Origin of the sequence: Amycolatopsis bullii (assembly GCF_014654205.1) — a bacterium.
GTDB lineage: Bacteria > Actinomycetota > Actinomycetes > Mycobacteriales > Pseudonocardiaceae > Amycolatopsis > Amycolatopsis plumensis.
The window spans coordinates 1-41544 of record NZ_BNAW01000070.1 but is presented as its reverse complement, the minus strand read 5'-3'; the positions used below and the strand labels follow the sequence as shown (position 1 = coordinate 41544).

Annotated in this window: 29 protein-coding genes and 1 tRNA gene; 14 read left to right on the top strand and 16 right to left on the bottom strand. The window is 71.4% G+C overall.

Features of this window, described 5'->3' with window-relative positions; genetic code table 11:
- Both IE317_RS41425 and IE317_RS41420 read left to right on the top strand, forming a co-directional pair.
- Positions 1 to 6507: type I polyketide synthase (locus IE317_RS41425; RefSeq protein WP_191316824.1), on the top strand; the 6507-nt coding region annotated here is incomplete at its 5' end.
- On the top strand, positions 6504 to 7730 hold the full coding sequence (locus IE317_RS41420) for a macrolide family glycosyltransferase (protein WP_191316823.1): 1227 nt from the start codon (positions 6504 to 6506) through the stop codon (positions 7728 to 7730). The genes IE317_RS41425 and IE317_RS41420, both read left to right, overlap by 4 nt.
- 79 nt (positions 7731 to 7809) lie before the next feature.
- Here the strand turns inward: IE317_RS41420 and IE317_RS41415 are convergent, their stop codons facing one another.
- From IE317_RS41415 to IE317_RS41390, 6 genes are all read right to left on the bottom strand, one after another.
- Complete coding sequence (locus tag IE317_RS41415) at positions 7810 to 9228, bottom strand: ArnT family glycosyltransferase (RefSeq protein WP_229903194.1); 1419 nt, start codon at positions 9226 to 9228, stop codon at positions 7810 to 7812.
- 565 nt (positions 9229 to 9793) lie between these two features.
- A complete protein-coding gene (locus IE317_RS41410; RefSeq protein WP_191316821.1) occupies positions 9794 to 10456 on the bottom strand; it encodes a helix-turn-helix transcriptional regulator in 663 nt (220 codons plus the stop codon).
- Positions 10457 to 10781: 325 nt separating this feature from the next.
- Positions 10782 to 14048, bottom strand: a complete 3267-nt coding sequence (locus IE317_RS41405; RefSeq protein ID WP_229903193.1) for a glycoside hydrolase family 172 protein — start codon at positions 14046 to 14048, stop codon at positions 10782 to 10784.
- A gap of 234 nt (positions 14049 to 14282) precedes the next feature.
- Positions 14283 to 15257: a dTDP-glucose 4,6-dehydratase gene (rfbB, locus tag IE317_RS41400; protein WP_191316819.1), complete on the bottom strand. Its 975-nt coding sequence runs from the start codon at positions 15255 to 15257 to the stop codon at positions 14283 to 14285.
- A 5-nt stretch (positions 15258 to 15262) separates the two neighbouring features.
- Complete coding sequence (rfbA, locus tag IE317_RS41395) at positions 15263 to 16147, bottom strand: glucose-1-phosphate thymidylyltransferase RfbA (RefSeq protein ID WP_191316818.1); 885 nt, start codon at positions 16145 to 16147, stop codon at positions 15263 to 15265.
- Positions 16148 to 16221: 74 nt separating this feature from the next.
- Entirely contained in the window at positions 16222 to 17490 is a 1269-nt protein-coding gene (locus IE317_RS41390; protein WP_191316817.1) for a macrolide family glycosyltransferase, read from the bottom strand.
- A gap of 239 nt (positions 17491 to 17729) precedes the next feature.
- On the opposite strand from IE317_RS41390, the gene IE317_RS41385 reads away from it, so the two are divergent.
- Together IE317_RS41385 and IE317_RS41380 are read left to right on the top strand one after the other, a co-directional pair.
- Positions 17730 to 18746 (top strand): Gfo/Idh/MocA family protein, encoded by a 1017-nt coding sequence (locus tag IE317_RS41385; protein WP_191316816.1) that lies wholly within the window; start codon positions 17730 to 17732, stop codon positions 18744 to 18746.
- Positions 18746 to 19531, top strand: coding sequence for an NAD-dependent epimerase/dehydratase family protein (locus IE317_RS41380; RefSeq protein WP_191316815.1), 786 nt, complete (start codon positions 18746 to 18748; stop codon positions 19529 to 19531). Before IE317_RS41385 ends, IE317_RS41380 begins: the two co-directional genes overlap by 1 nt.
- Before the next feature lie 57 nt (positions 19532 to 19588).
- On the opposite strand, the gene IE317_RS41375 is transcribed toward IE317_RS41380, so the two are convergent.
- The 4 genes from IE317_RS41375 to IE317_RS41360 form a co-directional block, all read right to left on the bottom strand.
- Positions 19589 to 20773, bottom strand: a complete 1185-nt coding sequence (locus IE317_RS41375; protein ID WP_191316814.1) for a serine/threonine-protein kinase — start codon at positions 20771 to 20773, stop codon at positions 19589 to 19591.
- A 191-nt stretch (positions 20774 to 20964) separates the two neighbouring features.
- Complete coding sequence (gene ddaH / locus IE317_RS41370) at positions 20965 to 21765, bottom strand: dimethylargininase (protein ID WP_229903192.1); 801 nt, start codon at positions 21763 to 21765, stop codon at positions 20965 to 20967.
- Positions 21762 to 22514: a cyclase family protein gene (locus tag IE317_RS41365; RefSeq protein ID WP_191316826.1), complete on the bottom strand. Its 753-nt coding sequence runs from the start codon at positions 22512 to 22514 to the stop codon at positions 21762 to 21764. The genes ddaH and IE317_RS41365 overlap by 4 nt, the downstream gene beginning before the upstream one ends.
- Before the next feature lie 232 nt (positions 22515 to 22746).
- Positions 22747 to 22819 (bottom strand) — tRNA-Arg (locus IE317_RS41360).
- A gap of 150 nt (positions 22820 to 22969) precedes the next feature.
- Between IE317_RS41360 and IE317_RS41355 the strand changes: the two genes are divergently transcribed.
- The gene (locus tag IE317_RS41355) at positions 22970 to 24070 is read left to right on the top strand and encodes an epoxide hydrolase family protein (protein WP_191316813.1); all 1101 of its coding nucleotides are present in this window, start codon (positions 22970 to 22972) and stop codon (positions 24068 to 24070) included.
- A 172-nt stretch (positions 24071 to 24242) separates the two neighbouring features.
- Positions 24243 to 25163, top strand: a complete 921-nt coding sequence (locus IE317_RS41350; RefSeq protein WP_191316812.1) for a cation diffusion facilitator family transporter — start codon at positions 24243 to 24245, stop codon at positions 25161 to 25163.
- Here IE317_RS41350 and IE317_RS41345 read toward each other — a convergent pair whose 3' ends face one another.
- Entirely contained in the window at positions 25164 to 25874 is a 711-nt protein-coding gene (locus IE317_RS41345) for a DUF305 domain-containing protein (RefSeq protein WP_229903191.1), read from the bottom strand. It abuts the gene before it with no gap.
- Entirely contained in the window at positions 25874 to 26695 is an 822-nt protein-coding gene (locus tag IE317_RS41340) for a DUF3105 domain-containing protein (protein WP_191316810.1), read from the bottom strand. The genes IE317_RS41345 and IE317_RS41340 overlap by 1 nt, the downstream gene beginning before the upstream one ends.
- 196 nt (positions 26696 to 26891) lie before the next feature.
- Between IE317_RS41340 and argS the strand changes: the two genes are divergently transcribed.
- From argS to prfA, 8 genes are all read left to right on the top strand, one after another.
- Positions 26892 to 28553, top strand: coding sequence for an arginine--tRNA ligase (argS, locus tag IE317_RS41335; RefSeq protein ID WP_191316809.1), 1662 nt, complete (start codon positions 26892 to 26894; stop codon positions 28551 to 28553).
- Between the two features lie 3 nt (positions 28554 to 28556).
- Positions 28557 to 29987, top strand: coding sequence for a diaminopimelate decarboxylase (gene lysA / locus IE317_RS41330; protein WP_191316808.1), 1431 nt, complete (start codon positions 28557 to 28559; stop codon positions 29985 to 29987).
- Positions 29988 to 29992: 5 nt separating this feature from the next.
- Entirely contained in the window at positions 29993 to 31306 is a 1314-nt protein-coding gene (locus IE317_RS41325) for a homoserine dehydrogenase (RefSeq protein ID WP_191316807.1), read from the top strand.
- A complete protein-coding gene (thrC, locus tag IE317_RS41320; protein ID WP_191316806.1) occupies positions 31303 to 32364 on the top strand; it encodes a threonine synthase in 1062 nt (353 codons plus the stop codon). Before IE317_RS41325 ends, thrC begins: the two co-directional genes overlap by 4 nt.
- Positions 32361 to 33245 (top strand): homoserine kinase, encoded by an 885-nt coding sequence (thrB, locus tag IE317_RS41315; RefSeq protein ID WP_191316805.1) that lies wholly within the window; start codon positions 32361 to 32363, stop codon positions 33243 to 33245. Before thrC ends, thrB begins: the two co-directional genes overlap by 4 nt.
- A gap of 410 nt (positions 33246 to 33655) precedes the next feature.
- The gene (gene rho / locus IE317_RS41310) at positions 33656 to 35629 is read left to right on the top strand and encodes a transcription termination factor Rho (protein ID WP_191316804.1); all 1974 of its coding nucleotides are present in this window, start codon (positions 33656 to 33658) and stop codon (positions 35627 to 35629) included.
- 183 nt (positions 35630 to 35812) lie between these two features.
- Positions 35813 to 36043, top strand: a complete 231-nt coding sequence (gene rpmE / locus IE317_RS41305) for a 50S ribosomal protein L31 (RefSeq protein ID WP_191316803.1) — start codon at positions 35813 to 35815, stop codon at positions 36041 to 36043.
- A gap of 79 nt (positions 36044 to 36122) precedes the next feature.
- On the top strand, positions 36123 to 37193 hold the full coding sequence (gene prfA / locus IE317_RS41300; RefSeq protein ID WP_191316802.1) for a peptide chain release factor 1: 1071 nt from the start codon (positions 36123 to 36125) through the stop codon (positions 37191 to 37193).
- Between the two features lie 105 nt (positions 37194 to 37298).
- On the opposite strand, the gene IE317_RS41295 is transcribed toward prfA, so the two are convergent.
- Genes IE317_RS41295 through IE317_RS41280 form a run of 4 tightly spaced genes read right to left on the bottom strand, consistent with a single transcriptional unit; the run spans position 37299 to position 41284 of the window.
- A complete protein-coding gene (locus IE317_RS41295) occupies positions 37299 to 38570 on the bottom strand; it encodes a hypothetical protein (RefSeq protein WP_191316801.1) in 1272 nt (423 codons plus the stop codon).
- 23 nt (positions 38571 to 38593) lie between these two features.
- On the bottom strand, positions 38594 to 39859 hold the full coding sequence (locus IE317_RS41290) for a mannosyltransferase family protein (protein ID WP_191316800.1): 1266 nt from the start codon (positions 39857 to 39859) through the stop codon (positions 38594 to 38596).
- On the bottom strand, positions 39852 to 40283 hold the full coding sequence (locus IE317_RS41285; protein ID WP_191316799.1) for a GtrA family protein: 432 nt from the start codon (positions 40281 to 40283) through the stop codon (positions 39852 to 39854). Before IE317_RS41285 ends, IE317_RS41290 begins: the two co-directional genes overlap by 8 nt.
- Entirely contained in the window at positions 40280 to 41284 is a 1005-nt protein-coding gene (locus IE317_RS41280; protein WP_191316798.1) for a glycosyltransferase family 2 protein, read from the bottom strand. Before IE317_RS41280 ends, IE317_RS41285 begins: the two co-directional genes overlap by 4 nt.
- Positions 41285 to 41544: the final 260 nt, after the last annotated feature.

Genomic DNA, 41544 nt, shown 5'->3' with positions numbered 1-41544 from the left:
ACCGCGCTCGGCGAACGGCTCGCCGAGCTGGCCCCGGGCGAGCGGCGGGATGCGGTCGTCGAGCTGGTCCGCGCGCAGGCCGCCGCCGTGCTGGGGCACCCCGACGCGACCGGCGTCGAGCCCGGCCGCGCGTTCCGCGAGCTCGGCTTCGACTCGTTGACGGCGCTCGAACTCCGCAACGGGCTCGCGGCGGCGACCGGGCTGCGCCTGCCCGCCACCCTGATCTTCGACTACCCGAACTCGGTGGTGCTCGCCGACCACCTGCTCGAACGCGTTTTCGGGGAGGCCCCGGCGCGGACGCGCACGCGCACGGCCCGGGCATCCGGCGACGAGCCGATCGCCATCATCGGGATGAGCTGCCGGTACCCCGGCGGCGTGCGCAACCCCGGCGACCTGTGGTCGCTGGTCGAGGCCGGCGGTGACGGGATCTCGCCGATGCCGCTGGACCGGGGGTGGAACCTGGAGGCGCTGTTCGCCGCCGATCCGGACCAGGCCGGCTCCAGCTACGTGCGGGAGGGCGGGTTCCTCCACGACGCCGCGGAGTTCGACGCCGCGTTCTTCGGCATCAGCCCGCGCGAGGCCCTCGCCATGGACCCGCAGCAGCGGCTGCTGCTGGAAGGCTGCTGGGAAGCGATCGAGTCGGCCGGGATCGACCCGACGTCGCTGAAGGGCAGCGAGACCGGCGTCTACACCGGCGTGATGTACCACGACTACGGCGCCCAGCTGTTCCTGCTCCCCGACGGCGCCGAGGGCTACGTCGGCACCGGCACCTCGGGCAGCGTCGCCTCCGGCCGGGTGTCCTACGTGCTCGGCCTGGAAGGGCCCGCCGTCACCATCGACACGGCGTGCTCGTCGTCGCTGGTCACCCTGCACCTCGCCGCGCAGGCACTGCGCCGCGGCGACTGTTCGCTCGCGCTCGCCGGCGGCGTGACGGTCATGTCGACGCCGAGCACCTTCATCGACTACAGCAGGCAGCGCGCGCTCTCGGCCAGCGGCCGGTCGAAGTCGTTCGCGGCCTCGGCCGATGGCACCGGCTGGGGCGAGGGGCTCGGCATGCTCCTCGTCGCGCGGCTCTCGGACGCGCTCGAGGCCGGTTACCCCGTCCTGGCGATCGTGCGTGGCACGGCGGTCAACCAGGACGGCGCGTCGAACGGGCTGACCGCCCCGAACGGGCCGTCCCAGCAGCGGGTCATCCGGCAGGCGCTCGCCGACGCGGACCTCGACGGCGCCGAGGTCGACGTCGTGGAGGCCCACGGGACCGGCACCCGGCTCGGCGACCCGATCGAGGCGCAGGCGCTGCTGGCCACCTACGGGCAGGACCACCCCGAGGACCGGCCCCTCTGGCTCGGCTCGGTCAAGTCCAACCTCGGCCACACCCAGGCGGCGGCGGGCGCGGCGGGCATCATCAAGATGATCCTCGCCATGCGGCACGGCCTGCTGCCGAAGACCATGCACGTCGACGCCCCGACGCCGCAGGTCGACTGGTCCGCCGGCCACGTCCGGCTGCTGACCGAACCGGTGGCCTGGGAACGCCACGGAAGGCCCCGCCGCGCGGCGGTGTCGTCCTTCGGCATCAGCGGCACCAACGCGCACGTGATCCTCGAAGAGCCCGAACCGGGCGAGCCCGCGGCCCGCGCACCGCGCACCCGTGTGGCGCTGCCGTGGGTGCTCTCGGCCAAGACGGCGGACGCGCTGCGCGGGCAAGCCGCCCGGCTGTTGTCTTATGTGGACGGAAACGGGGAGGTCGACCTCGCCGACGTCGGCTACACCCTGGCGACGCGGCGCGCGGTGTTCCAGCACCGCGCCGCGGTGACGGCCGGCGACGCCGCCGGGTTCCGGGCCGGGCTCGCCGCCCTCGCCGACGGGACGGTGGCGAGCAACCTCGTGCGCGCGGAGGCGGGGCCGGGCGGCAAGACCGCCTTCGTGTTCCCGGGCCAAGGCGCGCAGTGGGCCGGGATGGGCGCCGACCTGCTCGACGCCTCGCCCGTCTTCGACGAGCGGATCTCCGAATGCGCGCTCGCCTTCGCCGGCCTCGTCGACTGGTCGCTCGTCGACGTCCTGCGCGGCGAACCGGGCGCGCCCTCGCTCGAGCGGGTCGACGTCGTCCAGCCGGTCTCGTTCGCCGTCATGGTCTCGCTCGCCGCCCTGTGGCGGGCGGCCGGCGTCGAGCCGGACGCCGTCGTCGGGCACTCGCAGGGCGAGATCGCCGCCGCCTGCGTCGCCGGTGCGCTGTCACTGGAGGACGCCGCGACGATCGTCGTGCGCCGCAGCCAGGCCATCGAAGCCGGGCTGTCCGGGCACGGCGGCATGGCGTCGGTCGGCCTGCCGGAGGAGGAGGCCCGGCGCCGCATCGCACCGTGGGAACCGCGGGTCTCCGTCGCGGTGGTCAACGGGCCTTCGGCGGTCGTGGTGGCGGGGGAGCGCGACGCGATCGACGAGCTGGTCGCGGTCCTGGACGCCGATGGGGTGCGCGCCAAGCGAATCGCGGTCGACTACGCCTCCCACTCGGCGCAGGTGGAACGGATCGAAGCCGTGCTCGCCGACGTGCTGGCCTCGGTGCGGCCGCGCGAGAGCGCGATCCCGATGCTCTCGAGCGTCACCGGCGACTGGGTCGGCGGTGCGGAGCTCGACGCCGCGTACTGGTACACGAACCTGCGCGAGCCGGTGCGGTTCGCGACGGCCGTGCGGGCGCTCGCGGACGTGGGCTACACCGCGTTCGTCGAGGTCAGCCCGCACCCGGTGCTGTCGACGGCGATCCAGGAAACGCTGGACGACGCGGGCAGGCGTGGCGCGGTGACCGGCACGCTGCGCCGCGACGACGGCGGGCTCGACCGGTTCCACACCTCGCTGGCCGAGTGGCACACCCGGGGTGGGGCCGTGACCTGGCCGCGCTTCTTCGCCCCGTACGACGCGCGGCCGGTCGAGCTGCCGACCTACGCCTTCCGCCCCGAGCGGTTCTGGCCGAAGGCGCCGGACTTCGGCGGCGGCGACCCGGTCTCGCTCGGGCTGGCGGCCGCGAAGCACCCGCTGCTCGGTGCCGGGGTGTCGCTGGCGGGCTCCGAGGGGTACCTGTTCACCGGACGGCTCTCGGCGAACACCCAGTCCTGGCTCGCCGACCACGTCGTCGCCGGCACGAACCTGGTGCCCGCCACGGTGTTCGTGGAACTGGCGATCCGCGCGGGCGACGAGGCCGGCTGCGACACCGTGGACGAGCTCGTGTTCGAGGCGCCGCTCGTGCTGCCCGTGCGCGGCGGGGTGGCCGTCCAGGTGCGGGTCGAACCGGCCGACGCGTCCGGCCGCCGTCCGGTCACCGTCCATTCGCGACCGGACGGGGCGCCGGAGGAGCAGCACTGGACCCGGCACGTGAGCGGCCTGCTGGCCGCCGGAGCCACCGCCGGGCCGTCCGAGCCGTTCGGCAGTGAGTGGCCCCCGGCGGGCGCCGAGCCGATTCCGCTCGACGGCTTCTACGGCGACGACGCCGCGGGCTTCTACGCCTACGGGCCCGCCTTCCGCGGCCTGCGCGCCGCGTGGCGGCAGGGCGACGTGGTGCTCGCCGAGGTCGCGCTGCCCGACGGCGGCGAGGCCGACCGGTACGGCCTGCACCCCGCGCTGCTCGACGCCGCGCTGCACACGCTCGGCCTCGGCGTGGTGCGGATCGGCGAGGACGGCGCGGCCATGTTCCCGTTCTCGTGGTCGGGGGTGGCCCTGCACGCCGCCGGTGCCTCGGTGCTGCGCGTGCGGCTGGCTTCCGCCGGCGCGGACAGCGTCGCGATCGACGCGGTCGACGAGGCGGGCGCACCGGTGCTGACCGTCGGCTCGCTGGCCTTCCGGCCGATGCCGGCCGACGCGATCGCGGCGGCGAGCGCGGTCCACCACGACTCGCTGTTCCGGCTGGAGTGGTCGCCGTCCGTCGTCGCGGACCCGGCCGACGACGGGATCTGGGTGGTGCTCGGCGACGACGAGCCCGCCCTGCGCGACCGCCTCGACGAGGCCGGGCGGGGCCGGCACACCATCGAGTCCTATCCGGACGTCGCCGCGCTCGGCGAGGTCGTCGAGTCCGGTGTCGCGGGCGTGCGGACCGTGGTGCTGCCGGTCGTGCCCGGTGCGACCGCCGAGGCGGTCCGGGCGACGGCCAACCGGGTGCTGGCGGTGCTGCAGGACTGGCTCGCCGAGGACCGGCTGGCCTCGACCCGGCTCGTCGTCGTCACGTCGGGCGCGGTCACCACCGCGGGCGAGACCGTCACGGATCTCGCGGGTGCGGCCGTCTGGGGGCTCGTCCGGACCGCCCAGTGGGAGAACCCCGGCCGCATCGTCCTGATCGACCACGACGACGACCCCGCCTCGCTCGCCGCACTGCCGGCGGCCGCGTCGGCGGGCGAACCCCAGCTGGCGGTCCGCGCGGGTGCCACGAGCGTCGCGCGGCTCGCCCGGGTGGCCGTCACCGAGGCCGAGCCCGCGAAGTGGGACCCCGACGGCACGGTGCTGATCGTGGGCGGCACGGGCACGCTCGGCCGGAGCGTCGCCCGGCACCTCGTCACCGAGCGGGGCGCGCACCGGCTGCTGCTGACCAGCCGGCGCGGTCCCGACGCCGACGGCGTCGCCGAGACGGTCGCGGAACTCGCCGAGCTCGGCGCCGAAGTCACCGTCGCCGCGTGCGACGCGACCGACCGCGACTCGCTCCGCGCGGTCCTCGACGGCATCCCCGAGGCGCACCCGCTGACGGCGGTGCTGCACGTGGCCGTGGTGATGGACGACGGCACCATCGGGTCGCTGACCCCCGAGCGCATGGACACGGTGCTGCGCTCGAAGGTCGACGTCGCGCTCAACCTGCACGACCTGACCGCCGACCGGGAGCTCGCGGCGTTCGTGCTCTTCTCCTCGGTCGCGGGCGTGCTCGGCCTGCCCGGGCAGGGCAACTACGCCGCCGCGAACGCGTTCCTCGACGCGCTCGCGCACCACCGCCGTTCGCGGGGACTGCCCGCCCTCGCGCTCGACTGGGGCCTGTGGGCGCGGTCGGTCGAGGCGGGCCGCACGCCCGAGCAGGTGGGCCAGGCCCGGGTCGGCGGTGGTGCGGTCGCCCCGTTGCCCACCGGGGAGGGCCTGCGGCTGCTCGACGTCGCACTCGGCGCGGGAGAACCCGTGCTCGCCCCGGTGGCCCTCGACCTGGCCGCGCTGCGCACCCAGGGCGAGACGCTGCCGAAGGTGTTCCGGGCCCTTGCCCCGGTCACCCGCCGGGTGGCCGGGGCGGCGGCCGAGGCCGACAGCCGGGAACTGGTCGCGCGGCTGGCCGCGCTGCCGCCCGCGGAACGCCTCGACGAGACCGTGCGGCTCGTCCGGTCCTACGCGGCGGCCGTGCTGGGATTCGCCGGGCCCGACGCGATCGAACCCGACCGTGGGCTCGCCGAGCTCGGCTTCGACTCGCTCACCTCCGTCGAGCTGCGCAACGGACTGGCCGCCGCGACCGGGCTCCGGCTGCCCGCCTCGCTCGTCTTCGACCACCCGGTGCCGACCGACCTCGCGGAGTTCCTGCTCGACCAGCTCGCGGACGCGCTCGGCACCGTCACGCCGGCCGGCGGGACCGCACCCGCCGGCGCCACCGCGGCAGCAGGCGACAACGGCGAGACGCTCAGCGACCTGTTCCGGCTCGGCATCGAGCAGGGCAAGGAGCACGAGACGTGGGAGATGCTGCGGGCCGTCTCGAAGCTGCGGTCCACGTTCTCCACGGCCGCGGAGGCCACGAGGATCCCGAAGCACGTGACGCTCTCGCGCGGGCCGTCGCCGGCGAAGCTGATCGCGTTCTCGTCGTACGCGGGACTCGGCGGCGTGCACCAGTACGCCCGCATGGCGGCCGCCTTCCGCGGCACGCACGAGCTGCACGCCTTCCCGAACCCCGGGTTCGCGAAGGGGGAGAGCCTGCCGACGTCGATCGAAGCGGCGGCCGAAGTGCTCGGCGAGGCGACGCGGCCGCTCGTCGAAGACGGCGCCTTCGTCCTCTTCGGACACTCGGCGGGCGGCCTGATGGCGCACGCGACGGCGTGCTACCTCGAACGGCTCGGCGTGCGCCCGGCGGCGATCGTGATGATGGACAGCTTCCGGCCGGACGACACCGCCGCGCTCGGCGTCTCGGGGCCGGAGATGATGGCCGGCCTGCTGTCCCGGGAGGACATCGCGGGCCGGATGGACAGCACCCGGCTCACCTCGATGGACTGGTACTTCCGGATCAGCGAGGAGTGGACGCCGGGCGAGCCCGCCGCGCCGATCCTCTTCCTGCGCGCGGCGGACGCGATGGGTGAACCGGAGCCGGATCCGGACGGCGCCAAGCCGTGGCAGCCCACCTGGAAGGAAGCGCACACGGTGCTCGAAGTGCCCGGCGACCACTTCACGATGGTCGAGTCGCTGGCCGCCGGCACCGCCGAAGTGATGCGGGACTGGCTGGCCGGGCACCTGCCCGCCGGGCTCACGGTGCCGCCGGGTGAACTCTCCACAGCGGAAAGGACAGCGCGATGAAGGACAACGACGGCAGGCACCTGCTGGTGTGGCCGTTCCCGGGGTACGGGCACGTGAACCCGGTGCTGCCGGTGGTGCGCGAGCTGGTCCGGCGCGGCCACCGGGTGACGATGCCGACGACCCCGCGCTTCGCCGCCGAGACCGAGGCGGCGGGCGCCGAGGTGCTGCCGTACGTCTCGGCGCTGGCGGGGCGGCCGCTGCCGGAGGTGTTCGACGCCGACTACCTGGCCCGCGAACCGCTGCGCGCGATGCTGGAGGCGATGGCGACCATCCCGCCGGTCGAGTCGTTCTTCACCGGCCGCGAGGTGCCCGATCTGCTGCTCTACGACTCGAGCACGTACGCCGCGGGCCGGGTGCTGGCCGCGAAGTGGCAGCGCCCGGCGATCCAGCTGTACCCGACGTTCGCGGCCAACGAGAAGTTCCAGCTCGGCCCGCTGGTCGGGGCGGAGTTCGCGCCGGACCTGGACGCCTCGCACCCCGCCTTCTCGGAGTTCTTCGCGTGGATGGGCGAGCTGCTGGCCAGCCACGGCCTGGCCGACCTGCCGATGGAGGAGTTCCACGCGCCGTGCGAAAGCAGCAACCTGGTGTTCCTCCCCGAGGAGTTCCAGCTGGAGCACGAAAGCTTCGACGAGCGGCACGCGTTCGTCGGCCCCTGCGTGGAGGACGTGCCCGCAGGCGAGCGGTCATGGCAGCCACCGGCCGGCGACGACCCGCTGGTGGTGGTGTCACTCGGTTCGGAGAAGAACCGGGACGCGGGCTTCTTCACCCGCTGCGCGGCGGCGTTCGAAGGGCTGCCGTGGCGCGTGGTCCTGACCCTCGGCGGCGGCCTCGACCCGGCCGACCTCGGCCCGCTCCCCGCGAACGCGACGGCGTACCGCTGGCTGCCGCACACGGAGGTGCTGCCGCACGCCACGGTGCTGCTTTCCCACGCCGGGATGAGCAGCGTCATGCGGGCGATGCACGCGGGGGTGCGGCAGGTCCTGGTCCCGGGAACCCCGGAGGAGCACTTCGTCGCCCGCCGCGCGGCGGAACTCGGCGCCGGCCGCCTGCTCGACCCGTCGGAAGCGGACGCGGAGAACCTGCGCGACGCCGTGCTGGCGGTGGCGAGCGACGAGTCGGTGGGGGAGAGCGTCGAGCGTCTGCGCGAGGCGACGCGGAACGCGGGCGGAGCCACGCGCGCCGCAGACGTCGTGGAAGCCCGCCTGGCCGCGCCGGCCCGCTGAGCCATCGAAGCGGCGATGGTGGGTTGGGCTCGGTGCAGGCGGCGCGTTCGAAGCCGCCTGCACCAAGCCGGCCCGGTGATCAGCTGTTCCGCACCTGCGGCCAGATCTCGCTCCACGGCCGCTCACGGTCCTCGTACAACGTCAGCAACCCGGCGACCACCTCGCGGCTGCTGCGGAAGTACGGCGCGAGCTGATCCCGCTTGCCCTCCGAGCGGCTCGGGTTGACCACGAGGACCTTGTCCTTGGTCTCCGACGGCATACCGAAGTACCAATACCCCCGGTGTCCGCTGTAGACCTGCTCGATGCCGTAGCCGCGGCCGTAGTAGTCGGTCGCCGCGGCGAAGGGGTAGATCTCGGCGAAGACCGCGGTGCGCTCGCGCACCTCGGGTGGCAGCGCGGCGTAGGCCTGGCCCGCGCGGAGGCCGACGTCCCGCTGCGGCAGCTCGCCGCTCGCGAACGTCGAGCCGAGCGGGACGCCGTTCCACGACTCGGGCATGCCGCGCACTTTGCTCTCCGGATAGATCGGCAGCTGGACCACGAGGAGCACGGCCGAGAGCGCGAACACCGGCCAGACCAGCAGGCGCCAGCCCTTCGCCATCCGGCGCCGGCTCAGCTCGGCGGCCGCGGCGCCGAACGGCAGCGCGTACAGGCCCATCGTGTAGTAGAACCGCCCGTCGGTCAGCAGGAACGCGACGAACGTCGCCAGCAGCGCGACCGCGAGGAACCGGTAGCTCCGCAGCTCGGGGGCGCGCAGCAGGCGCCAGTACCCGTAGCAGAGCCCGATCACGCCCGCCAGGAACCCGGCGCCGGACACGCTCGTGATGACGAAGGCCACCTTGCCCGGGGACTCGGCCGCGACGACCCGGCCCATCTCGAGGTACGGCCAGCCGTGCGTGGCCTGCCACCCGAGCGCCGGAATGGTGCAGACCACGGCGATGGCGGCGCCGAGCCAGAGCATCGGCCTGCGCAGCAGTTCCCGCGGCCCGAGCACGAGCGCGCTGAGCCCGGTGAGCACCCAGAACGCCGGGATCATGAACTTGGTCTCGAGCGAGATCGCGGTGACGATGCCCGCCCACAGCAGCGGCCGGTCGTCGCGGATGCCGGCCCGGTGCAGCCGCACCCAGCGGACCACCAGCCAGGTGAGCAGCGTCCAGAAGAACGGGTCGAGAGTGTAGGTCGCCAGCCAGTGGCTGACCGTGATGATCCCGCTGCACGCGTAGGCGCCGGCGGCCATGGCCTGCGCGCCCCGGCCGCCGCCGAGCTCCCGGGCGATGAGCGCGGTGATGCCCGCACCCGCCGCGGCCGCGAGGCTGACCGGCAGGCGCAGCGCGATCAGCGAATCCGGGAACCACCGGTCCAGCAGGCCGGCCAGCAGCGGAACCAGCGGCGGCTGGTCGAAGTAACCCAGTGCGGGGTGATCGCGGCCGGCGATGAGGAAGTACATCTCGTCGAACCCGCGGGCGTAGTTGGCGCTGGTCACCACCATCACGACGCCCACGAGGGAAACGATGGCCAGCACCGGTCCCCACGCGATACGGGGCACCGCGGGGGGCGCGGCGGAATGCGGGGTCGCAGCGCCGGCTCTCGCGGCGTCTGCCGGGGCTGTCAGCGTCCGTGCGTTCTTGGATGACATCGCGGGCACCGGCCGTCCTTTCGGTGGGAACCAGCTCTGACTCTCTGTTACCCATCTGACCGCGGATCAAGCGGGATTTCGAGCTGTCAAAGGTCCAGGACTGCTCCGGACGACCCAAGACTTTGGTCGGTCCCGGGTGGATCGTGTGAAAAGGTATTCACCCATTCGGGTAATTTCATCACGGGAAGAGATACGGTGGGTGATCATGAAGAAGGGCCAGTGTCGTGCCCGATCGAGTTATTTCGGCTTAAACTGTGATCCGGATCTCACTGACGATCTTCGCCGCGCCGTCCGGCCGGTTGTTCCAGTCATTGGGATTTTCGGTCGACCTCCTGGACGTCGAACGGCCAAAAGAAAAGGGCACCGTGTTCCCTCCCGGGAGTGCACGGTGCCCTTTTCTTTGGCTCTGATCAATCACCGACGGCGGTCGTCAGTGAATGTTTTCCGGTGAAACCTTCGGTGGCCATTGCCCGACCGGAAGAATGCCCTGCGCGTACGCTTTGGACACCAGCGCCGATCGGTTGGGTGTTTTGAATCGGCGCAGCATCGCGCTGACGTGGTACTCGATCCCCTGTCTGCTCAGGTACAGCTTGGTGGCCAGCCGTGCGGTCGAGATGCCGGTGGCGATCCCTTCGAGCACCCGCGCGTCCAGTTCGCTCAGCGTCTTGCGCTGGTCGGACTCGGACGCGCCCTCCACGGCGTGTGCTCGATCGGGCCTGAGCAGCATGACGATGCCGCTCACGCCACCTGCTGCCTTGCGCACGGCGATCCCGGTCAGCACGCCGGAGGCCACCGTGTAGCTCGGCCGTTCGGCCAGCATCCGCGTCGTGAACCGGTCCCGGGTGCCGGCCCGGAGGCCGGCGAGGTGCTGGGAGACGAGGCGTTCGACGCTCGGGTGGACGAACTTGCTGAACGTCCGGCCGTAGACCTCGGCCGCCGACCGGCCGAGGTAGTTGAGAAATTCGGCGTTCGCTTCCAGTACGAGTAGATTGTGGTCGAGATTGGCTACGCAGAATTCCGAAAGCTGACCGGCCGCCGGCCGGGCTGTTCGCTGCGTCGGGCAAATACCCCCCGGTGCAGGCGATGCTTCCATGCGAACATTCATTAGTAGACCCCCCAGAGACCTACGAATAATGTTAATTGTATATTAAATTCGTGAACACAGAAGCCATGGTGAACTTCTAACCGTAACCTATCAGCAGTGAGTGGGTCAGTCAACCGTGGTCAGGCCGGTGTTTAAGGCGGGACTTTGACTCCCGGGTTAAGTTAAGTTTACATCAAATGATCATGCTTTAATAAGTGAAACTAATTCTTCGCATTCCGGCTGACTGTTCTCGGTCGGCAAGATACCAAAGTATATTTTGCGGACAGACCTTCGGATAATATTCTGTTGCCTGGGTCACCCCTTGTCCTCCGGCTCAGGCGAGTGTGAGAACGAGCTCGTCCAGACCGAGCACCAGCGCCGCCGACGCCGCGTTCTTCCCGGCGGTCCGGACCGCGAGTTCGTGCCGGCCTGCGGTCAGCCGCACCGCGCCCCGGTCGTTCCGCACGACTTCCTCGTCGCCGGGCCGGTAGGTGTCGAACGGCGCACCGACCGCCGTGGCGTCGATTTCGATCACCCCCAGGCCGCGTTCGGGGGAGGCCGACCAGAACGCGCTCAGCGCGTACACCCCGTCCCGGGGCACCGTGACGGAGGCGGTGAAGCCGTCGCCGGGGTGGTCCGCCGCGACCAGCACGTAGGCCGTGTCCGACATGATGGGGCTCAGCGGCACGTAGAGCGGCACGTTCGCCTGTGCCGCCGAGGCGAGTGCCTCGGCCTCGATCTCGTACTGCCGTCCCGCGGTTCCCGCGACGGCGGCGGAGGCCTCGCTCGCGTTGCCGCCGCCGTCCACCGCCCGGACGCGGTAGTACCACTGGGCGCCGGGACCGGCGCCCCGGTGCTGGAACGAGCGGCCGACCGTGGTGCCGACGAGGTTCGCCGTCGTCAGCGCCACCTCGGGCGTTCGCGCCGCGTACACCTCGTACTGCGCGATCGTCCCGTCGTCGCGGGCCGGCTCCCACGCGACGTTGACGGCGTCGGTCCGGTCCGCCGTCGCGCGCACCGAAGCCGGTGCGGCCGGCCGCGTCGTGTCGGCGAACGGTTCGACGCGGGTCAGCAGCCGGTACTGCGAGGCCGACCACGCGGGCGCGCCGGCTTTCGGCCGCAGTTCGACGGTGAGCTCGCGCTTGTTCCCGATCAGCGCGGCGGGCAGCGGGAACTCGTCCTCGAGCCAGCGCGAAGTGGTGTCGTGCAGCGGTTGCCGCCACGTCCCGGCCGCCTTGCCGTCGACGAACACCGCGGCTTCCTGGCCGGCGAGCTGCTGATCGGCCAGCCGCCGCAGGAGCGCGCCGCGGCCGTTCGGCGCGGTCCGCACGGTGAACGCGACGGTGCCGGTCGCCGAGGTCGTCGGCCGCCGCAGCTTCGCGCGGTAGTCCACGCCCTCCACCGTGCTGTCCAGTGCGGACACCGTCTCGCCGCCGGCCCGGTACCCGTGTGCCGTCCGGCTGGCGACGTCGGCCGGGTCGACGACGTCGGTTTCGCGCAGTCCCGTCTTTTCCTGGCCGTACCAGTACGAAGTCCAGCTGTGCTCGACCGGGTCGGTGTTCACCGAGCCGCGTTCCGCGGAGAACCGCAGCGAGCCGTCGAACGGGATGGCGTCGGCGAGCAGGAGCTTGGTCGCCCCGACGCACAGCGAGACACAGCCGTCGGCCTCCTCGGAGAAGCCGGACAGCGCGGCCGTCGGGGTCGACCCGGGCATGGTGATGCCGAGGAAGTACCAGCCGCCGCCGTAGAAGTCTTCGGTCCCCGTGCCGTGCAACGCGGGTGTCGCGCGGCCGTCGACGTAGGCGCGCTCGTCGCCTTCGAGGAATTCGAGCTTGTTCAGGCCGCCGGGCGCGCCGCGCATCGTATCGGTGACGCCGTAGAAGGTCCCTCGGCCCCGTGCGTCGAGCAGCGGCACGTCGGTGCCGTCGGGAAGCTTGCCGGACTTGCCGTGGGTGGCGTGGAAGTAGCCGGTGGACTGGGCGGCGAGCTTGCCGGCGACCGAGCCGTCCGGCGCCGACGTGACCTCGACCTTCGCACCGGTGATGGGCACGCCGGAGTCGTTCACGAGCTCGACCTCGGCGTGGCCGGCGAAGGGCATCGGCCACCAGGCCGTGTACCAGCCGCCCGGCGAGGGGTCCATGGCGTACAGCAGGCTCCGCGTGTCGAACGCCCCGAGCCCGGAGCCGAAGAACTCGCCGATGGGGGCGTCGACCGTGGTGCGCCCGTCGAACGAGATGCGCAGACGCGCCCCGGTGAGCAGCGCGCGCGAGCGCTCGGCGGCGGCTTCGGGCACCGGGATGCGCAGCTCCCGCAGACCGTGCCACACCTCGCCGCGGTTCGTGTAGCCGTGGGCGCGTTCCTCGGCCTCGTGCCAGTGTCCGACGTCGAGCGTGTCGGTCCGGGTGTAGGAGCCGTCGACGAGGCTGTGGACGTCGTAGCGGAATTCGGTGGACTTCGCGTCGGCTTTCGTGGTGATCGCGAGCGACGCTTTGCCCGCGGTGAGCTCCGCGGGTACCTGCAGCGACTCGAACCCGGCTTCGCCGGCGGGCTGCGCGGTGGCGTTCGCCCGCTTGCCGTCGACGAACACCTGCGGGGGCGGCCCGGTCTCCGCCGGGTCGATCTTGCGCGTGAGCCGGACGCCCTGGTTGCGGGGATCGACGGTGACGCGGAACGAACTCTCGCCGCCCGCGCCGAGCGTCCTGCCGTCCTCGTGGCCCGCGGAGGCCGGCACGACCTGCGGGAGTGCGACGCGCAGCCGGGTGATGCGGCCGGAGCCGGTCAGCCGGACCGGTTCGGTGGCCCGGCCGCTCGGGACGTCGGCGGTCCGCGTCGTGGTCGTCGCGCCGGGGGCCGGTGGTTTGGGGTCGTCGAACCCGAACCGCCGCAGCCGCTGGAGGACGTCGCCGGCGGGGTCGGCGGGGTCGAACGTGCGCACCTGGGCAGCGTCGTCGAAGTCGCGGTAGTCGACGTGGTAGAAGAGCGGCGAGTTGCGCATGGTGACGCGCATCGACTCGCGGTAGGGCATCGGGACCTGGATCGACATGCCGCCCTTGGTGCCGAGGCTGTCGCCGACCAGCGGCCAAGCGAACGGCGCGCCCAGCTTGCCGGACACCACGTCGCCCATCCGGGCGTCGAGCACCGTCCGGCCGTCGAGTTCGATCTTGATCGTGTTGTTCTCGTAGCGGTCGGGCGGCGGCACGCGGGCCGCCACGGCCCGGTTCGGCGGCCGGGCCGCCTGCTCGGCCGGCTGTTGGGCCGGTTGTTCGCCCGCCGGTCCGGTCGGCGGATCCGGCTCGTCGGGGGGCGTGTCGCCGACCATCCAGATCGAGGTCAGCTGCCCGGCGCCGGTCCGGTCGGCGATGACGCAGCCGTCCGGGCTCTCCGACAGGCAGGTGTAGGTGCCGAAGAACCCGTCGTCGTTGGCGCCCGACCGGTCGAAGCTGGAGAACCGGCCGGCCCGGTCGCCGGTGCGCAGCGAACTCAGGCCGTCGATGTCGCGGTAGACGTCCCACCCGCTGTACCGGCCGCCGGGAGCGGCCGCCGGGTACGCCTCCCCTTCGCCGGAGGCCGCGGCGATGCCGCTCGCGGCGGCCGCGACCACGAGGAGACCGGATAGCAAACGTTTGCGCACAGTGGACCGCACGAGTAAGTACTCCCCCAGAGCACTAGGTGATCAACGAGTCCGACACTAAGGACGGTCGTTGCTTACTCGCAGGATGGTCTCCTCTTTTGAGGGAAATTCCCAGTCCTCTGGTCACAGTGCGCGACGAAGGTTGTCCACCTTCGGGTGACATGGGACAGTCGCGGAGGCCCGCTCGGAAGAGGGCGGCCGGGGTCAGCGTGCCTTCAGCGGCTCCCACCACGACCGGTTGTCCCGGTACCAGGAGACCGTCTCCGCGAGCCCGCGCTCGAGGTCGACCTCCGGCCGGTAGCCGAGCTCGGCCGACGCCTTCGTGATGTCGACCGAGTAGCGCCGGTCGTGCCCCTTGCGGTCGGCGACCGGCTGGATCGCGGACTCGTCGCGGCCGGTCGCTTCGAGCAGCCGGTGGGTCAGCTCGCGGTTGGTCAGCTCGGTCCCGCCGCCGATGTTGTAGACCTCGCCGGCCCGGCCCTTGGCGGCGACCAGCTGGATGCCCCGGCAGTGGTCGTCGACGTGCAGCCAGTCGCGCACGTTGAGCCCGTCGCCGTACAGCGGGACGCGGAGGCCGTCGAGGAGGTTGGTGACGAACAGCGGGATGACCTTCTCCGGGAACTGGTACGGCCCGTAGTTGTTGGAACAGCGGGTCACCGAGACGTTCAGCCCGTGCGTGCGGTGGAAGGCGAGCGCGATCAGGTCGCTCGACGCCTTCGAAGCCGCGTAGGGGGAGTTGGGCGAGAGGGGGAAGTCCTCCGGCCACGAGCCGTCGTCGATCGAGCCGTACACCTCGTCGGTCGACACGTGCACGAACCGCTCGACGCCGGTCTCGAGCGCCCCCTGGAGCAGCGTCTGGGTGCCGACCACGTTGGTCCGGACGAAATCGGCCGCGCCCTCGATCGAGCGGTCCACATGCGACTCGGCAGCGAAGTGCACGACCAGGTCGGCGTCGGACAGCACCTGCTTGACGGTCGCGGGATCGCAGATGTCGCCGACGACGAACCGCAGCCGTTCGTCGGCCGTGACCGGGGCGAGGTTGGCCCGGTTCCCGGCGTAGGTCAGCAGGTCGAGCACGGTCAGCACTTCCGGTTCGAACCCGGGGTAGGCGCCGGAGAGCGCTTGCCGGACGTAGTGCGAACCGATGAACCCGGCCCCGCCGGTCACCACGACGCGCATCCGGCTCACCTCCCGTTCCGTTGCGCGGCGAGCGCGATTTCCATGACGTACTGCCCGTAGAACGACTTGTTGATCCGCTCGCCGAGCCGGTGGCAGGCCGCGGGGTCGATGAACCCCATCCGCAGGGCGATCTCCTCGAGGCAGGCGATCCGCACGCCCTGCCGTTCCTCCAGCGTCTGCACGTAGTGCCCGGCTTCGAGCAGCGACTCGTGCGTGCCGGTGTCCAGCCACGCGAAACCGCGCCCGAGATCGACGACGTGCGCGCTGCCCCGCTCCATGTAGGTCGCGTTGATGTCGGTGATCTCGAGCTCGCCCCGCTTGGAGGGGGTCAGTCCCTTCGCGATCTCCACCACGTCGTTGTCGTAGAAGTACAGCCCGGTGATCGCGCGGTTGGACTTCGGCTGGGCCGGTTTCTCCTCGACCGAGATCAGCATGCCGTTCTCGTCCACCTCGCCGATGCCGTGCCGGTGCGGGTCGGACACCGGGTAGCCGAAGAGGACACAGCCCTTCAGGTCCTGCGTCTTGGCCTGGAGCATCCCGGAGAAGCCGGGGCCGTGGAAGATGTTGTCGCCGAGGATGAGCGCGGCGTCGTCGTTGCCGATGTGGTCGGCGCCGATGATGAACGCCTCGGCGAGACCGTTCGGCTCCGGCTGTTCGGCGTAGTCGATCCGCAGCCCGAGCCAGGAACCGTCGCCGAGCAGGCGCCGGAAGGCGGGGAGGTCGGTCGGGGTGGTGATGATCAGGATCTCGGTGATGTCGGCCAGCATGAGCACCGACAACGGGTAGTAGATCATCGGCTTGTTGTAGACCGGCACGAGCTGCTTGGACACGGCGAGCGTCACCGGGTGCAGCCGGGTGCCGCTGCCGCCGGCGAGAATGATGCCCTTCATGGGAACCTTCTGGGGTTGTCGGGACGAACGGATGGGTGCCGGGCGTTCGGATCGGTGACGACGGAGGCGAACGCTCAGGGTGTGGTGGTGCGCGGCCAGAGCGATTCGAGCACGTCCGCTGCCCGGACCGAGCCGCCTGCTTCCCGGATTTCGGTGCGCATGCGCGCGACGTTCCGGCCGATCGCGGGATCGGCGGTGACCGCTTCGACCGCCGACCGGATCGTCGCGCCGGTCGCCTCTTCGGGGTTGAGCGTCTTCCCGAGCCCCAGCTTCTGGAGGTGGCGGGCGAAGGTCACCGCGTCCGGTTGCTGCGGCACCATCACCACCGGCACGCCGTGGCGCAGCGCGTCGAGGACCGTGCCCGCACCGGCCGAGCAGACCACCGCGCGCATGCGCGGGAACACTTCGTCGTGGTCCACCCAGTCGTGCGTCTCGACGCCCGCGGGCAGCCGTTCGACGTCGGCCGCACCGAGGTGCCCCGCCGTGGCGAGGACGACCTGCCAGCCGCTGCCCGCGAAGGCGTCCGCGCAGCCGCGGAAGAACTGCGGGTTCGCGGTCGCCGACGTGCCGAGCGAGACGAGCACCGTGCGGTCCCGGTCCGGCGCCGGGCGCAGCGCGCCGGTGTCCGGTCCCGGTTCGGGGCCGACGAACGCGAAGGTGTCGTCGAACCGGTCGGCGTAGGGCTGGAGGGCCTTGGGGATGAACACGAGGTTCGCCGAAACCGCGGAGCCGCGCTGGGCGTACTCGAACCCGGCTTCGTCGAGCCCGTACGGCACCAGCGACGTGAACAGGTCCTCGGCGGCCCGCTCGATGATCGCCGTTTCCGGCAGCAGCGGGTTCTCCGGAGCCGGCTCACCGCCGTCGAGCGAGACTTCGTCGTTGCCGCCGAACCCCGCGAACGTCCGCACGACGGGACAGCCGGCGTCGCGGGCGATCAGGGCACTCGTCGCGGTGCTCAGCGCGTCCTCGAGCACCAGGTCCGGGAGCTGGTGCCCCAGGTGCTTGCGTGCGGCGGGCAGGGCGGCCAGCCCTTCGCGCAGGAAGTCGACGAGCAGCCCGGACAGTTCTTCCGGGGTGTGCACCGGCTCCACCGCGTCGGGGAAGGACGACGGGTACGGAACGACGTCCGCGCCCGAGGCCGCCACGGCGTCGACGTAGGACTCGGCGGCGAAGTAGGTGACCCGGTGTCCTCGGCGCAGCAGTTCGCGCACGACCGGCAGGGTCGGCCGGATGTGCCCGAACCGGGGGAAGTTGAAGACCGCGACATGACGGGCGCGCCCGGGTTCGCCGCGGCGAAGCAGGCTCGGCGCGTGCGGGAACTCGGAAGCGGGAGGTGTGGACACGCGACCACCATGCCGCCCGCCGGGGTCACGGCCAACCGACGGTGCCGAGGAATGAGAGATTCCCTAGTGGGTCGCGCGCGGCGCCGGACGATCTCCCGATTCCGCCTAGTCTTGCCTGTCAGAACTCGGGGAGTGGCCGAGTTTTCCCGTGAGGAGAGTGCATGTCCCGCCACCGCGAACCGAGTTCGCCACACCCTGGTGCCGTCTTCGAGCACACCGGCCGTTCCGAGGGGGCTGCGATGGACGACCGCGCCGCCTCGCCGTTGCGCTTGGGACTGCTCGGGTGTTCCCCGATCGCCCGCCGCCGCATGCTGCCCGCCATCGGCCTGCTGGACACGGTTCGCCTGAGCGGGGTCGCCGCGCGCGAGATCGAGCGCGCGAAGGACGTCGCCGCGGAGCTCGGCACCGTGGCGAGCGGCTACGACGAAATCCTCGGCCGCGACGACGTCGACGCGGTCTACATTTCCCTGCCCAACGGGTTGCATTACGAATGGGCGGGAAACGCGTTGCGCGCCGGCAAACACGTGCTGTGCGAGAAGCCGCTGGCGACCACACGGGAAAACGCCGTCGAGCTGACCGAACTGGCGGCGAGCCGGGGCCTGGTGCTGCGGGAGAACTTCAGCTTCGAACACCACAGCCAGCACACGGAGGTGCGGCAGCTGCTCGCCGAAGGGCGGTTCGGCACCCCGAGGACGTTCACGGGCTCGTTCTGCATCCCGCCGCTCCCGCCGGACGACACCCGCTACAACGCGGCACTGGGTGGCGGCGCGTTGCTCGACATCGGCGTGTACCCGTTGCGCGCCGCCCAGCTGCTGCTCGGCCCGGACCTGACCGTGACCGGCGCGACCCTGCGCGTCGACGAGCGGCTCGCGGTCGACCTGGCCGGCCAGGTGCAGCTGGTGTCCGCCGACGGCGTGTTCGCGCAGCTCGAGTTCGGCATCCAGCACAGCTACGGTTCGCGGTATTCGCTGTGGGGAAGCGCGGCGTCGGTCTCGCTCGACCGCGCGTTCACGCCACCCCCGAGCCGGCAGCCGGTGTTGCGCATCACCGAGCAGGACCACGCGGAGGAGATCGTGCTGCCGCCGTCGGACCAGTTCCGCAATTCCGTCGAGGCCTTCGTCGCGGCCACCGGGCCGGTGGTGGACGCCGCCGCCGAGCGTCCGTGGCTCGACCGGGCCGTGACGACCGCCCGCCTCATCGACGAGATCCGCAAGAAGGCCGTGCGCGTCGGCACGCGTGACGAAGGGGACGGTTGATGGAGATCATCGGAAAGGGCTTCATCGCCGGGCGCGCGAGCGAGTACTTCGGCGCACAGCACCCGCACGCCACCCTCATCGCGGCGGGAGTGTCCAGTGTGTACTTGACCGACGCGGCCGCGTTCGAGCGCGAGGCCAAGCTGGTCTACGAAGTGATCCGCCACTGCAAGGCCGAAGGCCGCACGGCGGTCTTCCTCAGCACGGCGGCGGCGGGGATGTACGGCGCGGAGGACTCGCCGGGCACCGAGGAGGGCCCGGTGTTCCCGGAAACCCATTACGGGAGGCACAAGCTGGCCCTGGAGGCGGTCTTCGCGGCCTCCGGCGTGCGCTGGCTCGGGTTGCGCCTCACGCACATCGTCGGCCAGAGGCAGGTGGCCCACCAGCTCCTGCCGTCCCTGACCAGGCAGGTGCTCACCGGCAAGGTCACGGTGTACAGCGGCGCCTCACGGGACCTGCTCGACATCGACCACCTGATGAGGGCGGTCGACCTGTTGCTGACCCGCGACGTCTGCGACGAGATCGTCAATATCGCCTCCGGCCAGCCGGAGGACATCGAGCGCATCGTCAACGGCCTCGAGCAGCGCCTGGGAACCCGCGCCGAGCGGACGCTGGTGCACGGCAAGCCGGCCAAGCGGTCCATCGCCAGCATCGCCAAGCTGCGCAAACTGGCCCCGGAGATCGACGACTTCGGCTTCGGTCCCGGGTATCTGGCGGCGCTGTTGGACCGCTACGTCGACGACCTCGCGGCGCACGCCTGCAAGGAGCTCGCCCGCTCGGGCCGGTGAACGCGGGCCTCTCCCGCGTCTCCGCCGGTAGGATCGCGCTCGCGGCGGTGATCGGTCTCAGGGTTTGCTGTGTTCCTTACCCTTGTCTGGACCTTTGTCCTTGCCTTTGACCGGTCCGCCCGGCCCGTCGGCGGGGTGGCCGGTGCCGGGCCCGGCCGCCGGGCGAGGCGCGGCCGCGAGGTGCGGTGCGTCCCGGGCGGTGCTGTGCGGTGCGCCTGCCATGACGGTCGAGGCGGGCGCCCGCGCGGGCAGCGATGTCGGGGGCGTGGGGCTGGTGGAGAGCGCCGATCCCGCGTCGGGCAGGCGGCCTGATTCGGGGACCGCGGCATCCGGCCGGGTGAGCAGCACGGCGAGAGCAAAGGTGGCGGCGATCGCGCAGCCTCCCACCACGGCCGGCTTGGGGCGGCGCCGCCGGGGGCCGGCGTCCACGACCGGCACGGCGGTGGCTTGCTGCAGCAGCTGCCGGACCTCCTCGGCGGTGGGGCGCTGCCCGGGTTCGCGCGCGGTCATCCGCTCGAGGGCGTGGGCCAGCGAGGCGGGCAGTCCGTCGGGCACGCGGGGCGAGCGGCTCAGCCGCGCGACGGCCGATTCCGCGAGCGTGCCGGGATACTCCCGTTCGCCGGTCAGGCACTCCAGCAGGATCAGGCCGAGGGCGTAGACGTCGGCGGCCGGGCCGGCGTGGTCGCCGACGACCTGCTCGGGTGCCAGGTAGGCGGCGGTGCCGGTGACCAGGCCGGTGCCGGTGACGTGCGTGGCGTCCAGCTCGTGGGCGATGCCGAAGTCGGTGATCAGCGGGCCGCCGGCGCCGAGCAGGACGTTGGCCGGCTTGAGGTCGCGGTGCACGACGCGGCGGGCGTGGACGTGGGCCAGCGCCTCGGCCAGCTGCACGGCCAGCTCGTGCACCTGCTCGCCCGGGAGCGGCCCGGCCAGTAGCCGCTGGGCGAGGTTTTCCCCGTCGACGAGCTGCATCACCAGGTAGGGGCGGCCGCCGTCGGTGCCGTTGTCGAACAGGGCCACGACACCGGGGTGGTCGATGCTGGCCTGGATGGTCTTCTCCCGCACCCGCCGCAGCTGCTCGACGGGCATCGCGCCCCGCTCGTAGACCTTGATCGCGACGTCCCGGCGCAGGCGGTGGTCGAAGGCCTGGTAGACCCGCGCCGTGGCGCCGCTGCCGATCAGGCCGGCCACTTCGTAGCGCCCGGCGATCGACGGCGGCGGTTCGTCGCCGGCAAAGTCGAGCACGAAGATCAGCCTCCGCAGACATCACGTGAATACGCCGGCAGGCACCGGCGCGATACAGGTCAACGGCTGCTGGGCTGAACCGTTCGAGGCGCGCCTGACCCTGGCGTTGCGCCTTCTTCTGTGCTCCTGGGTCGCTGCAGAACCCATACCCGTCGCCCGGGCGAGTGAAACCTCGGCCCGCTGTGTCCCCGCTATTCAGCCGCCGGGCGCAGTTCCAGGGTGCAGCACTTGGGGCCGCCGCCGGAGGCCCGGAACTCGGAGAGGTCGACGGGGATCGGCTCATAGCCCCGGTCGCGCAGGTGGTCGGCGAAGCGGGTGCTGTCGGAAGGGACGACGACGTGGTGGCCGTCGGAGATCGCGTTGAGACCGAAGTGGCCGGCGTCCTCGGCGGTGGCGAGCAGGGCGTCCGGGTACAGGCGCTCGAGCAGGCGCCTGCTGCCCGCCGAGAACGCGCCGGGGTAGTAGGCGATGGTGTCGGCGTCGAGCGGCAGCAGGGCGGTGTCCAGGTGGTAGAAGCACTCGTCGGCCAACCGCAGGGAGATCACCGGGTAGCCGAGGAATTCCTGCGCCTCCAGGTGCGTGGCGTGGTCCGTGCGGAAGCCGGTGCCCGCCAGGACGTGCCGTCCGGTGAAGAGGAAGTCGCCCTCTCCCTCACCGATCCCCTCGGACATCGCGACGTCGTAGCGGGTCGACTCCAGCCACCGCTGGTGCGCCGCGGACTCGGGTTGCCTGGTGGCACTGCGGAACCGCGCCACGAACGCCCGGCCGCCGACCACGACGGCGCCGTTGGCGGTGAACACCATGTCCGGCAAGCCCGGCACCGGATCCAGCAAGCTCACCCGGTGCCCGAGGCGCTCGTAGACCTCCACCAGCGTGTGCCACTGCGACAGCGCGCGCTCCCGGTCGACCACGTGGTCCGGCCGCATCCAGGGATTGCTCTTCTCGGTCACGTCGAAGTGGACCGGCGCGCACATCAGGTAGTGCCGGCTCATGCGTCGGGTACCAACGCGAGAACGCGGGCGGGGAACGCGGTGGCGCTGCGGGCCTTGCCGACGCCGACGACCACCGTGGCTCCGAGCGGCGGGACTTCGGACAGCCCCGCCAGCATCTCCACCTGGTAGCGGTCGTGCTCGAAGATCCGCGCCTCCGCCGGGTGTTGCCGGGCGGCGACCTCCTCGGCGTTCGAGCCGTCGGCGTCGGAGGTGACCCGGTGGCCCGGGTCGGTGTCGATCGTCTCGTGGCCGAAGGCCGTGGCGTCTCGGTGCCCCACCAAGAAATCGATCGCGGCCACGGTCCACCCCGGTGACCGCACCCGGCCATCGGGCTCCCGGCCGCGCATCGCGTCCTGGCTCGGCCATCGGTGCGACCAGTCCGACCGGAAAGCCACGAAGGCATTTCCCGGCACCCGGCCGTACCGCTGCTCCCAGTCCAGGATGTGCGGAACGTCCAGGCAGGTACCGGGATCACGGGCCACTTCGGCGGACAGGTCGATGACCACCAACGGCAGAACCAGTTCGTCCGGCCGCAACTGGTCCACGGTGCGCCCGCCCGCCCGCATGTGCGCGGGGGCGTCCACATGGGTCGCCCAGGCACCCGGCAGGCTGTGCCGCTGCAGGTCGAACCCATCCCGCCGAAGGCTGAGCGCCGGCTCACGACGCTCCCCGGCGAACTCCTCGGAGCCCGCGATACCGGGGCCGAACGCGTGCGTCAGGTCGACGATCCGTGACGTCTCCGGCCCCATTGACACGCTGTTCAGGATGAGTTGGCGGACATTCCGCGTCCACGGTGTCTCACGAGGTCAACCGGTTGGTGTGAGAGGCGGGCCCGATTCCGTTACCGCCTGGCCAGCGCCTTTGCTCCGAACGTGCCACCCGGAACTCGTTTGCAGTCAGGACTGCGGAAGGGGACGCCATCGGTAGACGCGAATCGGCCCCTACCGCGTTCTCGCGAGCAGGGGCCGTGATCGAACAGGGTGCCCTCGGCAGGATTCGAACCTGCGACACCTGCCTCCGGAGGGCAGTGCTCTATCCCCTGAGCTACGAGGGCCCATCGCTGGGCGACTCCGAAAGCTTAGCGCATGCCCCACCGCCCCCTTACCGCAGGTGGCCGCACCAGCAATCGCCCTGGTCAGCGCGGTGAAGTTGATCGGTTCGGGCGGACGTCGCTAGCGTGGGAGGCCCACCTGAAGGAGCCGTGATGGCCGAGCCGTTCCAGGTACCTCTCGACGAAGGCGACATCGCCGATCTGCGGGAGCGGCTGCGGGGTACGCGGTGGCCCGAAGCCGAGACCGTCGACGACTGGTCGCAGGGTGTTCCGCTCGCCTACGTGCGCGAGCTCTGCCGGGACTGGGCTGAAGAATACGACTTCGGGTTCGCCAGCCGGCTGAACGCCTTCCCGCAGTTCCGGGCCACCGTCGACGGGGTGGGGCTGCACTTCCTGCACGTCCGGTCGCCGGTGGCCGAGGCGCTGCCGCTCGTTCTCACGCACGGGTGGCCCGGGTCCGTGCTCGAATTCCTCGACGTCCTCGGGCCGCTCACCGATCCCGCGAAGCACGGCGGTGATCCCGCCGATGCTTTCCACGTCGTCGCGCCGTCGCTGCCCGGGTTCGGGTGGAGCGACAAGCCCGCACTGAAGATCGGGCGGGTCGCCGAGCTGTGGGACGCGCTGATGACGTCGCTCGGCTACCACCGCTACGGCGCCCAGGGCGGCGACTGGGGTGCCGCCGTCACGAACGCCTTGGCGCGGTCCGGGCACGTGGCCGGCGTGCACGTCAACTTCGCGCCCGTGCGGATGGACACCGCCGACCCGACGCCGGGGGAGAGGCAGGCGCTGGAGGACCTCCAGGAGTTCCGGCGCAGCGGCAGCGGCTACTCCGCCCAGCAGGGCACCCGCCCGCAGACGCTCGGCTACGGCCTCACCGACTCGCCCGCCGGCCAGGCCGCCTGGATCGTCGAGAAGTTCTGGGCCTGGACCGACCACCAGGGCCGCCCGGAGGACGCCGTCGACCGGCAGCGGATCCTGGACGCGATCTCCGTCTACTGGTTCACCGCGACCGCGGCTTCCTCCGCCCGGATGTACTGGGAGAACAACGACCGCGATCTGTCCAGTGTGGATGTTCCGGCCGGGGTTTCGGTGTTCCCCAAGGAGATCGTGCGGCCGTCGCGGCGGCAGGCCGAGCAGCGCTACACCGACCTGCGCTGGTTCGAGGAGCTGCCCGCCGGTGGGCACTTCGCCGCGCTGGAGCAGCCCGAGCTGTTCGTCGAGCAGGTGCGCGGGTTCTTCCGGCTCGTGCGCTGAGCCGACGCCTGAGCGTGACGAGTCCGCCTGGCGGGAAACCCCGCCTGGTGGATTGGGGTGACACCGCCGGGCGGGGTAGCTTGCCGGTGAGTGATCTTAGGCTCCCCTCTGTTGCACATATGCGCATCCGACTATATGTTTGAGCCGACGGTGAACCGGGAACGGAGGCGGAATGGGTCAGGGACACGGCCACGGGCACGCGATCGCGCCGGCGAGCGCGTCGGGCCGCCACGTGCGGGCGCTGGCCATCGCCCTGGGCATCGGCGCCGGCTTCATGGTGCTCGAGTTCGCCGTCAGCCTGGCGACCGGCTCACTGGCCCTGATGTCGGACGCGGCGCACATGTTCACCGACGTTCTCGGCGTCGGCATGGCGCTGGCCGCGATCATCCTGGCGCGGCGCAGCGGCCCGACGGTCGGCCGCACGTTCGGGCTCTACCGCGCGGAGGTCCTGGCGGCGCTCGCCAACGCGCTCCTGCTGTTCGGCGTCGCGGGGTACGTCCTCATCGAGGCCATCGGCCGCATCGGCGACCCGCCGGCGGTCCCCGGTCTCCCGGTCCTCCTGGCCGCGGCGGCCGGCCTGGTGGCCAACCTGGTGTCGTTCGCGGTCCTGCGCGCGGGCGCGAAGGAAAGCCTCAACGTCCGCGGCGCGTACCTCGAGGTCCTGGCCGACCTGATCGGCTCGGTCGGCGTCCTGGTCAGCGGCGCGGTGACGCTGCTGACGGGCTGGCGCTACGCCGACCCGATCATCGGTGTCGCGATCGGGCTGTGGGTGCTGCCCCGCACGTGGACGCTGGCCCGCCGGGCCCTGCGCATCCTGTTCCAGCACGCGCCCCAGGGGGTCGACGTCGGCGCGATCAACGCGGAGCTGTCCGCGCTGCCGGGCGTGGCGGACGTGCACGACCTGCACGTGTGGACGCTGACCTCCGGCATGGAGGTGGCTTCGGCGCACCTGACGCTGGCGCCGCCGGCACAGCAGTCGGACGTGCTGACGGAGGCGCAGAACCTGCTGTCTTCGCGGTACGCGATCGAGCACGCGACGCTGCAGGTCGAGGCGCCGCAGTGCGCGCGCCGCTGCCAGGAACTCAGCTGGTAGCTACGCCGGCAGCGGCTGCGCGCCCCGGCCCGCGAGCATCAGCTTGATCTGGTCCATCTCCGCACCCTGCGAGGTCAGGATGCTGGTCACCAGGGCCTTCAACGCCGGCAGCGCCGAATGCGCCGCCGCGTACTGGGCCATCGACGTCCCGCCTTCGTGGTGACGCAGCATCAGCTGCAGGAAGAAGACGTCGAACTCGCGGCCCGACAGCGAACGCAGCTTCTTGAGGTCCGCGTCCGTCGCCATGCCCGGCATCAGCGGACCCCCGGCCGGGTTGACCGACGACGGCGCCATCGCCATCCCGTCATGGCCCGTCATCGGTTCCGTCATCCACTGCATCGGGGCGCCGATCGGCTGCTCGGGCCGGTCCCACAGCATGAGCCAGCCCTTCATGCGGCCGACCTGCTCGAGCTGCGTGCGCTCGATGTCGAACGACAGCTGCTTGATCTCCGGGTCGGTGGTGCGGTCGCGGGCGATGCCCGCCATCGTCACCGCCTGGAGGTGGTGCGTCGACATGTCCTGGGCGAAGCCGACCTCGACCGAGCCGGCGGCCGGGGTGGCCGCCGCCGGATCGTCGACGGCGCGGGTGAGGAACATCCCCGCCGTCGCGCCGATCAGCAGGACCGCCAGCAGCGTCCCGCCGATGATCACCCAGCGCGACCAGGTCGGCTGTTCGGTGACCTCATCGGTGCCGAGGTCGGCTTCGGACATCACTTGGTCGGCGTGGGGGAGGCGGGGGCGGAGGCCGGAGCGGACGCCGGGGCGGAGGACGCCGGCATGCCGTTCTCACCCTGCGCGGCGGTGCTGCCCTTGTAGTCCATCGGCTTCGCGTCGGGGCCCGGCTTCGACGGGTCGAACGGCGGCGGGTTGTCCGGGTCGAACTGGCCCGGCACCGCGTCGCAGGACGCGCCGACCTCGGGGTACACGCCGTTCGGGTTGCTCCGCAGGGCCGCGATGAACTCGTCGATGCGCGGGTCGCCGGCGTCGTCCAGCTTCAGCTGGTGGCCCCACGACTGCAGCGAGATCGGCTTGTCCAGGCCCGGGTACGGCGACATCATCGTGTACGGCTTGCCCTTGGCGCGGACGCTCAGCAGGTTCAGCGCGTCGCCCGTGATCTGCTGCGGGTTGTAGGCGATCCAGACGGCGCCGTGCTCCAGCGCGTGCACCATGTTCTCGGTGCGGACGGCGGTGGGGTACACGGTGCCGGTGCAGGTGGCCCACGTCTGGTCGTGCGGGCCGCCGAACGGCGGGGTCTTGTCGTAGTTGACGCGCTCGGTCGGGAGGACGTGGACGCTGCCGGTGTAGGTCGCGGTCACCACGCCGGGGATGCGCTTCGAGGGGTCGGGGTCCTGCGCGCTCGGCGCGAAGGACGCGGCGGCCGCCTCGCGGTCTTCCTGCTCACGCTTCGGCGCGGACTGCACCATGTAGTAGACGATCACCGAGGCCGCCAGCGCCACGATGGCGACGACGGCGATGATCGTGCCCCACGGCGTGCCCTTCTTGCTCACCACGGAACCGCGGGCCGCCTTCACCGCCGACCCCTTTTTCCGAGTTGTCCCGTTCGCCATGGCTCCCGCGTTCTCCCTCTGGTGGCTGCGGACGGATTCCCGCCCGGGCCAGTGTAGAGACAGCCCGTCTGATCACCGTTAACACCTCACATGGATGCCCATCGTGACGTGTCCGAGACCGATGCAAGCGCCGGACCAGGGCACACCTAGAATTCGGCAAGTGACTCCCGCCGCTCTCGCCGACCTGGTCCGCAGCTCCGCCGTGCAGGTGCTCGCCGCACGCGGCATCGACGACGCCGTGCTGCCGGAGCAGGTGACCATCGAACGCCCGCGCAACCCCGAACACGGCGATTACGCGACGAACCTCGCCCTCCAGGTGGCCAAGAAGGCCGGCCTCAAGCCGCGCGAGTTCGCCGAGGCGCTCGCCGAAGCGGTCTCGGCGGACGACGGCGTCGCCTCGGCCGAGGTCGCCGGCCCCGGCTTCCTCAACTTCCGGCTCGCCGCGGCCGCCCAGGGCGACATCGTGCGCCAGGTGCTCGACGCCGGCGCCGCGTACGGCCGCGGTGACGCGCTGGCCGGCACCCGGATCAACCTCGAGTTCGTCTCGGCGAACCCGACCGGCCCGATCCACCTCGGCGGCACCCGCTGGGCCGCGGTCGGCGACGCGCTGGGCCGCGTGCTGGCCGCGCAGGGCGCCGACGTCACCCGCGAGTACTACTTCAACGACGCCGGCGCCCAGATCGACCGGTTCGTCCGGTCGCTGATCGCCGCCGCGAAGGGCGAGCCCGCGCCGGAGGACGGCTACGCGGGCGGCTACATCAACGACATCGCCGCCGAGGTCATCAAGGCCGAGCCGAGTGCGCTTTCGCTGCCCGAAGAGCAGCGCCACGAGACGTTCCGCCGGATCGGCATCGAGCTGATGTTCTCGGAGATCAAGCAGAGCCTGCACGAGTTCGGCACCGACTTCGACGTCTACTTCCACGAGGACTCGCTGCACAAGTCCGGCGCGGTCGACGCGGCCGTCCAGGAGCTCAAGGAATCCGGGAACCTCTACTTCGAAGACGGCGCCTGGTGGCTGAAGTCGAAGGAGTACGGCGACGACAAGGACCGCGTGGTCATCAAGCAGGACGGCAACCCGGCCTACATCGCCGGCGACCTGGCCTACTTCAAGGACAAGCGCAACCGCGGCTTCGACCTGTGCATCTACATGCTCGGCGCGGACCACCACGGCTACATCGCGCGCCTGAAGGCCGCGGCCGCCGCGTTCGGCGACGACCCGGGCACGGTCGAGGTGCTGATCGGCCAGATGGTCAACCTGGTCAGCGAGGGCAAGCCGGTCCGGATGTCCAAGCGCGCCGGCACCGTGATCACCATGGAGGACCTGGTCGAGGCCGTCGGCGTCGACCCGGCCCGCTACGAGCTGATCCGGTACTCGGTGGACTCCACTTTGGACGTCGACCTGGACCTGCTGCGCAAGCACTCCAACGACAACCCGGTCTACTACGTCCAGTACGCACACGCGCGCCTGTGCACGATGCTGCGTGGGGCCGCGGACCTCGGACTCAAGTCCACTGAGGACGTTGACCTCGGCCAGCTGACCCTGCCGGTCGAGGGTGACCTGATCCGCACGATCGGGGAGTTCCCGGAGACCGTGCGCCGCGCCGCCGAAATGCGGGAGCCGCACCGGATCGCCCGCTACCTCGAGGACCTCGCGGGCGCACTCCACAAGTTCTACGCGGTCCGCGAGGCCCGCGTGCTGCCCAAGGGCGACGAGGCGGCCACCCCCGCCAACTACGCCCGAGTGGCCCTCTGCGAGGCGGCGCGCGTGGTGCTCGCCAACGGTCTCGCGCTGGTCGGTGTCTCCGCTCCGGAACGGATGTAAGAAATGGCGCACCCCGCGGGCCCCAGGCACGCCGACGTCTACCCCCACGCCGACACCTCCGGGCTGCAGCCGTCCGGGGTCGAGGAGCTCGACAAGCTGCCCGCGAAGGTGTGGCCGCGCAACACCTTCCGCGCCGCCGACGGCGTCGTCCGGATCGCCGGCGTCGACGTCCGCGAGCTCGCCGAGCAGCACGGCACGCCGCTGTTCGTCGTCGACGAGGCCGACTTCAAGTCCCGCTGCGCGGACTACGCCGAGGCCTTCGACGACCCGTCGCTCGTGCACTACGCGTCCAAGGCGTTCCTCTCCATCGAGGTCGCCCGCTGGGTGGCCGAGCAGGGCCTGAGCCTGGACGTCTGCAGCGGCGGCGAGCTCGCCGTGGCGCAGCGCGCGGACTTCCCGCCCGAGCGGATCACCTTCCACGGCAACAACAAGTCGTCCGCCGAGCTGGAAGCCGCGGTCGTCGCCGGGGTCGGCACGGTCGTGCTCGACTCCTACTTCGAGATCGCCCGGCTGGCCGACATCGCCGCCCGCCACGACGTCGTGCAGCCGGTGCTGATCCGGGTCACCGTCGGCGTCGAGGCGCACACGCACGAGTTCATCGCGACCGCCCACGAAGACCAGAAGTTCGGGTTCTCCCTCGCGAGCGGTGACGCCGCGGAGGCGGTCCGCCGGGTGCTCAACGCGCGTTCGCTCAAGCTCGTCGGCCTGCACAGCCACATCGGCTCGCAAATCTTCGACGCCGACGGCTTCGAGGTCGCCGCCCGCCGCGTCGTCGGGCTGCTCGCCGACCTGGCCAAGGAGCACGGCCCCGAGCTGCTGGACCAGCTGAGCCTGGTCGACCTCGGCGGCGGCTTCGGCATCGCCTACACCGAGAAGGACAACCCGCCGCCGCCCGCGCAGATGATCACGCAGATCCGCGAGATCGTCCGCAAGGAGTGCGCGTACGCGGGCCTGCCGGTGCCGCGCATCGCCGGCGAACCGGGCCGCGCGATCGCCGGGCCCGGCACGATCACGCTGTACGAGGTCGGCACCATCAAGGACGTCTCGCTCGGCGACGAGTCGGCGCGGCGGTACGTCAGCGTCGACGGCGGGATGAGCGACAACATCCGCACCGCGCTCTACGACGCGGTGTACGACGTCCGGGTCGTTTCCCGGTCCGCGGGCGACAACGAGCAGCCGGTGCAGGCCGTGTTGTCCCGGGTCGTGGGAAAACACTGTGAGTCCGGCGACATCGTCGTACGAGACTGCTGGCTGCCCGACACGCTGGCTCCCGGCGACCTGCTGGCGGTCGCGGCGACCGGCGCGTACTGCTACTCGATGGCGAGCACGTACAACCGGATGCCCCGCCCGGCCGTGGTCGCCGTGCGCAACGGCAGCTCGCGGCTGCTGCTGCGGCGGGAGACGACCGACGACATGCTCCGCCTGGAGGTCTGAACACAGTGGCTGCCCCTGAGGAACGCCCGGCCATCCGCGTCGCCCTGCTCGGCTGCGGCACCGTCGGCAGCGAGGTCGCCCGGCTGCTCACCGAGCAGGCCGCGGAGCTGGCCGCGCGGGCGGGCGCGCCGGTCGAGCTGGCCGGCATCGCCGTCCGCCGCCCGGACAAGCACCCCGAGCTGCCGCCGGAGCTGCTGACCGCCGACGCCGAGAAGCTCGTGACCAGCGACGACGTCGACGTCGTCGTCGAGCTGGTCGGCGGCATTGAGCCGGTGCGCGGCTGGCTGCTCGCCGCGCTGAAGGCCGGGAAGTCCGTCGTCACCGCGAACAAGGCGCTGCTGGCCGAGCACTCCGCCGACCTGTTCGAGGCGGCCGACGCCGCGGGCGCCGACCTCTACTTCGAAGCCGCGGTCGCCGGAGCCATCCCGCTGCTGCGCCCGCTGCGCGAGTCACTGGCCGGTGACCGGATCACCCGCGTGATGGGCATCGTCAACGGCACCACGAACTACATCCTCTCGGCGATGGACTCGACCGGCGCCGGCTACGCCGAGACGCTCGACGAGGCCAGCCGGCTCGGGTACGCCGAGGCCGACCCGACCGCCGACGTCGACGGCTACGACGCCGCGTCGAAGGCGGCGATCCTCGCCTCCCTCGCCTTTCACACCCGCGTGACGGCGTCGGACGTGCACCGCGAGGGCATCGCCGACGTCACCGCCGCCGACCTCGCCGCGGCCAGGGGGCTCGGCCGCACGGTGAAGCTGCTGGCCATCTGCGAGCGGGTCACCGACGACGACGGCGTCGAGTCGGTGTCCGCCCGCGTGCACCCGGTGATGATCCCGCGCAGCCACCAGCTGGCCGGCGTCGGTGGCGCGTTCAACGCCGTCTACGTCGAGGCCGACGCCGCGGGTGAGCTGATGTTCTACGGCCAGGGCGCGGGCGGCGCGCCCACGGCGAGCGCGGTGCTCGGCGACCTGGTCGCGGTGGCCCGCAACCGGGTCGTCGCCGGCCGCGGCCCGCGCGAATCCGCGCACGCGGCCCTGCCGGTGCGGCCGATGGGCCAGACCCCGACCCGGTACCACGTCAGCCTTTCCGTGGCCGACCGCGCCGGCGTGCTGGCCCAGGTGGCGCAGGCGTTCGCCGACCACGGCGTCAGCATCGCGGCGGTGCGGCAGAGCGACGTCGGGGACCGCGCGAGCCTGGTCGTGGTGACGCACCAGGCCCCGGACGCGGCCCTGAGGTCCACTGTGGACGAGATTGGCCGGCTCGACGTCGTCCACGAAGTTGTCAGCGTCATGCGCGTGGAAGGCGAAGACCAGTGATCAGGCACCCTTGGCCCGGGCTCATCGAGGCGTACCGGGACCGCGTCCCGGTCCCGGACGGCGCCCGGGTCGTCACGCTGGGCGAGGGCAACACGCCGCTGCTGCCCGCCCACCACCTGTCCGAGCTGACCGGCTGCGAGGTCCACCTCAAGGTCGAGGGCGCCAACCCGACCGGCTCGTTCAAGGACCGCGGGATGACCGTGGCCATCACGCACGCGCTGGCCAGCGGCCTCAAGGCGGTGATCTGCGCGTCGACCGGCAACACCTCCGCCTCGGCCGCCGCCTACGCCGCCCGGGCCGGGCTCACCTGCGCCGTCCTGGTGCCCCAAGGCAAGATCGCCATGGGCAAGCTCGCCCAGGCCGTCCTGCACGGCGCCCGGATCCTGCAGGTCGACGGCAACTTCGACGACTGCCTCGAGCTGGCCCGCAAGACCGCGGCCGACTACCCGGTCACGCTGGTCAACTCGGTCAACCCGGTGCGCATCGCCGGCCAGAAGACCGCGGCCTTCGAGATCTGCGACGTGCTCGGGACGGCGCCGGACATCCACTGCCTGCCGGTCGGCAACGCCGGCAACATCACCGCCTACTGGGCGGGGTATGCGGAGTACGCGGCCGACGGTGTGGTGAAGAACACGCCCCGGATGTTCGGCTTCCAGGCGGCCGGTGCGGCGCCGCTGGTGCACGGCGAGCCGGTGCGCGACCCGGACACGATCGCGACGGCGATCCGGATCGGCAGCCCGGCGTCGTGGACCGCCGCGGTCAAGGCCAAGGACGAGTCGGACGGGCTCTTCGAAGCCGTCACCGACGAGAAGATCCTCGAGGCCTACCGGCTGCTGGCCGGCCGCGAAGGCGTGTTCGTGGAGCCGGCGTCGGCCACCAGCGTGGCGGGCCTGCTGGCCACGGCCGCGGACGGACGGCTGCCTCGCGGTTCGCGCGTGGTCTGCACGGTCACCGGCCACGGCCTGAAGGACCCCCAGACGGCGCTGGCGGGCAACGTCGAGGTCGAGCCCCTCGCTGTGGACCCCTCGGCCGTCGCGGCGGCGCTGGACCTGCGGTGAGCGCCTTCCGGGTCACCGTCCCGGCGTCCACGGCGAACCTCGGGCCGGGCTTCGACGCCTTCGGCATGGCCCTGAGCCTCTACGACGTCGTCGAGGTGCGCGTCACCGACACCGGGCTCAAGGTCGAGGTCATCGACGCCGGTGCGGGCGGGGTCGAGGACGTCCCCACCGACGAGACCCACCTGGTCGTGCGGGCGATCCGCGCGACCTGCGAGCACCTCGGCGTCGAGCTCCCCGGCCTGCACCTGCGCTGCTTCAACACGATCCCGCACGCGCGCGGCCTCGGCTCGTCCGCGGCCGCGGTGGTGTCCGGCGTGGCCGCCGGGTACGCCCTCGCCGGCCGGGAAATCGACAGTTCCGACGCCCTGCAGCTGGCCGCCGGGTTCGAAGGCCACGCCGACAACGCCGCCGCGAGCTTGCTCGGCGGGCTGGTCCTGGCCTGGTGCGACGGCGGGGAGTTCCACGCCGAACGGCTCACCCCGCACCCCTCGATCCGGCCGGTCGTGGCCGTGCCGTCGGTGCGCTCGGCCACCGCGACCACGCGTGGCCTGCTGCCGGCAGCCGTGCCGCACGCCGACGCCGCGCACAACGCCGGCCGGGCCGCGCTCGCCGTCCACGCGCTGACGGCGAAGCCGGAACTGCTGCTCACGGCCACCGAGGACCGCCTGCACCAGCCCTACCGCGCCCCCGCGTACCCGGCGAGCACGGAGCTGGTGGCGACGCTCCGTGCACAGGGCGTGGCCGCCGCCATCTCCGGCGCCGGTCCCACGGTCCTCGCCCTGACCACCGGGGGAATACTTCCCCCCGAGGCCGGCGTTACTGATTTCGACGTCCTCGAGCTGCCCGTGGATCTCACGGGCGTGCAGGTTGCAGCTCAGTAAAGGCTGGGTCACGTGGCCGACGAGGCAGCCGCCACGCGGGGGGTGGTTGTTGCACCCGGCAGCGGCGCGGTCTACCCTCGGGGGCGTTCGATCACCGTGCGTTTCCGCACCCGATGCCGGTCCCGGGGAATCCCCGGATCCGCATCCGTCGTCGATCCGCCGAATCCGCACCGCCTGGCAAGCGGGGTAACGCGGAACGACTTGGGCGGGTTTCCGGTTTCGGCGGTGCCGAATTCCGTGTCCTCCGTTTGGAGGACGCAAACCCCTGTGGTGGAGGCGCTCCAGCTGTGTTCCGCACGGCCGAAGAGCTCATCTCGCGTATCGGGGGGCAACTACGCCGGTTCGCGATCAGAAGCGAGCGGCAGTCCGCTGATCCACCTGGAGGCGTGGATCGGTCAGGAAGGACATGTGTGAGCAACACCGATCTTTTGAGCGACGTGAGCGGCACGGCCGAGACGAACGGCACCGCCCCCGCTCCCAAGCGGACGGTCGGCGGGCTGACCGGTAAGACCGTCGCCGAACTGCGTTCGCTGGCTGGGGAGCTCGGCGTCGGCGAGACGACGGGCATGCGCAAGGGCGACCTGATCGCCGCGATCCGGGAGCGCCAGGGCAAGTCGCGCAAGCCGCGTGCGGCGGCCGAGACGCTCCCGCTGGAGGGCGTCGGCGAGCCGCCGAAGGCCCCCAAGGCCGAGGCGCCCGCCGCTCCGGCTCCGGAGTCCAAGCCGGAGCCGAAGGCCGAGGCGCCCGCCTCCGCGCCGTCGGACGACCGGCCGCAGGCCGAGCGCCCGCAGCAGGACCGGCAGGACGGCTCCCAGGGCCAGGACGGCCAGCCCGAGGAGGGCGGCCGCAGCCGGCGTCGCCGCGGCTCCAACCGCGCCGCCGGGGCCCCCGACGGCCAGCAGGGCCAGGGCGACCGCCAGCAGGGCCAGCAGGGCGGTGACCGCCAGCAGGGCGATCGCCAGCAGGGCGACCGCAACCGCGACCAGCAGCGCCAGGGCGGTGGCAACCGCGGGGACAACCGGGGCGACAACCGCCAGGACGGCAACCGCGGCGACAACCGCCAGCGCAACAACCAGCAGGACGGCAACCGCGGTGGCCAGGACAACCGCGACAACCGCGCCCAGCAGGACGACGACGAGGAAGGCGGCCGTCGCGGCCGTCGCTTCCGCGACCGCCGTCGCCGGGGCAGCGGTGGCGGCCGGGGCGAAGGCGGTTCGCCGGACACCGAGATCCGCGAGGACGACGTCCTGCTGCCCGTCGCGGGCATCCTGGACGTGCTGGACAACTACGCGTTCGTCCGCACCTCCGGCTACCTCGCCGGCCCGAACGACGTGTACGTCTCGCTGTCGCTGGTCCGCAAGTACGGCCTGCGCCGCGGTGACGCCATCACCGGTGTCGTGCGCCAGCCGCGTGACGGCGAGCAGCAGCGGCAGAAGTTCAACCCGCTGGTGCGCGTCGACTCGATCAACGGCCTGGAGCCGGACGAGGCCAAGCGGCGTCCGGATTTCACCAAGCTGACCCCGCTGTACCCGAACGAGCGGCTGCGCCTCGAGACCGAGTCGCACAAGCTCACCACCCGCGTGATCGACCTGATCATGCCGGTCGGCAAGGGGCAGCGCGCCCTGATCGTGTCGCCGCCGAAGGCCGGCAAGACCACGATCATGCAGGACATCGCGAACGCGATCTCCACGAACAACCCCGAGTGCCACCTGATGGTCGTCCTGGTCGACGAGCGTCCGGAAGAGGTCACCGACATGCAGCGCTCGGTGAAGGGCGAGGTCATCGCCTCGACCTTCGACCGGCCGCCGTCCGACCACACCTCGGTCGCCGAGCTGTCGATCGAGCGGGCCAAGCGCCTGGTCGAGATGGGCCACGACGTCGTCGTGCTGCTCGACTCGATCACCCGCCTCGGCCGCGCGTACAACCTGGCGGCCCCGGCGTCCGGCCGGATCCTGTCCGGTGGTGTCGACTCGACCGCGCTGTACCCGCCCAAGCGCTTCCTGGGTGCGGCCCGCAACATCGAGAACGGCGGCTCGCTGACCATCTTCGCCACGGCGATGGTCGAGACCGGCTCGACGATGGACACGGTCATCTTCGAGGAGTTCAAGGGCACGGGCAACGCCGAGCTCAAGCTCGACCGGAAGATCGCCGAGCGCCGGGTGTTCCCGGCGGTCGACGTCAACCCGTCCGGTACCCGCAAGGACGAGCTGCTGCTCTCGCCGGACGAGCTCGCGGTCACCGTGAAGCTCAGCCGGGTGCTGCACGCGCTCGACTCGCAGCAGGCCATCGACCTGCTGATCTCGCGGCTGCGCAAGACCAAGACCAACGTCGAGTTCCTCATGCAGGTCTCGAAGACCGCCCTCGGCGGCGGCGAAGACGACTGAGTCCTGGCTGCTGGAACGGGCCTTCCCGGGTGACCGGGGAGGCCCGTTCCGCGTCGGGAATAGCTGGTCAGCGGGGTGCGTTCCAGTAGACGTCTGCCCGTCTGGCAGAATCATCCGCTGAAGTCCGGCGCCGGTTCACCCCGTGGAACGACTGGGGACCCGGAGCCAACGAGAGAGGACACCATGAAGAGCGGTATTCACCCCGAGTACGTGGTCACCGAAGTGAACTGCGACTGCGGCAACAGCTTCACCACGCACAGCACCAAGACCAGCGGCAACATCCACGTCGAGATCTGCTCGAACTGCCACCCGTTCTACACGGGCAAGCAGAAGATCATGGACACCGGTGGCCGGGTCGCGCGCTTCGAGGCTCGCTACGGCAAGCGGCAGAAGAAGGACGCCGACGCCAAGTAGCTTTCTGCACGGCGCCCATCCGGTACTCCCGGGTGGGCGCCGTTCTTTATGTTGTTTCCCGGGCTGAGAGGTGGCAGAGGTGGATTCGAGCTCGCTCAAGGGGCTGCTCGCCGAACACGCGGAGCTGGAGCAGCAGCTGGCGGACCCGGCGGTGCACGCCGACCAGGCGCGCGCCCGCAAGCTCGGCCGCCGCTACGCCGAGCTGACGCCGGTCGTCCGCGCGGTCCACGAGCTCGACACGGCCCGTGACGACCTCGCGGCGGCGCGGGAAATGGCCTCGGAGGACGCGGAGTTCGCCGCCGAGGCCGAGGAGCTGGCCGCGCGCATCCCCGAGCTGGAGTCGAAGCTCACCGAGCTGCTGCTCCCGCGCGACCCGTACGACGGCTCCGACGTCGTGATGGAGATCAAGTCCGGCGAGGGCGGCGAGGAGTCGGCCCTGTTCGCCGGCGACCTGCTGCGGATGTACCTGCGCTACGCCGAGCGCCACGGCTGGAAGGCGGAGGTCCTCGACTCGGTGGACTCCGACCTGGGCGGCTTCAAGGACGTCACGCTTTCGATCAAGACGAAGTCGGCCGACGTCGACGGTGTCTGGTCCCGCCTGAAGTTCGAGGGCGGCGTCCACCGCGTCCAGCGCGTGCCGGCGACGGAGTCCCAGGGCCGCATCCACACGTCGGCGTCCGGCGTGCTCATCTACCCGGAGCCGGAGGAGGTCGAGGTCGAAATCGACCCGAACGACCTGCGCATCGACGTGTTCCGGTCCTCGGGCCCGGGCGGCCAGAGCGTCAACACGACCGACTCGGCGGTCCGGATCACCCACCTGCCGACCGGCATCGTGGTGTCCTGCCAGAACGAGAAGTCCCAGATCCAGAACCGGGCGCGCGCGTTGCAGGTGCTCCAGGCGCGGCTGCAGGCGATCGCGGAGGAAGAGGCGGCGGCGAAGGCGTCGGACGCCCGCAAGTCCCAGGTCCGCACGGTCGACCGCTCGGAGCGCATCCGGACGTACAACTTCCCGGAGAACCGCATCTCGGACCACCGCGTCAACTACAAGGCCTACAACCTCGACCAGGTCCTGGACGGCGACCTGGACGGCGTGCTGGACGCCCTGGCGACCGCGGACCGCGAAGAGCGCCTGGCGGCTCAGTCGGGCTGAGCCCCCGGCCGCCGGGGGACCAGCCAGCACAGGCACCAGCACCACGTGCCAGTCGCCACCGGCCTCGCCGCGCGCCACCGGCTCCTTGCGTCTGTCCCGATCAGGTCACCGTGTCAGTGGCTCGCGGTGCCGCCGGAAGTCCCACACCGTGTACCGGACCAGCAGGATTAGCGCGCCCAGCTCCAGCGCCGCGAGGATGCGGAAGTCGACCGGCTCGCCGCCCGCCTTCGCGAAGAAGATGTTCGGCAGGTAGCACATCAGCGAGCAGAACTCGACGATGATCGGCAGGTACCACAGCTGCCTCGGCAGGTAGAACGCCAGGACGAGCGTCAGGACGTCGGCGAGGTAGAAGTAGCGCTCGTGCATCGACGGCAGGACGAACGGCACGAGGATCGCCGAGATCGCCCCGATCACCAGGATCCGTGTGTCGGTCAGCTCGACCCGGCTGAGCACCACCAGCAGGCAGAGCGTGAAGATCAGCAACGCGGTCAGCAGGACCGCCGGGGTCTTCATCGCTTCCATGCCGTGCTCGCCGCGGAAGAACTGCCAGATGTTGGGCGCGCTGAGCGTCAGCTGCGGGTAGATGCTCGTCTGGTTGAGGTAGACCGTCAGCAGTTTCCCCGGGGACGCCCCGGCCAGCAGCGCGGGGACGTCCAGGGCCAGGTAGACGACCGGGATCGCCACCAGGGCCCGCCACGGCACGCGGCCGAGCAGCACCATCACGAGCAGCAGCGGGAAGAGGAAGATCGCCTGCAGCTTGAACGCGAGCGCGAGGCCGAAGAAGACGCAAGCCCACCAGGGCCGCTTCCGCAGCAGGAAGTAGACGGCGCCGACGGAGAACGCGGTGTAGATCGCGTCGCCCTGGGCCCACATGGCGCTGTTGATCACCACGGTCGGCAGCATGAACACGGTGAACGCCGCCGCGGCCGCGATCCAGCGCGACGGGTGCTTCAGCGCCACGATGCGGTACACGAAGAACGCCGTCACCACGTCGAACAGGACCGAGAAGGCCTTGATCCCGGCGAGCGGCGAGGGCACCGGCAGGTGCGGCAGCAGCACCATGAAGTACCGGTAGGGCGCGTTCAGGTCGGAGAACTCGTACTTGAGCGCGCCGATCCCGCCCTGGTCGACGACGAAGTCGTACCACCGCCGGTAGAACGCGGTGTAGTCCGCGGTCTCGTACCGGAACAGGGCCAGCCGGACCCCGAACGCGAGCAGGACCAGCAGCGCGGCGAGCACGATCACGGAGATCCGGCGGGTCCGCTCGGACGGCCCGGCAGCGGCCGGCCGGTCGGCGACCCGGGGGATCTCGACGGTCCGTTCGGCCGCCGAAGGTCCGTGCTCGGTTCCCTCCCGCAGCGAACCGGACAAGTTCATTTCCCCGCCCCCTTCGGCTGTGCTCAGCCGGACCAGAACCCCGTTATGAAGCGGAGGTAGATCATTCCGCAGACCAGGGCGTTCGCGTACAGGACCACGTGCACCACGCCGCGCAGCTTCGGGCGGCGCTCGCCGAACAGGACCAGCGCCACGTACATCACCAGGCACGGCAGCAGGTAGCGGTGCACCGAGACGACGTTGCTGTTCATCGTCAGCATCACGATGGACGCGAACCCGAACAGTGCCAGCGGGACGCCCTTTGCCCGCAGGGCCACCAGGACGTACACCGAGGACGCGAACAGCAGCGCCAGGCCGATCATCGGCAGCACGTGGCTCATCAGCGTCCACGCGTCCATCTTGGTGTCGCCGAGGAGCGCGTGACCGGTGAGCTTGGCTTCGAACCAGAGCGTTTCGAGGATGTTCGGGTTGAACCGGTGGTACGACCACTCCCGCACGCCCTTGAGCGCGTTGAAGCTGGCGAAGAAGTCCCCGGTCTGGATCTTCATGGCGACCATCACGCCGGCCAGGCCGGCGAACGCCAGCGGGAACCACAGCAGGTGCCACGACAGCAGCCCGCGCAGTTTCCAGTCCTTCGAGCGCCAGAACTCCAGGAAGCACAGGCCGACGAACACCGCCGCGGTGATCCGGGACGCCGTCAGCGGGATGAGCGTCAGCCCCATCCAGAGCCATTGGCGGCGCAGCGCGAACAGGTAGGCCCAGAAGCCCAGCGCGCAGAACACCGCCTCGCTGTAGAACGAGTGCAGGAAGAACGCGGCGGGCGCGGTGAGGAAGGCCGCGACGACCAGCCACGGGGCCCGCTCGCCGTCAAAGAAGTGCCGCCCGATCTTCAGCAGCGCGACCGCGGCCAGCCAGGTGGCCACCAGGTTGACCAGGAACCCGGCGGCGAGCAGGCCGAGCGTGCCGAAGCTGACCGTCTGCACCAGCCAGACCAGCATCGGAAACACCGGGTAGAACGCCCGCGTCGGGGCGTAGCTGCCGGTGTAGGCGTGCATGGCGATCTCGCCGTAGTTGCCGGCGTCCCAGCGGTAGGTGTGCGCCAGCAGGCTCATCGTCGAGCCGATGCCGGTCTTCGGGATGCCTTCGTCGACCGGGCTGGACGGGGCGAACAGGTAGGCCAGCGCGATCAGCACCACGTTCCAGGCCAGCACCACGGCGAACACGCGGGCGTAGTCGCCGTTCAGCCAGGCCCGGCGGCCGGCGCGGGCCTCCTCCGTGCGTTCCGGCTCGACCTGATCGGTGACCCGGGACGGCGCGGCGGTGCTAGTCATGCGTGGCCTCGGCGACCGGCGGTTCGGCCGTCACGGGCCGCGGCCGGAACACGACCTTGTTGTAGAGCACGTAGTTCCAGACCAGGCCGACCGCGATCCCGGCGAACTTCGGGATCAGCACGTTCACGCCGGGGAACGCCGCGGTGACGGCGAAGATGATCGCCGCCTGCACGACCCACAGCCCGAACGCGGTGACGGCGAAGAACAGCAGCGCCTGGCGGCGGACGTCGCCGTCCTTGGCGCGGAAGGTGAAGTTCCGGTTCAGCGTGAAGCTGAGCAGCATGCCCGTGGTCGTGGAGATGAAGTTCGCCACGAACAGCGGGACGCCCAGCGTGACCAGCAGCGCGTAGCCGAGGGCGTCGACGAGGGTGTTCGCCACGCCGACGATCCCGAAGCGCAGCTGGGTCGCCGAGATCAGCTTCACCGGGCGCTGCTTCCCGCTTCGGCGCCCTCGCGGGCCTCGGCCGGCGTTCCGGGGCCGGTGCGCACCGACGCGACGCCGTAGAGCGGCCGGTTCTGCACCTGCGAGTAGGTGCGGCCGATGTAGCTGCCGAGCACGCCGAGCATGATGATCTGGATCCCGCCGAGGAAGAACATCGCGATCCCGAGGAACGCCCAGCCAGGCACCGCGGTCTCCGGCGCGAACAGCTTGACGCCGCCGACGTAGACGATCCCGACGAAGCTCAGGAACGAGATCAGGTAGCCCATGCGCGTGATCATCTTCAGCGGCGTCACCGAGAAGCCGAGGATGCCGTCGGCGGCGAAGCGCAGCATCTTGCGCAGCGGGTAGCCCGTGACGCCGGCGTGCCGCTTGTCGCGGTCGAACAGCACCGCCGTCTGCTTGAAGCCGATGTAGCTGACCAGCCCGCGCAGGAAGCGGTCGCGCTCGCGGTACTTGCGCAGCTCGTCGACCACCTTGCGGTCGACCAGCCGGAAGTCGCCGGTGTTCTTCGGGATGTCCACCGCGGCCATCTTCCGCAGGAACCAGTAGAACCCGCCGGCGGTGATCTTCTTGAACGCCGAGTCCTGGCGCGAGCGGCGCTGCGCGTAGACGACGTCGAAGCCCTCTTCCCACTTCTCGATCAGCTCGAGCGCCACCCGCGGCGGGTCCTGCATGTCGCTGTCCATGATGACGACGGCGTCCGCGTCGACCAGGTCAAGCCCGGCGGTGACGGCCATCTGGTGGCCGAAGTTGCGGGACAGCTCGACCACGGTGACCCGCTCGTCGCGAGCGCTGAGCTCGGTGAGCTTGGCCAGCGAACCGTCCCGGCTGCCGTCGTCGACGTACAGGAAGCTGAAGTCGTACTTCCCGGCGAGGGGGGCGGTCACCTCGTCGACCGTCCGGTGCAGCAGGTCGATGTTCTCTTCCTCGTTGTAGATCGGGAAGATGAACGCCACGCGGCGGGTGATCGGCTCTGTGGGCACTGCGGGGCTCCCCGGAGTTTCGTGTCGAAAGGTGCGGGCGGCGCCGTCGAGCAGGCGAATCCCCCGTCCTGGTGCCCTGCATCCTAGAAGACCCGGCCGGGCGCCATCCCGGGACCCGGGTCAGTCCACCGCCGCGGCCAGCTCGGCCAGCCGGCGTTCGGTGCCTTCGTGGCCGCCGAAATGGACGGCCACCGCGTCGGCGCCCGCCGCCCGGAAGGCGCGCACGTCGGCGGCGGTCGTCCGGGCGTCGTCCCGCCACT

What these genes read in the sequence shown, in the direction of transcription:
- IE317_RS41420 (WP_191316823.1), top strand. Translation starts at nt 6,504, where the DNA reads ATGAAGGACAACGACGGCAGGCACCTGCTGGTGTGGCCGTTCCCGGGG.
- IE317_RS41410 (WP_191316821.1), bottom strand. Translation starts at nt 10,456, where the DNA reads ATGGAAGCATCGCCTGCACCGGGGGGTATTTGCCCGACGCAGCGAACA.
- rfbB (WP_191316819.1), bottom strand. Translation starts at nt 15,257, where the DNA reads ATGCGCGTCGTGGTGACCGGCGGGGCCGGGTTCATCGGTTCGCACTAC.
- rfbA (WP_191316818.1), bottom strand. Translation starts at nt 16,147, where the DNA reads ATGAAGGGCATCATTCTCGCCGGCGGCAGCGGCACCCGGCTGCACCCG.
- IE317_RS41385 (WP_191316816.1), top strand. Translation starts at nt 17,730, where the DNA reads ATGGACGACCGCGCCGCCTCGCCGTTGCGCTTGGGACTGCTCGGGTGT.
- IE317_RS41380 (WP_191316815.1), top strand. Translation starts at nt 18,746, where the DNA reads ATGGAGATCATCGGAAAGGGCTTCATCGCCGGGCGCGCGAGCGAGTAC.
- ddaH (WP_229903192.1), bottom strand. Translation starts at nt 21,765, where the DNA reads ATGAGCCGGCACTACCTGATGTGCGCGCCGGTCCACTTCGACGTGACC.
- IE317_RS41365 (WP_191316826.1), bottom strand. Translation starts at nt 22,514, where the DNA reads ATGGGGCCGGAGACGTCACGGATCGTCGACCTGACGCACGCGTTCGGC.
- IE317_RS41355 (WP_191316813.1), top strand. Translation starts at nt 22,970, where the DNA reads ATGGCCGAGCCGTTCCAGGTACCTCTCGACGAAGGCGACATCGCCGAT.
- IE317_RS41350 (WP_191316812.1), top strand. Translation starts at nt 24,243, where the DNA reads ATGGGTCAGGGACACGGCCACGGGCACGCGATCGCGCCGGCGAGCGCG.
- IE317_RS41345 (WP_229903191.1), bottom strand. Translation starts at nt 25,874, where the DNA reads ATGTCCGAAGCCGACCTCGGCACCGATGAGGTCACCGAACAGCCGACC.
- lysA (WP_191316808.1), top strand. Translation starts at nt 28,557, where the DNA reads ATGGCGCACCCCGCGGGCCCCAGGCACGCCGACGTCTACCCCCACGCC.
- rpmE (WP_191316803.1), top strand. Translation starts at nt 35,813, where the DNA reads ATGAAGAGCGGTATTCACCCCGAGTACGTGGTCACCGAAGTGAACTGC.
- IE317_RS41295 (WP_191316801.1), bottom strand. Translation starts at nt 38,570, where the DNA reads ATGAACTTGTCCGGTTCGCTGCGGGAGGGAACCGAGCACGGACCTTCG.
- IE317_RS41290 (WP_191316800.1), bottom strand. Translation starts at nt 39,859, where the DNA reads ATGACTAGCACCGCCGCGCCGTCCCGGGTCACCGATCAGGTCGAGCCG.